Origin of the sequence: Vibrio coralliilyticus (assembly GCF_024449095.1) — a bacterium.
GTDB classification, from domain to species: Bacteria; Pseudomonadota; Gammaproteobacteria; order Enterobacterales; family Vibrionaceae; genus Vibrio; species Vibrio coralliilyticus_A.
The window spans coordinates 1384115-1441785 of record NZ_CP024628.1 but is presented as its reverse complement, the minus strand read 5'-3'; the positions used below and the strand labels follow the sequence as shown (position 1 = coordinate 1441785).

The window sequence follows — 57671 nt, the reverse complement described above, 5'->3', positions numbered from 1 at the left end:
TGAGACCAGTTAATGCCAATGGATGAAGTGTGACTGGCCGATGCTGCGGTGACTTCGGATTCCATTTTTGGTCTGAGCTTAATCGGTTCTTCACCAGATTCTGGGGGGGCGCTCTCGCATGGCTTTTTTGCAGGGGTCACCTGCTCTTCGGCAGAGTCGGCCTTTTCAGTGCACACGGCTTCCTCTTGAGGGTGAGTGCTAAACACGCTTTTTGGCATACTCGTTAGGCAGCGGGCAAGATCTTGGACATAACTTTGATACGGGTTAAAGTGGGTATCAAATTCGGCGAGCTTAGTGTTGGCATTACTCGTGGCTTTGTCCGCCTCTTGTACGAGTGACTCACTTGTTGAAAGAGCCTCCTGGCTTGTCTGCGAAGTTGATGGAGGGCTTGCCGCTTCTGCGGTAGGAGAAACGGACGCTTCCTGCGGTTGTGCTTCTGCTTGCGAAGCCTGACTTAGTGTGCGATAGCGGGATTTGAGTCGGTAGCCACGAGGAACCCATATGACTCGACGGCGTCGGTATTTGCCCATTCTTCCCCCTTATGAGTAAAGTGGCGAGAGTTCTCCCGCCAGAAACCGTTACACTAGCGTGTTCACCAGTGCGCTAAATGTTTTATTGACGATCTTTTGTACTTCCGACTTGGCACTGATCTGCCAAGTAAGCATTTCAGCCTCGGCAATTTGTTTTTCACGCGTGATTTCTAACTCAAACTCTTCATCGGTTAAGTCGCCATTGTTTCTTGCGGCAATCAGCTCTTCCAGCGTGGACTTCTGTTTATCAAGTGTGACTGTCAGTGCACTGGCCAGCAGGTTTTTAATCGGTGAATCTTCAATTTGGCTGGTGATCTGTTCAATGATGCTGTCTATGTTTTCCGTCATTTTCTGTTCCTTAAAAATTATTGTTTGGCGAGCTCACCACGGATTAACGCATCAATAAGCCGCTGGTATTGGTCCAATCGACGCTTGATGAGAAAGTCTGACAGGGTGTGTTTTTGTTGGTGTGTTTTCATGTCTTGTTGCCAGAACTGAACTAAGGTTTGCGCTTGTTTTAAAGTTTCTTGATTTTGCTCTCGTCTTGCTTGTCGGCGTTCTAGCCCACGAATGTTGACGTCTATCTTGAGGTATTGGTCGGCGAATCTAGAATAGAGGCGCTCATTTTCCGGTAGTGCCTGCAGACTGAGGTAAAGGAATTCAATATCGCGCTCGATACTTTGTGCTTGCTGAACGGTTTGAAGATCGTAGGGGGCGACCAAGCGTAGCGTGCAACCAGTCAGTAATAGTAAACAGGCGGCGAGCCAGCCGAGGTAATGGTTCTTCATTGTCTATCCTTATTTTTCGGGTTTCACGCCATGATGACGTGAAAGGGAGGAGTTCGCTCAGGCTAATTGGCTGAATAATTGGGTTATTTGACCGTGTTTATTGCTTGTTGAGTGATAAGTTAAAAGTAGGGCATGAAAGCGAGGAAGGTTATGTCAGATTTGATTAATGCACTCAAAATTGTCAAGAAAGCGTACAAACCCAAATTGCAAAAGCTGAAGATGACACCCGAGCAAGTAAAGCAAAAGGTCAAGGTCTATCAGAAAGTTATCAGTGTGCTGCAAGGTGTGGATAGGCTGGAATCGTTACAGAAAGAATCTTTGGAGATGGTGGCCAAATTGGTGAAAACCTTTGTTGAACAAGCTCCGGCAATGGCTAATCAGGCGCTCGACCCGCTGAAGAAGATTCAGGAGGCGACTCAGGCTGACGACGAATCCCATCAATCAGGCGATCAAGCAAAGTAAATAGCACTTCGATGCTGTAACCGGCGATAAAGGCCAGCGCCATAGGGGAAAGTGTCATATCACCCATCTCGGGCTTGAGTAACCAGCCAGTGATCATTCCGGCTAGGCAGCCAAGCGTGAGCCTTAGTCGATAGCCTACCTCACGACTCGCGGTATAGGTGAGGGTTCGGACTTGTTGCAGCAAGCTACGTAGAACGAAAATGAATGCCCCAAGTAGGCCATACATCAGTGGTAAAATGTAGTTTTGCAGCATTTGCAATACGGATTGGGCGGCGATCAGATTTGCGGAGTACTCGACTGGTGAATCTTCATTGACGGTTCTCTCGGCATCCAAAGGAATATTGCGTCCACCTAGCCAGATGTGGTTCCAGTTCCTAAGCAGTTGGTAGTTGGCTTCCATATCGGGTGGCATAGGTGAACCGAGTGTGTCTGAAGCACCTACTGAGGTCAGGAGGTTTTGTGTTAGAGCGTAACCAAACAAATAGTACATCTGAACAAGCAACAGGAAAATTAGCGTGAAAACCGTGTAGCGCCGATACCAAGTGATGACTCTCGACGCACCTGGTAATTCCAGCTTGCCATCTTTGGCGTCAGGGACGACAGCTTTAATACTCTCAACCGTCACTGGATAGACCTGCTTGGCTAAACGGTCATAACATTGCAACAGCAAGGTTTCATCCTCAACACTCCAATGCCGAGTATCGATCCTATATTTGGCGCGGTAGATACCTTCAGCAATCCCTGGATCAATGGTGAGATCACCGTGACGAGCAACGTATTGCAGCAGTTGAATACCTTCGCGGATCAACTGCTGTAGATCAGACTCAGGAACCGATTCATGAGTCCGTGATCTTACTGGTGAGTCACTCGTCAACGGCTATCCCCTTTTGATTAATAGTTATAGCTGGACACTTCTCTGTCCTGATAATCGATCAGCGCGCAGCTACCGCCATTGTTGTTCCACAGGGCAGTAGGGCTATTAAAGCTGAACTCGTTACGCTCAAGCGAAGCTTTGTTGGTAAAGATGCGCAGCGATGTTAGTGGCGCAAGCTGAGTGTTTTCAGGAAACACAAAACAACGCTCATTGCGTAGTGCTTCTAAGCGCCAGTTGCTGAGGTCAACGATATGCTCAGAGGTATTGTGAATTTCAACATACTCATCCCCTTCACTGCGAAACTCTTCACCGTCATAGTTAATATGACTGATGATGGTATGGGGGTGGGCCTTATCACCATAAATGAAGCTGGATACCGTTTGTCCATTTTGGTTAACCAGAGTGCCAAGATCGCCTCGGTTATTCCACACTGGTTGATTAGAGCCGAAGCTGTGCTCAGATTTGCCAGAAGTGTCAATTTTGATGCTTTCAGACGGCGATAAGTAGGTATGCTCAGGGAAGATATACTGCTGATCAGGCGACCCGGCCTGAATGTGCCAGCCACTGATGTCAACGGTCAGATTGCCACGATTTCGTATCGTGATCGACTCATCTAATGGGGAGCTGCTTCCTTTAAAATCCAGTGCAGAAATTTCAACTTGATTGAGCACTTGCAGTTGATTGAGCTTTTGCCAGCACTCATCCATATTGTCTTGAGATAGCTTTTCTGGCATCGACAGTTGATCGAGAATTTTAAGTACTTCTTGTTGAATGTATTGGGTATTCACTGACACGAGTCACTCCTTGTTTTTTAGGGCATTGAACGTGTCTAATGTAGCGAAATCCCCGAAAAATACTCGGGGATTTTCAACTAGAATTGCCGTGAATCGATGCTCGGCTACTTTTCGATAAACAATAAAGTAATTATCAATGACAGCATCAGCAGTAATGGCCAATACCATTGTTTGACTCGCAGCCCTTGTTGGTACTCTAGTGCATGAATTTTCATCTCAGTGGTGTACGCCAGAGCGCCAATCGAGGTGAAAATGATTTGCAGATAAGCGAGAAAATAGAAATATTCGATGAAGATAACCCCTTGGGCGTTCAATTCTTCACGTAGGGCAACATGCGCAATGACTAAGATGAAAAACAATGACGCGCAGTATTGGAGAACGGTGGCAGTGTTGAAACCCCATAGTGCTTGCTGTTTTTCATCTTTTGTCCATAGAAGCAACATACAGTAAGTGAGAAAGCTCACGACCAACAGCGGCATGATATGGCTAATCAGTGGACCAGTGATGCTGCGTTGGATCACCATATTGTACTTAAGGTTGATGGTGCGATGGCCGTTGTAAAGCTGGTCAGTCTGGTAACTGAAGTAACTTTGCAGCAGCTTCCAGCTACCAAAATCGTGCTCGGCCATCCTAATTCCGGGTAGGTCTTCGGGTCGCATTGACGGATAGCTGTCGAATTCTGGAACCAACATCAGGTAGCCAGATTCTGGCCTCGGAATCATAGTCAATTCAATGACTTCACGGTCAAACGGAAAAGACTCGTAATCAAAAGGCTGTTTGATGAGGGCGACAAACTGCCAGAGCTGAAACTCTTCACTTTCTCGAATCAAAGACCAAGAGGTATCCAGTGAATTATTGATATGCAGGGGGGGCTCATCGGTGGTTTGCTCTGTGGTGATGATTTTCCCCACAATGCTGACTTGATCGGCTTCAACAAGATCTAAGGACTCTACGGTTAAGTTGATAGGGTGAATGTGCTCTGAGGACGTTTTCCCCCCTAGAGGGTAATGAGCCTGCGAAGCCAGATAGGCGCTTTCTTCGTTGACTAATAATGCTTCTCCTTTACTCAACGGTTTTGGTGCAAGGGCTTGATACCAAAGCAGTAAAAGATAAGAAAGAAGGCACAAGGATAGAACAGTGAATAGGCGTCTTAATCGGTATCTCGAGGCGTTGGGAAAACGCAAAGAAGCGATAAAAATAATCAAGCCTGCGATGAGCAGAAACCAAACCAAATCATGATACCAAGCGTGAGAGGCGGTAGATTTTCGTAGCTCATCAGCATCAATGATGAGCCCAAGTTGAGCATCTAGGCCTGCGATGTTGCTCAGCACCATCCATTCTTCTCGACCCGTCACAGGATGAGAAAAGGTAGACAAGTTGCCTTTAGAAAGTTGCTCTGAGATCGATGCAAGAAGCGGATATTCGTTGCGATCTAAGCGATAAATATCTTTGCCTAGCACAGACTTATTAGGGTAGGCCAATATCTGCCCAGTATGTGAAATCAACATGCCAAAGCCTTGGCTTCCAAGGTCAAGGTTAAGAACTTGTTTCGTCAGGCTGTTGAGGGAAAAATTGAGAAAGACAATGCCATCATAGCCGTTATTGATCTGCCCATCGTAGCTGGACTCAAACGGTACAATATATTCAGCCAGCCAGGTATTGGCGTTAGTACCGAAATACGGCTCCATCCACATACTGCCTTTTTCCATCGGTTGGTGAAACCAGAATGTGCGTGGGCCGTTGTTCATTCGGTCTGGCAAGGTGTAGTCGTAACGCTCTGAAATAAACTGGTTTGGACGATTCTCACCATTTTTTTGAAAGTAGGGTGAATACAAAGGGTTGGTTGACAGCGGATAGCGATCTTTGTGAAAGGCGATCCCTCCACGATGTGCGCCTTTGGTGGTCATCACGGATTGAGTGATCAAATCACGCAGCTCTTGATCATTATGTTGCTTCTGATTGATGGCAGATGCGAGCAGTTCTGTCTTGTGTGATAACTCAGACAAGCGTTTGTTAATGGCCTGAGTAGCGGTTTGGCTCTGCTGCACCAGATGATGACGGATTTCAGTATCGATATCTGCGTGCCACTGGTAAATACTGATGGTGATGAAGGCCGCGGCTGACCAAATGAGCGCGGCAATCCAGCGTAAATGGTAGTACTGCAATTCGGAAGGTTTGATCATGATTGGTCTCCCGATTCAACATGCCGATGTTGACGCTTTTCAGCGAGTGCGATGAAAGTCTTCAAAAAGCTTTGGCACAAGGCGCCACTGACAATAAAGAAACACGCCACCATGGTGTAAATAGGCAGTATCGCGTCGGCTTTTCCTGATGAAGCAATGTAGGAGTTTGATGTAGCCAGAATCTCGTCCACCCCTATAGCCGAGGCAGTTGTGGAGGCCATCAAGATGACTAGGAAAAATTGATTGACGGCCGATAACGAGAAGGACCTACCGCTGGTACGCTTTTGTGTGGCTAGGTCACAGCTGTAGCCCATGACAGGGATAGCCAAAGCGATGATAGCTTTACCTAAAGCTGGGACATACATCTCGAACCCCATCATTTCCCAGCGTGAGGGGACGATTAACGCCAAGTAGAACAGCATGACAAAACTGGGCACGTTGCAGAGCAAAGATTGAACGCCTTTTGCCAACCATTTTACGGGCGCTTGGCTGTGATTCGCTCCACGGCTTAAGAGAGCCCCTAGTGGGAAGCCGATGGTCATTGCTGATATGGCAATTAGGATATTGAGACTAAACGCGTAAGTGAGCGACAGCCATAAAGCCATGTCTGATAGAATCATTGCAACGCTCCTTTGTTGTTGATATCGGCCGAAGTTTGTCGTTTCAGATAATCGGAATAGCGTGTGAATAGCTTGCCGACAAGGTAAGCAAACAGCAGGACTTCGAGATAATAAAACAGAGCCAGAAGAGTCATGAGTAGGACGGGGTAGCCAGAACTCGAGACTAAGGTGTTAACGACAAGCACGGCATTGGGGGAAGCAATAACACTGGCCATGCCGGCTGCTTTGGCGAGATTGACTAAATTGGCTTTGACTCCTGCACTATGATGAAGGTATCGCTGAGTTAAGGAAAGTGGCGATGCCACTTCTGCCGTGACTAGGTTGTTGATTCCTGATGCTGTGTACAGTGCCAGTACCAACCACGCGACACTGGCTCCACTTAATAACCAATGCTGGCCGTGCTCATTCCAGAAAGATAAAGCGCCAAAATAGATCAGGTAAAGCATCAAAATCGGAGGGATTGAGCTTTGTAGGTGAGTCAGAAAGGCGATGGGTTTGGATACCCAGATTTTTGAACTCAGGGTCATTTGGGTAAAGCATAATGCCAGTGCTACTGCTGTAAAGATCGACACCAAAGTGAAGAGAGCGGTATGGAGCATTGACTGGATAAGCCGTTCGGTATCGAATCGGTCAAAAGGCCACAGTTTTTTATCACCCTGCTGACCAAGCGATATGACAGTATCAAAGCAGAGTTTCTGCCGGCTTATTTCCTGGCTATTGGCTTGACACAAGGCATCACCATTTTCATCTACTGAGCTCCAGTTTTTGTGTTGCTGAGCGAGATAGTCCTGTTCAGGCAACTGCCATTGTTGAGCGAGGCTCTTTAGTCGACCATCTCTGATGCGGCTGGCAATAAAGCGAGACAACCAGTCTGCGAAAGACTGTGATGCGGTATCCTTGCGAGTGACCATTGACCAGTGAATGGGCATGATGGTTTCTACATCAACACTATAGTCACTCCACTCTTTTTGATTCGACAAGTGGAATAGGATGCCGCTGTCATAAGCCCATGCCTGACATTTATTCGTCAGCAGAGCCAGCTTGGCATCTCGGTTGCTCATTAAAATGATTGGTTTGATCCGATAATTTTGTACCAAAGACTTATTAAAGTATGCCCCAGCCGTCAGGCAGACGGGCTTTCCGATTAAGTCTGTCCACTGTGCAACAAGGTTGGATTTGTGGGCCAGTGCAGTGACACCACTGCGGAAATAGTGAGGTGTGATCATACGGACACGCTGTCGACGTTGCATCGAATCGCCAACGGTAGCAATCAGCATATCGACTTGCCCTTCATTAAGTTTTTGGAATCGGTTAGCACTAGTGACTGTTTTGAATTCGACCTTGGCGTTGAGCGCTTGGCCAATCATTTTTGCCAAGTCGGGTTCAAAGCCTGCCGGTTGACTATTACTGTCCAGCATTCCCCAAGGTGGGTAATCGGCTTTGACACCAATAACAATCCGACCAGATTGTTTAATTTTGCTCAGTAAGTCTTGCGCTTGAACATGTCCAGGGAGCAGCATGTAGCAGCACAAGAAGAGGGTAAACAAACGAATCATGCGCGCCTCCTTGCCACTACTAATAAGCCATAACCCAGTGATGCTGGCAGAAGGTTACACAGCAAATTATCTAAAAAGGCCATTACAGAACTCTGAATCACAAAACGCTCTGGAAAAATACTTTCTGCGGTGATTGTCTCGATTTCAAACCCGGCTTCAAGGAGCTCTGATTTAATCTCGTTTACAGTGTAAAGATGATAAAAAAGAGGGATTTTTCGGCCCGATTGGTAACGCTCGTATTGAATATCTCCCGGCAGTTGTTGCTGATTTCTTTGTTGCCATTGCCGTTTGAAAAAACGCCGTCGTCGATTAGGTACGGATAAGATCAGTGAGCCATCGGGTTGCATGTTTGTATAAAACCACTTTAAGAGTTTGATGCGTTCCGCTTGCTCTCGAATATGGCTCATGACACCAAAAAGAAGCAAACCTAACTGGAAGTTTACCTTGTGACTATCGATGTGTTGGATCAGTTGTGTTTGGTCGTTAAACCACTCCACGCGCTCGGAGTAGTGCTGCGTTGCTTGCTTGGCTTGTTGAACCGCTATCTCACTGATATCAAAGCCATACAGATGTAAGTTTGTTTGTTTGAGCAGTGGGTAGCTATATCGCCCGTTACCACATCCATAGTCCAGTGCTATTGCATCTTGGTCGAGAAACTGAGCGTGATGAAAAAGGGTATTCAAGACTCGGATGTTGGCTTTTGGATAGCGAGAGGTGTACAAGCCGATGCGATAATAATCATCGTAGGATTGTGCGATGGTTGTTGATTGGGAATTGTTCATGAATAGACTCCTTTCTGCGCCTAAGTGAAATTTGCGCAGGTAACCCTGCGCAAGCTGTTACGCTGAATGAGTCTGGTAAGCGGACTCCAATTTCTCGTCATAGCGGTTCTCTGCATAGCCAGGACCATTGTAGTAACGAGCAAAAGTTGGCCAGTCGAGAGCTTGTATTGCTTCGTGTAGCTTAGAATTTGACTTAATAAAGTTGACGAAGGCCATCAGATGATGACGCTCAGCAACGAACATGTCGTGAACGAACGTTTCGACATCGTCATAACCTGCAGCCTGATGGTTAAAGCCCATGATTTGATAACGGCCGAAAGAGGCTGATTTCAGAGCGGCAGTTCTATCCAAGTCGATGGCTTGCTTCAGGCGGTCATACTCTTTTTCACCACCCACATAGAGTGAACGATCCCACTTTCGAGATGAGAGGTTCGGATGAGATTCATCAAAGCGACGATCACTGTATTTAGAGAACTGATGGGCTTCAAACAAAATGCAAGGTAAGCCAGACTCGAAGAAACCACTACCGGAAGATTCAACCTCTGAGACCGCTTTAATCGCGGCGACTTCACAACCCAGAGATTCGGCTGCATCATGATAGTCTTCGTCAGTCAGCCCTTTGACGGGGTCAATCGCTGGCAAGAATAAGGAACTAAGAGTTCTTTGTCCTGTCCCCAGAACTTTATTGAGTGTGCGGTGGCTTTTGCCATTCGCATCGATTCGGCTATCAGGGTGATGAAAGCCAAGAATGGTTTTTTGCATCGCGGCGATCGCTAGGCACGTTGGTGATTGGTCAGTCTCTGAATGAATAACACCATCTTCTTGCAGTGGGGTTGTTAAGCCAATTTTATCACTCAACTGGTTCAAAGCTTTTTGTACGTTGAGTACGTCATCAGGTGTGTTGTCCGCGCCAATTCCAACCGACGAGGATAGGGTGAGTTCTTTCATGTTTGACTCCATGTATTCTGGTTTGATTGATCCCTACAAACGCTACTGGAATCGAGGTGTGACTAATTGGGCAGAGTCAGGGAATTTTCGGTGCTACCGATGAATGGGGGAAATTGACTAGAGTTGCCGGCATAAGATCGATAAAGATGTCAATTCATATGAAAAATGGTGAACATCTCTATTTTATTAAAATGTAACTAAGTGTAAATTTATCCACCTGAAAGTTAACAACTCTAAAAGATAAAGTACATCAAGCGCTGGGTAAGAGTCGCAACAGTAACAAACTGTTGTGAGGCAAAATTTTACAATCTATATGCTGGGTTGAGGTGGACTGCATCGTCACATAAAGAGTCGATTTTATTGGAGAGCAGCGATTAATATTTTTGATTATTACCAGTCAAACCCGTTAATAGGTTTTGATGAAGGATTCTTATTGGTTAAAGACAAAGAACATCGATTTGTTGCTTGCAATTCTCAGTTTCTAAAAATGTCAGGATTTTCTTCTGTAGAGGATATATTAGGCTTGACTGATTTTGATATGCCTTGGAAGGAATACTCTGAAATCTATCAAGCTCATGAGAGAGATATACTTTCAGGTAGTCAGTACGATTTATTTGAACCTATCATAGATAGTAAGGGTAAAAAGCATAACCTACATATTCGTAAAAAAATAATTGAAGACTCGAAAGGTGAAATTGCAGGAATCATTGCTCATGCAATGATTTTCGAATATCGGTATGAGATGGAAATGATTAAGTTCTCAACAAATTGTTTCACGATTAGTCATGGAAATAATATTGAAGATTTAAGCAAGAAAGAAAAGGAAGTCGCTTTCCTTTTCTTAAATGGATACAAAAGGCAAGAAGCATCTAAATACTTGTCTATATCACCAAGAACATTCGATTCACATATAGTGTCAATAAAAAATAAGCTTAATTGTGACTCAAGCCATGACTTAATTATAAAAGGTTTCCAGCTCGGACTGAAAGATAAGATACCGGAGACTATTTTAAAGGAGGGAGGCTTCCATAAGCCTAATAATGAGTAATGGGTATTTTAAAGAAGAATGAAGAATTAAATATATCTTCACGTGTTATAACGGGATCAAAATATATTCTTGAATCACTCAAGGAAAAAGGAATCCAGCATATTTTCATGCTTCCAGGAAAAATGGTTCAACCTTTTATGGAGGATATGACAAATATGAGGGGAATACACCCGGTCGTCGTTACTCATGAAGCCAGTGCAGGATATATGGCGGATGCTTATGCTCGAGTGACGCAAGGAGTGGGCGTTGCGTTATCCATATCAAGCCCAGGAGCGATGAATTTATTACCTGCAGTGGCATCAGCGTGGGCTGATGGTGTCCCTATCTTAGCCCTGAGCGGAGATGTTGCGACCCATCACGAAGCCAAAGGGGCATTTCAGGATGGGTCAGCATTAGGTACAAACGATGTAGCGGTCTACCAGCCTGTTACGGGATTGGCCTCCAGAGTCAACCATGCTGAGCGAATTCCTGATTATTTAGCAAAAGCATTTGAACGAATGGCCTTACCTAACAAACTCCCTGCTTTTATTCAACTCCCTTTGGATGTACAAAAAGCAAAGTTGGATCCAAAGGCTAGACCTCTTGAAACTTATCAGTATCCCATTTCCGCAAATCCACAACTGGTTAAGATGGTCGCAGATAAACTCGCCCAACCGGATGCTAGGAATTTAATTTTATTGGGACCTGAAGCAAGAAATTCTCGCTGTGCGCAAGTGGTTATTCAGCTTGCTGAGAAATTAGATATTCCAGTGGCGGTAACGCTAGATGCAAAGGGTACATTTCCTGAGGATCATAAAATGTACTTAGGGGTGTTCGGATTTGCGGGTCATCAGCGAGCGATGGAAGCACTGCTGAGCGATGCATTCGATCATGTGGTTACGTTTGGTGTTAATTTTGATCAGCGTTCCTCACTATGCTGGAGTGACCAGTTGGCGAAAAGCGCACAATGGTTTTGTTGCTCAGCGAAACTAGGGCAGTATTACTTGCCGTTAGATAGCCGCAAAATACATGCCTCCCCCGATGAATTTTTGGATCAGCTTTGGGTGAGAGTTCAGTCTGAAAAAGTGTATTCCTCGTGTGCGCACATCTCTTGGCTAAATACGTTGTTTACTGTTCCACTGCATGTTCAGTGTGATGAGTTTCGCTCAGAGTATGGTATCCATCCGAAAGAGGCTATTTGTCAGCTTCGTCTTCATGCGCCTAGAAGTAGTATCGTATCTGTAGACTCTGGCAGCCACAGAGTGTTTTGTGCTCATTACTGGCAAAGCTACGAGCCTAACCAATATTTAACTTCTGCGAGTACAGCGCCAATGGGTTGGGCTATATGTGCAGGGGTTGCCGCCAAGTTAGCTCAACCTGAATACACCAGTATTGTCATTACAGGTGATGGCTGCATGCTTATGCACGGTAATGAGATCCAAACGGCTGCCCGGTACGATATCCCTGTGGTTTTTGTTGTTCTCAACAACAGTGCTCACGGTGGTATCCATGTTGAAACGCAGAAACATCAAAGCTTCATGCCAGAGCTGACAAAACTACCTCAGCATGATTGGAAAAAATACGCAGAATCTTTGGGACTCACCGCATATCGGGTGAGTGATCCTGACTTACTGCCTTCCGTTTATCAGCAAGCACTTGACAGCCATCGCCCTTGTCTCATTGATGTCATCTGCAGAGATGATGTGCGTGTACCTAATACTTATTACGCAAAGAATAATAATAACTTTCTTTAAAATCTATGAAAAAATTAAATAATAAATTCACATTGTTATTAATACTAACAATGATGAGCATGATGGGATTGATCGCATCGGATATTTATATTCCAGGGTTAAATACAATAGCAAAGGACTTAAATGCAAGTGTAAATGATGTCCAACTGACTATTGGTGTTTATTTGTTAGGTTTGTCCCTATTTCAATTAGTCTATGGCCCTCTCTCTGATCGGCTAGGTAGAAAACCTGTTATTTTGTTCGGATTTTTTATATACACAGTAGCTTCTATATTTGCCATTTATGCTAACTCTATTGAACAACTTATTATTGTTAGATTTATTCAAGCATGTGGAGCATGTTCCGGTTTGGTTGTAGGAAGAGCCATTATTTCTGATTTATACAGTAGAGAAGAATCTGCACATGTCTATAACTTCATTTATCCACTTGTCGCGGCTTCGCCTGCTATTGCTCCATTAATTGGTGGGTATATTATAGAATACTTAGGCTGGCGTTATTCTTTTCTTTTTATATTTCTTTTCGGAGGGGTTTTATTGACGATCACTAGCATTAGCTTTAAGGAGTCGAATGTTAATGTTGATTCAAAGGAATATAAGATTAGCGACATTATTGGAGACTATCTATCCATAGTCAGGAATGGACAGTTTTGGAAATACACACTATGTGTTTTGATGTTATATGGTACTTGGTTTACTTTTCTCACTCAGGCCTCATTTATTTATCATGATATGGGGTACACCGAGAAACAAATCGGATATTTCTATATACCATTGGCCTTAATGATTTATGTTGGTTCTCGAATCAGTAAGTTCATGTCTGGCAGGGTAGGAATTGAGAGTACCTTCTTTTTAGGGTTGGTTATTTTTTGCTTCGGGGCTTTAGTGTTGTTTGTAACCTGCCAGTTTACTCACGTCACTGCGGCAGCGCAGCTTATAATACCGATGGCATTGCTTGCGACTTCAAATGGCATCGTTTTAACCCTAGGGATCTCATCGGCTGTTAGCTTGAACGCGGAAAAGTCAGGCAGTGCTTCTGCTGTCGTCGGTTGCTTACAGATCGGTTTTTCTTCTTTGTGCGCATCAATGTGGGGGTACTTTTTTGATATCACTCCTGCAGCAATGGCAGCGGAAATTTTATCTCTTTCATTGGTTGCATTTTTGGGTTACCTAACTATCCACAAATTGACCGCGAAGGTAGCAGAAGTATGAAACAAATACTGACGATATTATTTGCTTATTGTACGGCACTTCCTGCATTTTCTTTCGATCATCATGGGGAAATCTTCCAAGCTGGTGTGACAGGTGCGACCATGACAGGCGCTTACACTGGTTCGACGACTTATCGAGAGATCGTTAAGCACGGTAACCTTGGACTTGGTACGGCTAATGGGATTAGAGGAGAAATGGTATTTCTGGATGGGGAGGTATTTATCACTCGAGATGGGCAGGGCCATACTGAGCAACCTTCTTTAGACACGAAAACACCGTTTTCGATTGTGTCAAACTTTTATCCTCACACCGTTTTTAGCCTTGAGAATGTCGATAGTAAAGCGCACTTTACGCGCTTGTTAAAACCTCGATTAGTTTCAGACAATGTATTTTATGTTATGCGAATAGAAGGGCGTTTTAATCTTGTGCGGGCAAGAAGCATTACTAAACCAGCAGGTCATAATGACCTTGATCTCAAGCAATTTATTGCTGATAACGAACAAGTGAATGAATATCAAAATATTACTGGGACGATGGTTGTATTTAAATCTCCAACATTCGCTTATCCAATGACTGTACCGGGTTACCATATTCACTTTATATCTACTGATCGAAAGTATGCTGGGCATGTGTATGATTTTAGTATCGATCAGGCATCATTATCATTACAGGCCGCTTCAAAGTTCAGTATTGTTTTACCAGACAACGCTGAGTTTTTGGCCCACAAGGTTGAAAAAGTAGACCATAAGGTCATTCACCATGTGGAATCTGGAGGGAAGGGATGAGGTGTGGCTTATGAGTCCGGAACTCTTCGGGTTACTGGTGTTCATTCTGCTAGGATGTGTGAGTAATACTTCGTGGCTATTGGCCTACCGTCAAGCTATCGAGTCATCATTCATTAATCGCATCCTTCCGTTGGCAATGTTGTTTTTAGTTTCCTTGGGAGAGATAAGTTTTAAAGCATTGCTGAGTTACTCAGGAGTTTACTATCTACTTGCTGTTGTATTCATGGTGGGGGTTTATCTGTGTTGCTGTCGTTTTTTGGGAGTCGGTGGGCACAATGAATCGGTGAGTATTGCGCTCAATACAAGTTTTTCAAATTTAGTGTTGGTTGGTGTTCCGCTGTTTTTGTGGTTAGGTAATGAATCGGTCATTTCACTGATCTATATGATTATTCCTTTTCACTCCTTCGTTCTGTTTATGTGTGCATCTTTGCTTGCGGCTGTTCGAGGAGCAAAAAAGGTAAAACGAGCTCTACCCAATGTTCCACTTTTGTCGTGGGCAATATTAGTTGGTTTTGTGTTATCGAAATTACAGGTATGGCAAGGAGTAGAAGTCGCATACCTTAAGTCATCGACGGTATACGTATTACAGTTTGGCACAATTTGGGTATTAAGCGCTCGATTAACAGCTAATCGATTGAATGTACAGGGCATTAAGGCGGCATTTATTATCTCGTTAACAAAGGTCGTATTAATGCCAGCTTTCTTCTTTGTTGTCCTAAGCCCATTTTCGCTAACGATGACCAAACAAATATGTTTGCTGGCAGGCTTACCAATTGGACTCAATACGTTAGGCTTTAGCGGTAAATGTCGCCAAGAGGTAAACTACGCACTATCCCTTGCGCTTGTCATATCATCCCTGTTATCACTGATTACGATCCCCCTTATAGTATATTATTTTGGGGCATTTTGATTTATGCCATTGTGAACAACAGAGAAGAGAGTTAGAGAAAGTTAAGATTTGGTCAAAAATAGAGTCCCGAGTGAAGTTGTCGATTGAGATCGCAACGATGGGTAATTAAGGGTGCTATGTTTGTATAAAAAACAACCTAACCAAATCGACTAAGATAAGCAAAGGAGCCGTTATGCTAGGTGAAGATCACTCTCTACTCAATGAGTTTCCACAGTACAAAGAAACCATTCGAGCATTAGCTAAAATGGATGAAAATTTTCTCGCTGCAATGAAGTCCTACGATTCACTAGATAAGGAAATCCGCAAATTGGAGATGATGGACTCTCCTGTTAGTGATGAAGAAATGCACAAAATGAAGCATGATCAGGCAGTGATGAAAGATCAGCTCCATAAGCGATTGATTAGTGCGCATCGATAATATTAATAATAATGTCAGAAAGCACCGGACTAGTGGAGCGCCCTTCCCCTAGTCTCATCATTCAACATATATAAGGTACTGTTCTAGAATTATCGTAAGACGAGGTAATTCCGAATTAGGCCTTCAGTTATGGGCATATTTACTTGCAATAAGTGCTATAAGTTTGTCGCCCCCAATGCATTAGCCTCTAGAGGCGGAATTTGCCACGCGTGTTTCCAGTTTCTCATGGCATCAAAGATGCCTACAAAGCTTGTAGACCTCGTTTACAAGGAGATAGAAGAAGGAAATCAAATCAAGAATTTCTGTATTATTAAAACCGAATGCGACAGTTGGATCACTGTTGACCTTAAATACCCATTTTCACAGATATACGATTTGAGTGGGGTAACTTATGTCGAAAGCTCAAACAATGCAACATACACAGATGTAGAACATCACTCTTCCCAAGGTGGCACCGAAACGGTCAAAATTCAGTCTGTGTTGAGGCTCATTGATGAGCCTCAAACTGCTGCAGGTGTGCATGACTTGTCTTACTACGCACGTTATGTTGTGCGTCTTATTATTCTTTTTCTATCAATTTTGATTGCGTTGATCTATTTCTTTCCTAAGCCTATCTTATTATTCATTCAAGTTGTCCCACCCGTTGTCTTCTTTAGTTGGGTTGTTAGGCAGTTTTTGAAAGATAGATAAAGGCTAGGTCGATTGGCCTACGTTGGATTAGTACCTTCCATGGTAAAAGCTGAATATCCTGGGCATTAACAGGTTGTACTTTAGGGCTAAATACTTAACTGCTTACTGAGTATTGAGTGCTAGCAACTTTTCAGTAAACTGCGCAAAACCGTAGCCGCCTGGCTCCGTCATTAGGACCGAAGGGTGAAACGCCAAGCGATCCCAATAGTGCTTAATATTCGCGACCCCAACACTGTTTGGCATAATTTCAAACATGTGCTGGTCGTTCATTGAGTCACCGACATAACAGGCACGCGTTGTGATCTCTTGGCTAGACAGGCCTTTCTCGGTAAGGAATGCCGTGGCTGTCGCCTTTTTCGAGTGCTCGCCATACCATGCATTAATGTGAATCGAGCTGGCGGTGGCGTGGGCACCCAAAGCATGAATCTTAGCGACAATTTCTTCGATCACGGCTTCGTCTACACGAGGTCGGTTCTGGCCGATATCAATCGCCACTTCACACAAGCGATAGGATTGATCCAGTGTCAGTGACAAATCTGTGTAGTCACGTAGGATGTCTTCAACCTGCGCTTTTAGCTTTGTTTGGTCGTCGCGGATAGCTTCAAGAGGAACACCAGAGCGTAAGGTAAGATATCCATTTTTCTTTTCCATAATAAACGCGCCGTTTTCACCTAATACGGCATCCACAGGCCAAAGCTGGGCAATATGGTCACACCAACCCGCACACGCCCCCGTTACAGCGACCACTTTCTTGCCTGAGTCTCTTAATTTTTGTAGTGCGATTAAGGTCTCTGGCGGCAAACGGCCTTCCCAAGTCAGGGTGTCATCGACATCCGTCAGTACCCAGTCGACCTGTTTCCAGTTTTGGTTTAAATCATTCGTTACCGAATTCATTTCTACACCTCAAAATTCTTTCAATACATCGTGTTAAAGTAAATTCGGCAAAAACATCACTAAGCTTTCTGAGAAAGTCAGCAGCATCAACACCGTCAGTAGCGCCAACAGTAGTGGTGCCACTTCTCGTACAAAATCAACCATACGTACCTTTAGGATGGAACATACGGTGAACATCATTGAACCAAATGGCGGTGTCACACCCCCAATCATGATATTTACAATGACAATGATGCCGAAGTGAACTGGGTTGACGCCCAAGTTCAGTACGGCTGGCAGTAGCAATGGCGTGAGAATGATCATCGCCGCGCCACCTTCAATAAACATCCCTACGGCCAACAGCAGAGCGTTAATGAGTAGCAGCAACACCAGTTTGTTGTCTGTCAGTTCAATCAGCGCTGAGGCCACATTGTGTGGGATTTGCTCCAGCGTCATGTAGTAACCAAACACCATGGCACCAATGATGATGAACATGACGCTACTGGTGCCTTGAACCGTTTCACGCATGATCATGGGAATATGTTTAAAGCCAAGTTCGCGATACACAAATGCGCCAATGATGATGCAGAGTAGAACCGCAATCGCACCTGCCTCTGTCGGTGTAAACAAACCAAAGCGCATCCCCAAAATGATACCGAAAGGAATCAGCAATGCAGGCACGGCTTTCAGGAAGTAATGGAAACGCTCTTTCGCTGTTGCAGGCTCTGAACGAGACGGTTTGTACTTACGTTTGCGGGCTATAAACGCGATGGTCAGCATCAGGGAAGCCGCCATCAGAAGCGCAGGTACATAACCCGCAATAAACATCTGGTGAACAGAAACATTGGCGAGCAACGCAAAAATGATCAGGTTGATACCCGGCGGAATCACTGGGCTGATGCTTGAAGAAGCTGCGGTTACCGCTGCGGTAAAGGGTAGGTCATAACCGCGTTTGGTCATTTCTGGCGCCAGTATTTTCGACTGCATCGCAGCATCAGCGTTAGCAGAGCCTGAGATGCCGCCCATCAATGTGCTTAATGCTACGTTAACCTGCGCCAGGCCACCTGTTTTGTGGCCAATCATAGAGTCAGCAAAGGCCAGCAAGCTTCGGCTGATCCCAGCGTAATTCATGACCGAGCCGACCATAATGAAAAACGGTATCGCTAATAGCGGAAAAGATTCAGCGGAGCTGATGAAACGCTGCATAACCAAGCTCACGGGAATCGAATCATTGATGAATAAGAAGTAGACCATCGATGATGCGATCAGTGAAAAAGCAATGGGAATATTGAGCAGAAAAAGGACAAATAGAATGATGATTGGCAGATAGCTTTCCATCGACAGAACCTATTTATGTGAACGCTTAAGTAACGCGACGTCATCCACAATGAACTTCACTGTGTGAATAGCCATAAGAACAAAACAAAGTAACAGTACGCCATTAATGGCGAAGTACGACAGGCCCATTACAGGCGTGACTTTGTTAGAAAGCATCAGGTATTGATAGCTCAGAATCGCCATCAAGATATTGAGGGCCAGTAAGAACACGGACACACCGAGCCTAAATGCAGGTTTCGCTTTGCTTGGCAGCATAGCGACTATGACGTCGACGCCCATATGCAGCTTATGCTTGTAACAAGAGCTAATACCTAAGTAGACCGCCCAGATAAAGCAGATCACAGACAGCTCTTCGCTCCAAGGGACGACAAAGCCAAACCCGTAACGTAAAACAACGTTCACAATCACAACCAAGACCGTGATTGAAATAGCAATCGAAGCGAGGATCTCTTCAATATTTCTTAGTAAAAACAAAAAATCTTCTCCGGTAAATTACCTACTAACCATAGATAATTTACGAACAATGCGGCCTGAAAAACATCAAGCCGCATCTAGGTTAGTTAGTGTTTTGTGAGTTATTGAGCTGCACGAATCGTTTCTAGCTCTTGCATGATCTTAGCGTGGATGCCTTCGCTCCATTCAGGGAACTGGTTGTAGACATCAGCCGTTAGCTGGTTGAACTCTTCAGAGTTGACTTCGTTAAACGTTACGCCAAGTTCTTCCAGTTTCTGGGTGTATTCCGTATCTAGCTTGACCAGCTCAGAGGTGTTTGAAATCGCGCCCGCTTCCAGCTCTTCGTTAATGATTTGCTGCTGCTCTGGAGTGAACTTGTCCCACAACTTAGGAGAAATATAGATGCCGACTGTGCCAAGGAAGTGCTTGGTGAGTGACATGTTCTTCGCGACTTCATAGATCTTAGTCGAGTACATCGTCAGAATAGAACCTTCCAGACCGTCAACCACACCTTGCTGAACACCTGCGTAGGTTTCTGGGAATGGCAGAGATGCAGGTGCCGCGCCCATCGCAGATAGCGTGCTAATGAACAGTTGGCTTTGTGGCACGCGAATACGCATGCCTTTCATATCTGCAGAGTTCACGATCTCTTTGTTGGTGATCATGTGGCGGAAGCCGAACATGTAATCTGCATTCAGTACTTTAATACCTTTCTCTTCTGCTTTCGCTTTTAGCCCAGCGACAAACTCTGTGTCCATCATTGCTAGGTATTCATCGTACGTGTTGTAAAGCATTGGTCCAGCAAGCGCCGCGAAGTCTGGTACGTAGTCACCTAGGTAGGTTAAATCTTCGACCGCGATCCAGTTTGCACCGTTCACAACCTGCTCTAGGTTATCTTTGTATACAGGTAGCTGCCCGCCCGGGAATACTTTGATGTTCACTGAACCGTCAGTACGTTCACGGATTTTGTCTGTCGCCTTAATGAGCTCCTTGGTCAGTAACTCATTTTGCGTAAATACCAGGCTCATGTTGATATCTATTGGATCAGCAGTTGCCTCAGCTTCAGGCTTTTTCGATTCACCACAACCTACTAAAAGTAGCGCTGCCGCTGTAATTACCGCACCTAATAGCTTTTTCATTTGTCAGTACCTTATTGATGGCTGTTTTATAAAAATTAGAGAGTGATATGTAATATTTGTAGAGTATGCGAGTGAATTGTTACACTCATATGAACATTTTCATTATTAATATGAACATATTTTGAATGAGATCTCACAATTGTTTAGTAACATAGACCATTGCCGCTGATGTCGTTTTTCAGCTAAATTAAAGGCTAGAACGTTATAGATAATAAAACTGTAATAAAACCAATCTATTGTCGCTTGGTTTTCAAATGAACATTGAGAGTACACTATGATTACAGGCCATCGCGGTGCGGCATCGTTAGCACCAGAGAATACTTTGGTGAGCATTGAACACGCTGCTAAGTCAGGTGCCCTATGGGTAGAAATCGATACCCAACTCAGCGCAGACAACGTTCCAGTTATCATTCACGATAAGACGGTTGATCGTTGTACCAACGGCAAAGGTAAAGTATCAGACCTTGATATTAAGGCGCTTAAAGCACTCGATGCAGGGAGTTGGTTCGGTGCATCGTTCGAAGGAATATCCATTCCCACTCTCGAAGAGGCGTTGGATAAATGTGTCGAACTCGGGCTCACGCTGAATCTTGAGTTGAAAACCTACGATGACAAAACCATCGACACTCTGGTCGAGCAAGTGGTTAAGGTAGTGAAGCAGAAAAACTACCCGCTGGATAAGCTGCTTTTATCAAGTTTTAGTAAAGAGGCACTGGCCATTTGCCAAGCGCAGATACCAGAAGTAAGACGTGGGTTCATCTGCGAAGTATGGAATGATTTTAGCCTAGAGTCGTTGCAAAACTTGGACTTGTTCAGCATCCACATTGATCACAAAATTCTTGATGCTAAGATTGCGAAGTCAATTAAAAATGCGGGTTTGGTGTTAAAGATCTGGACGTTGAATGCGCCAGACAAAGCACAAGCGTTTTACGATTTGGGTGTGGATTACATCATCACGGATAAGCCAGACAAATTTTAGTAGGAACTATGGAACTGAACCAACGCCAAAAACAGATCCTCGCGACCCTTAAAGCAGATCAAGATGTTCAGATTGATCAGTTGGCCGAGTTGTTTTCGGTGACTACGCAAACCATTCGACGCGATGTAAACAACTTGTGCGAACTAGGGCTCGCGCGTCGAGTTCATGGTGGGGTCAGTTTGCCTGCTACCTTAACAAACACCAGTTATCGTTTTCGTTCAGAAGTGGAATCGACCACCAAAGATGGCATCGCAATGGCGGTCGCGGAAGCCATTCCAGACGGTGCGACCGTGATGATGGGTATTGGTACTACGGTTACACGCATTGCTCAGTTTCTATTGGGGAAAACCGCCTTACGTGTTGTCACCAACAACCTACAAGTCGCAAAAATTTTAGAAGCCAATCAGAACATCGAAGTCTACCTTGCAGGCGGCTTGTTTCGTCGCGAGCATCAAGATTTGGTCGGGAGCAGTACGGTCAACTTCTTCGAGGGCTTTGAAGCCGATATCGGCCTATGCGGTTGCGCATCGGTGACCAGCAGTCACTTCGCAATGGAGCACGAGCAGTTAGAATCGGACTTATCTCAATCCATCATGCGCAACAGTCGCCAAACTTGGCTGGTAGCTGATGCCACTAAATGGGAGCGCACTACTGCTATCAAGGTTGCGCCTCTTGCTCACTTTGAGCGTATTTACACCAATAAAGATCATCTACCCAAAGAACTGAATGTCAAAGTAATTCCAAGTGCTCTATCGCCAAGCAAAGAATAAGAACTCTTCCGGTATTTCAAGAACGTACGCCTAAATGCTAGCCCTGTTTATCGACTATTATTAATAGATACGTCTATACATGGAAAGGAAGTGGCTTTAGTTTACTTCTGCGCCCTGACATGTTGCTTCACGCTTATCGAGCAAACCGCTGAATTGGGTGAGAAGTAGGGCAATGATGACAATCAAAGCGCCGACCCAAGGTGTATTCATTAGGCCATGCTTTGCAACGATTAATCCTCCTCCCCATGAGCCTAAAGCGATGCCGACGTTAAACGCCGCTATGTTAAGCCCAGAGGCGACATCAACCGCATCAGGCGTATGTTTTTCTGCCAGATTAACCACGTAAACTTGCAACCCAGGAACGTTACCAAAGGCGAATGCCCCCCAGATTAGAATCGTAATAACAGCACTAACAGGATGGTAAGCAGCAAGGTTGAAGACAAACAGTATCATCGCAAGACCAATAAAAATGGCGGTCAGTGCTTTGACAGGGCCAAGTTTATCGGCCATTTTGCCTCCCCAGATATTGCCAATGGCGACGGAAACACCATACACCAACATGATTAACCCTATGGTCCCAGAGTTAAATCCAGAAACGTTTTCCAGTATAGGGGCGAGATAAGTGAAAGCAGTAAAAGTGCCTCCATATCCAAGTGCCGTAATCGCATAAACCAGTAGCAACCTAGGTTCGGTAAGAACCTTTAGCTGGGCTGAAATTTTGGTTGCTGGTGGCTGTTTGAGATTGGCAGGAATTAACAGGGCACTGCCAAGCAAGGCAATGACGCCAAGAATAGCCACGGTGAGAAATGTCGCCTGCCATCCAAATGCTTGCCCGATATAAGTGCCAAGAGGAACACCGGTGACCAAAGCAACGGTAAGGCCTGTAAACATGATCGCGATAGCGCTGGCGGCTTTTTCTTTGCTGACCAATCCTGTCGCAACAGTAGAACCGATGGAAAAGAACACCCCATGAGCCAGTCCGGTCAGGATGCGAGCGATGATCAGAGTTTCATAACTCGGAGCTTGCCACGCGAGTACATTGCCTAAAACAAACAAGCTCATTACGGACAATAGGACCTTTTTTCTTGGCCAGTTGCCAGTAAGCGCAGTTATGACGGGAGCTCCAATTGCCACGCCAAGCGCATATAAGCTAACCAATAAGCCAGCGGAAGGTAGGGATACTGCAAGGTCGCTTGCCATAGTCGGAATCAATCCGACGATAACAAACTCAGTAGTGCCGATAGCAAAGGCACTGAGGGTTAAAGCAAAAAGTGCAATTGGCATAATAAACTCTAATAATGATGTCGTGACCGCCATTATTGAAAATCTTTTATTTGTTAAAAATGGTGATTTTATCAAATTACTTTTGCTATAAATAAAGGTAATTAAGTTTAATGGACGAAGACATGCGCACACGTTCAGATGAGTTAGAAATGCTACTCGCGGTTGTCGATAGCGGCGGGTTTTCAGCGGCAGCTGAAATGTTAAACATACAAGTTGCCAGAATTTCACGTGCGGTAAGCAAGGTGGAGAAACAGCTGGGTGTTTCAATATTGAACCGAACAACAAGGCGGGTAGAGTTAACCCAAGAAGGTCGGACTTTTGTTGACTCTGTGCGTAAGGGCCTTCACATTATTCATCAGGCTGAAGAAGATCTGATTTCTGGAAGCGAACGTCCTAGAGGTAAGTTACGAGTGGATGCCGCCAGTCCATTTGTTTTCCATCAGCTTGTACCGCTGATACAGTCATTCAAAGATACTTATCCAGAGATTGAGTTGGAAATAACCTCTAACGAAGGTTTTGTTGATTTGCTCGAGCAGCGCACCGATGTCGCTATCCGTATCGGACAACTAAAAGATTCAACATTGCATGCACGTCCACTAGGTAAAAGTGAGCTCTTCATCGTTGCTTCTCCCCAATATCTGGAATCTGCTGGTGCGCCCCGTACAACGTTAGAATTACAGTCGCATCAATTGATAGGTTTTACATCACCTAAAGTGCTTAACCAATGGCCGCTAAAAGGAGTTGATGCCATAGAGCCAGATATCACGTCGAGTAATGGTGAAACGGTTCGGCAGTTGGCATTGGCATCTAATGGTATTGCCTGTTTGTCTGGCTTTATGGTTCGCGAAGATATTAAACAAGGTAGGCTGGTATCTTTACTTGATGATGCCAAGCGTCTTGATACCGGTCGAGAGCAGGTGAGTGCTGTGTACTACAAATCTTCAGCAGTAGCACGGCGAATCTCCTCGTTTATCGACTTTATTCAGCCGAAGTTAACCTTGTAGCAAGATTAGTTTGTGAGCGCAGTGTTTGACTAAACCCACTGCTAATATGGATAACAGTGATTCAAAAGGAGAAAGATTATGATTAAAACAACGACTTCAGTAGTTGAAGGCCGACCTGTACAAGATTATTTGGGCGTTGTGGTCGGTGAAGCTATCTTAGGGGCCAACATTTTTAAAGATATGTTCGGCGCAATTCGAGATGTCGTCGGTGGCCGCTCTGGCGCGTATGAAAGAGAGATGGGCCGAGCTCGTGAGATAGCCTTTGCTGAAATGGAAGAGCGAGCACGTGAGCTGGGTGCCGATGGCATCGTCGGCATCGACATTGATTACGAAGTCATTGGCAGTGGCGGCAGCATGATGATGGTGAGCGTCAGTGGTACCGCGGTGAAATTCAAATAAGGCTATTCAGCAAGGCGCTTTTGCGGTGTAATGGCGCCAATTGCAGATTTAGGAAAGTAATAGATGAAAATTTGGGTTGATGCAGACGCGTGTCCGGTAGTTATCAGAGACATTCTTTTTCGAGCCTCTGAGCGCACTGGCGTGGAAGTCACTCTAGTGGCTAACCAGTTTATCCGTACTCCTGCTTCTCCAAAAGTCACCATGCTACAAGTTCAGGCTGGCTTTGACGTCGCAGATAATGAGATTGTTCAGCGCTGTGAAGCTGGCGATCTGGTGATCACCAGCGATATCCCATTGGCCGATGAGATCATCACCAAAGGCGGCCACGTGTTGAGTTCTCGTGGGGAGCAGTTCACCAAAGAGAACATAAAGTCACGCCTTAATATTCGTGATTTTATGGAAACCATGCGCAGTAGTGGTGTCCAAGCAGGCGGCCCAGCACCGCTAAACCAAGCGGATCGACAGCAATTTGCTAACCATTTAGACAAATGGTTAGTGCAGTGGCAAAGGGCGCAAAAATAGGAGGGGTGGATGTCCTTGGTTAACCAGTTAGCGCTGTTTATTGATGTGGTGCAGCAAGGCTCTTTTACTAAAGCTGCGACCTTGCACAATATGGACAACTCATCGTTGTCAAAACAGATCAAAAAACTGGAAGTAGAACTAGGCGTGCAGCTTCTTAATCGCTCAACGCGCTCCTTTTCCCTAACGCCAGCGGGTGAAGAAATTCTCGAGCAGGCACATAATCTGGTTGGGACTTTAGGGCATGTTCACTCCATCGCAGACTCTTATCAGGCAAGGCCGAAAGGACGCATACGCATTACCGCACCTTTGCATATTGGCCAGCACTACCTTCAGCCCGTGATTACGCAATTTATGCGCAGTTATCCTGAGGTGGAAATTAACCTGCAAATGGATGATAAGCGTTCAGATATTATTTCTGATCACTTTGATGTCGCATTTCGCCTTGGTCGGCTAGAAGATTCGAGTTTAATTGCAAAGAAAATCGCTGACATCAGGCCGGTGATTTTGGCGTCTGAAAGCTTTATCGAGCAGCACGGAGAACCTCAGACGCCGGACGAGCTAATGAGCTTGCCTTCTGTCGTCTATAGTAATGGGCCATTAACCGTAGATACGGCACGTATTAGTGAAGCTCCGGGTGGCAGTACGTTCATAAATCACAAAATGACGGGTAAATACAAGGTCAATGATGTGCTGACTTTGTTAGCGGCCGTCCAAGATGGGCTTGGCTATGCCATGATTTCCTCTTCCAACCTATACCGCCCAGTTGCCGAGATGAATCTAAAGCCGATCTTGACGCATTACACTCTATGTAATCGCGGCCTCGCCCTATATGCTCTGTACCCACATCGTAAGCAAACGGCGTTGGTTAGAGAGTTTATTTCTGCGGTGCAGGCACATATTGGTACACCACCAATCTGGGAAAAGCAGGTGGACAACTTTGCTCACCTCTACCCAACTCGCTAAAGAGTGAACAATAAAAAGCCCGGCGAAGGCCGGGCTAATCAACAAAACTTAGTGATGATGTTTGTGGCTCATTCCACTCATGACTTTCTTGATAGGTGCTGAGACAGTCTGCTCCTCACCGTTTGCGAAGGTCAGTTTCACATCAATGCTCTCACCTTCGACCAGCGGCTTTTTCAAGTCAAATAGCATAATGTGCAGGCTACCTGGTTTTAGCTCAACCATGCCATTTGCCGGCACAGTAATTTGATCGATTTGACGCATTTTCATTACATCGCCCTCTTTAATCACATCATGCAGCTCTACTTTACCTGCAGCTTCAGTGCTGGCAGCAACGATGACTCGATCTTTGGCGCTGTGGTTCATGATTTCAGTGAATACCGCACTGGTGGCTGCACTCGGTGGAGTCGCACGCGCATAGGTATGGGATAGCATGACGTCTGAAGCCGCGTGAGCAAGTGGACTAAGTGCGATAGACGCTAAAATAAGGGCTTTTAACTTCATTACGAGTTTCCTTGTGACGTAATTGTTTTCATCGCTTCAACCAAAGGAGCCGGTGTCAGCGTGTGTGGCACTTTAGTAATTAATGTGCCATCTGGTTTTAGGAAGTAGAAATAGGAGCTGTGGTCGAGTGTATACTTAAGCTCTGAGTTTTCTAATTGGGTCTTGCGGAAAATGACGCCATATTTATGTGCCAAAGGCGTTGTGATATCGAGCGGAGCTGATAGTCCTTCAATCATTGGATGAAAATATTGTGCGTACTTGTAAGAATCTGCTGCCGCGTCACGCTCTGGGTCGAGTGAGACAAACATAGGTCTGAATTTAGACTTAACACTTTTGTCCACCTGATTCAGTGCACCAGCTAGCATGGCTAATGATGTTGGGCAGACATCTGGGCAACGTGTGAAGCCAAAGTAAACGATGCGTACGCGAGAGTCTTGTTGATCGAAGATTTTGACCGGTTTGTCATTTTCACCGAACAGGACGACTTCTTTACTGGTTGCAGCAGGAACCTCGATCGTTGGCTGTGAACCCAGATACGCTTTCACGCCAAAGCCAAGTGCAAACGCGGCAACTAAAATTAAAGACCAGTTCTTACTCATTGTTCCATCCTAATCGAGGTGCTCACACTGTGTTGGCCATCAGTGAGTTTGCCAACCCAAGTCATGGCATCAGTCGTACATACCGGCAGAATAACTTGGCCTGTAAACTGGCCTGTTGAGCTTTTATTGAGTTTAAATACGGCGGTACCCATTTCCATCTCGTAGCCTTCCAAAGTCAGCAACAGGCTTTCTTGTTGAGCTTCGGGCCAGTCGACGACGATTTCGGTAGGTACCAGTGGCTGACTGATGTCGCGATCAACTTTTATACGAACATTATCGCTTTCACAAGCTTGAGTGGTGAGTAAGCAGTATTCTGACAAAGGTTTGACTTGAGAACGGCTTTGAAACCATTGGTATAGGTCACCGGCGAAGAAGCCTGCACCCAGCGTTACAACGACTAAGAGCAGCTTTAGCAATGAAGACACGGTGTTCTCTCTTTGGTTTTAAAGCCGCAATCCTATCACCAAGCGAGACTAAATACCTCAGTCAACCAATAAATCTGTGCTTGGAATCAATCTACTCAATGATGAACATTGTGGCGGTGAATCCCATAAATGGCATGATCCAGAATTCGATCTCCAACTTTTTCCTTATTGGTGATGATACCCTCTAGGGTCATACCTACTCGCTCGGCGACTCGTCGGCTCGGTAGGTTGTCTTTGGCGGCAGATAGCTGGACTTTCTCCATCTGGTACTCATTAAATGCAATATCAATCAGTTTGTTCACAACGCGAGTAATGATGCCTTTGCCTTGCTGGTGTTGCGATAGCCAGTAACCAATTTCGACGGTTTTAGTATCGTGATTTATGGTGTTAAAACTGCAGTTACCCACAATTTCATGATTGTAGAGAATTGCGCACGTCATTGATTTCCCTTCTGCATATTCATGTAATACACGCTGAACGAACATGCGGAAGTCCTGCTCAGACTGGTAGTAGGGAGGCCAAGCTAACCATTGTGATAAGTATTCCGTTTGACCGGATACTAATTCGCTGTACTGAGTGGCAAATGATTCCTGGACAAGAGCGAGTTCGAGTTCAGAGTCGATAGAGATTGTGAACATAAGGAACCTAAACAAGTTGAATATGAAAGGTTAACTTAACAGAGAATGACTGGTATGACCATAAACACTTGTTGCAAAAACATTTTTCATGTAGCACGAAGTTCGCCCAAGACGTTATACAAATCACAATTATATAAATAGTCTTAATGAATTTATGGTTTTTATGAAACGAAATCGTTTAGCCTTATAAATCTAAAATAAGAAAAATTAGTCAGTTAGGTTAATACGAATGGATGAATCGCTTGATAACGTAAGCGTAGATTTACGTCAGGTGCTATTTGAAATCGCTTCAGCTCTCGATGACGTTGGAATTGATGATATCAACCATGGTTACCGAGTTGGGTACATTGCTTATCAATGTGCTAAACGAATGGGGTGGGAGGAAGAGCTATCTCAACTCGCTTTTTCTCTGGGGTTGATTCATGACTGTGGTGTTTCACAGTCTGATGAATTGACCTATCTGTTCGAGTCAATGGCTCCGAAGAACACAAAGAAGCACTGTATTAAAGGACATGGGTTGCTGAGTGTTTGCCCGCCTTTAGCTGTTTTTGCTCTGCCGGTTTTGTATCACCATACTCAGTGGCAACATCTGAGCTGTGAAGACAGACTGTCTGAAACGGATAAACAGCTTGCTGGGCTGCTATTTATTTCCGATCGAGTCGACTATCTCTACTCGCGTTTTTACCCGGATCAATACGGCAATATCACTGAAAATAATAAACGGTCGATTATTGGTGAACTAACCGCAAATGTTGGTACTTTATTTGAGCCGAATATGGTTCAGCATATGTGTGAATTGATCGATAATGACGACTTCTGGTTTTCTATGGAATCTCGTTATATAGAAACCATGGCAAGCCGCTTTCCTTCCATACCTTTCTTTTCATCGTGTTTGGGGTTGGAAGACACGATTGCGGTGGCAGAATTTTTTGCCCAGATTGTCGATGCCAAAAGTACTTTCACATTCCAACATTCTCGACATGTTGCAGAGTTAACCTCATTTCTAGGTAAACAATTGGGGTATTCGACGAAAGCGCAACGTATGTTGTATTTGGCTGGTTTAGTGCATGATATTGGCAAGCTGAAAACTCCAGTGGCTATTTTGCATAAACCTGCAGAGTTGACCGATGAAGAATACGCCTGTATCAAGCGTCATGCGACGGATACCCGCCATGCATTAACGAACATGTTTCGTTCCAGTCAAGTGATTGATTGGGCTTCAAACCATCATGAAAGGCTTGATGGTTCTGGGTATCCTTTAGGGAAGACGGCCAAAGAGTTGGATCAACCCAGCCGTATTGTTGCTATTGCCGATGTATTTCAGGCTTTGACGCAATCTCGCCCCTATCGACAAGGGGTCTTGCTTAATGAAACAATGCAAATTCTTCAGGGGTTGGTGGATGACGGTAAACTTGATGCGGTAGTGTTTGAATGCTTGATGGAGAATGAATTGGAGTGTTATCAGATTTCTACAGGTCACCCTGCCATAGAAAAAGCCAGCGCTTAATGCGCAGGCTTTTGGTTTATTAAGCTTGATTACTTTTCCAGCAAGAACTGTTTGAAGCGTGCTTGTGTTTCTGCATCGGCTTTGTTGTACCAGAAATGCAGCATCTCTTCCGCTGTGGAATCACCTTTGACGCCTTCCTTCGTCACTTGAGCGGGTAGATGAACTGGCTGGACTGTTGCGCCTATTGCGGCGGCTGAAACCGCAGCCACACCACCACGACGGTTGTAATCAGCTAGCTCAATTTGGAAGTTACGCCCTATTTGCATTCCATCTTTTATAAGCTTGTCCTGAGTGACGGCAAGCGGGTTGCCGTTTTCTGTCGTCAGTTGCCAGTCTACATCTTTAATTTTCTTCTCACCTTCGTGGTGATCACGGTATTTCGGCATGTCGAACGTCAGCTCTGTATCACTGGTATTAAAAGTGGCAATGATAGGGTCGCTTTCAAGAATAATTCGGTCATTACCTTGAGTGAAGTACGGTTGATAGCGGAATAAGATTTGGTTCTCACCATTTGGCAGAGTCAGTGTTTTATTCGCCGAAAAGAAACCGCCAGACAATTCTGGTTTGGCATCATTTGCAACCAAGACGTCCACTGTCTCAGGGACGGTAATCGTGACTTCGGCCGCTGCCATCGCACTGAGGCTCAGTGCTGTTGCAGCCAATAATGTTGTAGTGATTTTCATGACTTGATCCATTTGGTTTGGTTACCAATACTTTGCCTAGCAAGTTAATAGGTTTCAATTAGATGAATGTCAAAGTGATAAGATTTCACGGAAACTTAACTTTTAATGATGATAAATGTCTTAGTTATTCGAACTAGAGTGTGAGAGGTGCTCGTGACGAACTTTAAATAAGGCCTTTTAGGTTTATGAATGTTCGGCTTTCATTTCTATAACGGATGGTTTTTGAGCGGCGTTTCACGGTAAATAGATAACAACACGACTATATTGATTGATGTGTCTGTAACCAAAGTAAAGGATAACGCTATGAAATGCATTTGGATGCACGACAGCCGCTTAGTGTTGTCGCCATGGTATAACTTAGACTTCTGCTTGTCCCTGCTGAATAAAGAATCAGCACTCATTTAATTTCCTCAGGCGCATACGCGCCGCTCTTATTTGTCATTTTATTTTTGAATCCAATGCAGTTTTCTGCAGGGATAGATCTATCTATAGGAAATTAAACATGAAACGTATACCAGAGCCTTTTCGTATTAAAATGGTTGAACCGATCAAAATGACCACATACCAAGATCGAGTCATCGCGTTGAATGAAGCTGGTCTCAACCCCTTCTTATTAAAGAGTGATGATGTGTACATCGACCTTCTAACAGATTCAGGGACAGGTGCGATGAGCGACAACCAATGGGCAGGCATAATGATGGGAGATGAGTCTTATGCCGGAAGTCGCAACTACTACAATCTTTGTCAGGCAGTGGAACATTTCTTTGGTTATAAGCTTACAGTGCCTGCTCACCAAGGACGCGGGGCAGAACAAATTCTGTTTCCAGCGCTGATTGAGCGTATGCGTAGCGTTCGCGGTGGGACGGAGCCGGTTTTCATCTCCAACTATCACTTTGATACAACCGCTGGACATATCGAACTGAATGGTGGCAAGGCAATCAATGTGGTGGATAGACATGCCTTTGACACAACGACGCCTTATGACTGGAAAGGTAACTTTGATCTCGATAAGTTGGAAGCCACGATAGAACAGTATGGCGCTCATAATGTCTGTGCGATTATCACCACCGTCACTTGTAACAGTTCAGGAGGTCAGCCCGTTTCGATGGAAAATATGCGTGCTGTCTATGAGTTAGCGAGTAAAAATGATATTCCAGTCGTGATTGATTCTGCCCGTTACTGTGAAAATGCCTACTTTATAAAACAGCGTGAAGAAGGGTATCAGGATAAGTCCATCTTAGAGATCATTCGTGAAATGTATCAATATGGCGATATGCTCACCATGTCGGCCAAAAAAGATCCAATGGTTAACATCGGTGGCTTGTGCTGTATTAGAGATCATGAGGAGCTTTTTCAAGCGGTGCGAACTCGCTGTGTTCCGATGGAAGGGTTTGTGACCTATGGCGGTATGGCGGGTCGAGATATGGAAGCGTTGGCTCGTGGTTTGTATGAGGGAGCAGACGAAGATTTTCTCCACTACCGGATAAGCCAAGTTCAGTACCTAGGTGATCGCTTACGTGAAGGTGGTATTCCTATTCAGTATCCCACTGGTGGTCATGCCGTTTTTGTCGATGCAGCGAAGATACTGCCACACATTCCACCTGAGGAGTTCCCTGCGCATGTTTTATGTAATGCCCTATATCTTGAATCTGGTGTGCGCGCCGTAGAAATAGGTTCACTTCTTTTAGGGCGTGATCCCGAAACAGGTAAACAAAAGCCATCAGAGCTGGAGCTGATGCGTTTGACTATACCCCGTCGTGTGTACACCAACGATCACATGGATTACATCGCTGATGCGATCATTGCGCTCAAAGAGCGTGCTCATGAGCTTAAAGGCTTAACGTTTGAGTACGAACCACCTGTACTGCGTCATTTCACGGCGCGATTTAAGTCCAAATAATCCTTGATTAAAACCTGCCTCCTAACCCCTTTAGGAGGCAGGTTTTCTATACGTTTTTGTCACTATATTTGGTATATCACCCGTTAAATTATTGACAAATAAGTATGTTTTTCCATGTTTGATATTTTATAAAATATGGGCAGGTATCCTCATTTGTGATGTAACAAGTCTAAGATATACAATTATTTTCTGATCTTGCCTCGAAAAGAGTCTTTATTTTTTTCATCAAAAAAAAAGTCTCTCGAATACTGAAAGTGATGTTCTTCGTGATGTAGCAAAGAACAGCGAATACCGATCCTCGATAAGTTTTTCGGCTCACTACTTGGCCAGCTAGGTATTTAAGGCAACTTACGGCGATAGGTATCACTTCCCAACTTTCGGGTAAATGTACAAGGAATGAGAGAAATAGGTATGAATCGTATAACTTTGTGCGCCGCTAGTATCGCTTTGGCGCTATCCGGCACTGCGATGGCTGCACCAACAGCCCCAAGTATTGATGTCTACGGCTCGAACAATCTTCAGTTCTCGAAGATTGAATTAGCAATGGAAACCACCGCTGGTTACAACCAAATGGTGAAATATTTTGATGAAGCTGATATCGCTATTAAGTTTAATCAGTGGAGTGGCACAACAGGGGACACATACAAGGTTTACTTTGATGGTGTTGAGGTAGCTACTGGTCCAATTTCGGGTAGCCAAACAACAGCCAACTTCAAGTATGCGACAGGTGGTCGTTATCAAATGACCATTGAAGCTTGTGATGAAAGTGGCTGTAGCACGAGTGCGCCTGCTGAGATCGTGGTCGCAGATACCGATGGTGCTCATTTAGCACCACTGGCGATGAACGTCGATCCCAATAACAAGAGCTACAACACCGACCCGAGCACAGTCGTTGGTACTTACTTTGTCGAGTGGGGGATTTATGGACGTGAATTTACCGTTGATAATATTCCTGCCGATAACCTGACCCATATTCTATACGGCTTCATTCCTATTTGTGGTCCGAATGAGTCTGTGAAATCTGTTGGTGGTAACAGCTACAATGCGTTGATGACCGCTTGTACTGGTGTTCCTGATTACGAAGTTGTGATTCATGATCCTTGGGCAGCTTATCAGAAAAGTTTCCCTCAAGCTGGCCATGAATACAGCTCTCCAATCAAAGGTAACTACGCGATGCTGATGGCGCTTAAGCAGCGTAATCCAGATCTAAAAATTATCCCTTCTATTGGTGGTTGGACGTTATCAGACCCATTCTTTGACTTTACTACCAAAGCGAACCGAGACACTTTTGTCGCTTCTGTTAAGCGCTTCCTGACGACTTGGAAATTTTATGATGGCGTCGATATTGACTGGGAATTCCCAGGTGGCGGCGGTGCGGCTCCAGATCTTGGCGACCCGGTGAATGACGGCCCGGCTTATGTCGCGTTGATGCAAGAACTACGTGCAATGCTAGATCAGCTGGAAGCCGATACGGGGCGCACCTACGAGCTGACTTCTGCGATCGGGGTTGGCTATGACAAGATAGAAGACGTGAATTATGCCGATGCGGTTCAGTATATGGATTACATCTTTGCGATGACATATGACTTCTACGGTGGTTGGAATAATGTACCGGGCCATCAGACCGCCCTTTATTGCGGAACGTTTATGCGTCCTGGCCAATGTGATGGCTCCGGGATGGATGAAAATGGTGAACCGTACAAAGGGCCTGCTTACACAACAGACAATGGTATTCAGCTCTTGTTAGCGCAGGGCGTCCCTGCGAACAAACTGGTTGTTGGTACTGCAATGTATGGTCGTGGTTGGGAAGGCGTGACACCTGATACGCTTACAGATCCTAATGATCCAATGACAGGGACCGGGACTGGTAAGCTGAAAGGCAGCACAGCACAAGGTGTTTGGGAAGATGGTGTAATTGACTATAAAGGTGTGAAGTCCTTTATGCTTGGCGCGGATAATACTGGCATCAACGGTTTTGAATACGGATACGATGCGCAGGCTGAAGCTCCTTGGGTCTGGAATCGTTCTACAGGTCAGTTGATTACGTTTGATGATGACCGCTCTGTGAAAGCGAAGGGCGCCTATGTACGTAGCTTAGGTCTTGCTGGCTTGTTCTCTTGGGAAATCGATGCCGACAACGGTGATATTCTCAATGCGATGCATGAAGGGCTTGCTGGTGGAACTCCGGCTAATCGAGCTCCTGTTGCTGTAGCTGGCGCTGATATAACTGTGACAGGTCCTGCATCGGTTGTATTGGATGGCAGTAGCTCAAGCGATTCTGATGGCAGTGTTGCAAGCTATGCGTGGGAACAACTGTCAGGTACTAGTGTTTCACTAACGGGTGCAGACACCGCACAAGCAAGTTTTGATGTGGCAGAAGTTGCGCAAACTGAAACGCTTACTTTCAAACTGACAGTGACGGATAATGAAGGAGCTACGGGGACTGACACTGTGGTTGTGACAGTGCAGGCGAAAGACACTGGTCCTGTAAACACTGCGCCAGTTGCTGTAGTGTCAGCTCCTGCTACAGTGAATGCTGGAGACGTAGTGGTGGTTGACGCCTCAGGTTCTAGTGATGCCGATAATGATACATTAACGTACAGCTGGGATGTGCCTGCTGGACTTAATGCGACCATTAATGGTGCAACGGTGACGTTTACCGCAGTGGAATATACGCAAGATACTTCATTACTCTTTACGGTTACAGTGAGTGACGCTCAAGCGACCTCTTCTGCTTTGGCGACTGTCGTTGTTGCGAAGAAAGATACAGGTGGCGGTACTTGTACCAACGCTTGGGATTCTAGCGCAGTATACAATGGCGGTGACCAAGTGACTTGGGATGGGAAAGTCTGGGAAGCCAAGTGGTGGACACAAGGTGATGACCCATCTCAATCGGGCCAGTGGGGGGTATGGAAAGAAGTCGGCCCTGCAGACTGCTAATCTAGACAGCTCTTCTTATCGTAGGTAAAGAGAAGCCGCTCAATATTGAGCGGCTTTATTGTTTTTGTCAGTTTAGTTAGCGGCTCTCACTTTACCTTGCTTGAGATTGTTAAGTACCTCAGTTTTAGGTCCATCAGCAATCACACAACCTTTTTCCATGACGATGACTCGATCAACCACATCGAGCATGGATGTTTTATGCGTAATTAAGATCAGCGTTTCCGATGGCTTTAGTTGCGCTAATTGTTGCTTGATGTGCATCTCAGAGCGGTTATCCATAGCACTGGTTGGTTCATCCATTAACAGCACTGGTGGGCGACCGAGGAAGGCTCGTGCAATAGTCACGGCTTGACGCTGTCCTCCTGAGAGTAACAAGCCGCCTTCGCCAACCTGACGTTCTAAACCAGCGGGGTCTTGCTGTGTAAATACGGTTACGCCAGCACGATTGGCGGCATCCATCACATCACGATCATCGGCTAGTGGGCGGCCAAGGGTAATGTTGTCGCGAATCGAACCATAGAACAGTTGGCTATCTTGAGGTACACAGCCGATGTTACGCCGAATATCAATGTGATGCAGTTGTTCAATATCGGTATCATCGATGCGTACATGGCCTTCGGTTGGCTTAAATAGACCCAGTATCAAACGTTCCAGTGTTGTCTTACCTGAGCCAATTCGACCAATGATTGCCACTTTCTCACCCGGATTAATCGTGATGCTTAGATCGCGAATAGATGCAATGGGCGAATCAGGATAGTGGAAAGTCACTTTATCTAGTTCAATCTTACCTTGAACAATAGGGCGGTGGATGTAGCGCTTCCCTTCTTCCTGTTCATCTGGCATTTCCATGACTTGCTCGATAATGGTCATAGACGATTTAGCTTGATTGTAGCGTGTAGAGAGTAAGGAAAGTTGAACCATAGGGCCAATGGCTCGGCCGCTAAGCATGGTGGCGGCAATCAAGCCACCCATGGTGAGTTCGCCTTCTGCTATCAGATACACACCTAGGATGATCATACCGACGTTAGACGCTTGTTGAACAAAGCCAGCGGTATTTTGGATACCATCTGTGATGCGACGGCTCTTGATATTCCAGTTGGCCATATGAGCAACGGCTTCTTCCCAGCGGAACTGAAATTGGCTCTGTGCACCAAATAATTTTACGGTTTCAAGCCCTGACAAACTCTCAATCAAGTTAGCGTATTTCTGTGAAGCAAGACGTGAGCCTTCTTCAATGGTACGGCGCAATGGGCCCTGAATCAGCGCTGAGTAAACAATCAGAATCACGACGCCAGCAATGGGAACTAAGACTAGATTGCCAGCCATTAACCAAATCAAGACAAGGAAGAGTAAGGAGAACGGCAGGTCAATCAAAGAGCCAATGGTTGCTGAAGTAAAAAACTCCCGAATGGACTCAAATTCTTGTAAGTGGCGGGCAAAAGCCCCAACAGAGGGGGGCCTTGATTCCATGCGAATACCAAGAACTTTGCTGAACAGTTTGGATGAAATTAATATGTCCGACTTCTTGCCCGCCACATCAATGAAGTAGCTGCGCATGATCTTGAGTGTCAGGTCAAACAGGAAGATGACGAAAATACCACTTGCCAGTACCCATAAGGTTTCAAACGCAAGATTGGGCACCACTTTGTCATAAACTAGGCGGGTAAACATCGGTGCAGCAACGGCAAACAAGTTAATCAGAATAGAAGCGATTAAGACATCGCGGTAGATGTTCTTTGACTGCCAGATGGTGCTCCAGAACCAGTGACCTTCACGGGTTTTGAGGACTTCCGGAGAGCGCTCATCGTAACGAAACTGTTTCTTAACCAGAAAATAGCGGCCAATGTAGAGCTCTTCCAGCTCATCCAAAGAGATAGAGATTGGTACTAAACCGGATTCGCCCGTAACGATTTCAGCTTCCTGCTTGTCGCTGTTGATGGCGTTCAGCACACATGCATCGCCGCTTTTGAGTAACAAAACGACAGGTAAGACTAAATCTGAAATATCTTCGAGCTTGGAACGATTTTCTTTTGCAACTAGTCCAGCACGCTCTGCAGAGCGCGGAAATAGGAATGGCGTGAGCTTACCCTCTGTTAAAGGTAAGCCGTTAATCAATGCTTCCGGTGAATTGGCCAGCCCGAAGTAACGGCTGACGTAAATCAGCGAATTGAGTAAAGGATCCTGCATTTAAAACCTTTTTACTTATCGACAATGAAGCCTTGGAAGACATCAATAAAGTGTTCAGACAAAAAGTCCAACTGGGTTTGTGTCTCAACTCGCGACGCAATGGTCTTGATCCCAAGGTTATGTGCGGTACGTGAGATAGAAGTCAGGGTAAATTTCTGTTTCTCATCATCCAGATGGTGTGTGTAGAGATAATCCAGTTTCACGTACGCTGGGCGGAACTCATTTATGTAGTCCAGCGATTGGAAATTACGCCCGTAGTTATCTACACCAAAATCTGAACCCGCATTACGCACAGCATTACAGAATAGAGCAGTATGGTGTGGCATATTCACAAAACAGCTTTCAGGAATTTCGAAGTGTAGTTGATGTGCTACCGATTTGTGTCGGTTTAGCATCTGAGTGACCCAGCGGATGAAGCTCGGTTGAGCAATACTGCTTTGCGAGACGTTAATCGCGATGGGTTCGGAAAATTCGCCATTTTCTAAGCGTTCTACAATTGCCTTGATCACATACTCATCGAACAGGTGACTGGCATTCAACTGCTCAAGAGCGAATAAGTATTGATTAGCGCTAAAGCGCTCACCATTTTTATCTATAGAAGAGAAGACTTCACGGTGATAAGTTTTACCCCAACCGTCATTGGCAGCTTGGAAACGGAACTGGAACCAGTCATTGCTCATCGCTTCTTCGACTAGTGTCTTCCACTGTTGTTTACCCATCAGGTTCTCGGAGCTGTTACCGGTGACGTAGCCGTAGGCTATTTCTGGGTCGGATTTTGCCGTGGCTAAAGCATTATCTAGCATGGTGAGCACTTCAGACGCACTCTTAGTTGCTTCGCTGTAGACGACGCCAAGCGATAAGTTCGATGTGGCCATGCCGGTCGGGTCAGCATTGATGTCTTGAACATAAGTTACGATGCTCTCTGACACTAGTTTAAGATCCGTTTCATCTATGTTTGGTAAGATAAAACCGAACTCGGCAGAGGATATACGAGCAAGCGTCACATCCGGCGAAGTCAAAGACACTTTTAGGTGATCCGCTAACTCGCGTACCATGCCATCGCCTGCTTCGTAACCTTTTTCCTCATACAACTCATGAATAAAGCTGGCTTCAAGAATGGCTACACCACCAAAACCACCTTCACCAAGCCATGAATTCAACTGGCTCATATAGTAAGCGCGGTTGCCAAGCCCAGAAACAGGGTCAATATACGCGCGTTCACGTAGCTGTTGAGCTTCTTTGGCTTGAGCTTGGAAGGATTTCTCTACCTGTGCGGACATACTGTTGATGCCATCAACGACATAGATTAAATCTTTCGTGGTTGGTCTAGGCAGAGGATCTCCAAATTGATTGCGTGCCACCTGTTCCATTTTCTCCACGATGAGTTGAAGAGGACGAAGGGCACGCTTAAGAATAAAGGCGATGGCCAAGAGACCAATAGTAAAAATCAGGCTGAAAGCAACAACCAAACGCTCGAATGCGTTCCACAACTGGGTGTAGGCATCCCCAGTGTGGCTGACGATTTCAACTTCGGCTAATTGCATCCATCCACTGGTCACTACACGCCGATCGTGAATTTTTTCAAACAAGTGTAGGTTGGTGAACCACTCTGGTACATCGAGAGGTTTGACTGGATAAGAGCGCAGAATCTCTTCGCCACTATCTAAGAAGATCAGTCGAACGACGGAATAACTGCTGCCATCAAATAGAGCATTGATAACAGATTCCACTGCGACCTGATCTTTGCTCTCTAGATAGGGAGCCAAAGCCAAGCCGACCGTATTAATGGTGTTATTCACTTCTGAGCGCTGCTGCTGCACTAAGTTATTGCGCGTGGTGTTAAATTCGATGATGAAAACCGAAGCCATCAGCATCAAAAATACAGCAATCATTCCCGCGACAAGCTGTTTATATAAAGTCATATTGCCTACTCATCGTAATTCACTATTGGTTTATTCAGTTTGAGTGATTTTTCACGGGCACGAAGATCATTCCACAGACTGAGTCGGGATGATTTTCCTGCCAGTTGCCCTTGTTTCGATTTCATTAGCCAAAGATTTTTACCGTTGAAACTGTAGATCGGTAATAAGTCTCGGCGCTTGGATGCTTTTTTGATTTGTGGATCGATGTTGTCGAGCAGAATAGGCTCTGCGCTGGGTTTCGAATAGTATGCGAGCACCATATGGAACTGATTTAGCGTGATGGCTTTCACGTATACCAAACGCAGCTTTCTATCTGAGACGCCTAGCTCGAGCAGAGAAAAATATTTGGCAATGGTAAAGTCTTCACAATCCCCAGCATTACTGCCCAAGAACTCGAGTGGGGTAGCCCAGTAGTCTTTCTTGCCCCACAAACGATCATCGTTAACAAAATTCAGTTGGTTGAAGAAATTATTGACCTCGGTAAGCTTCCGCCTTTCTGACAAGCCTTTAAATTGTTCCATCTCACGACGCCAAGTTTCGACCCGCTTCCCTGCTCTGTCCCCATAGGTGTTGCGTACAGCTTCAACCCAGCGCTGCTCTTGAGTATTAAGCGCCTGTGAAGCCGTGGAAGCCAAAATAATAAGCAGAGCTATTAGCCAATATTTCATGTGGGCTAAGCTCTGACCTTATTTGTCGTACTGGTTGTTGGCATTTTTATTCCTTCAATGCGTTGCCTTTGGCACCTAAAATAGGTTTGAGTAAGTACTCCATGACGGTACGTTTGCCTGTGATGATATCGACGGATGCAGTCATGCCAGGAATGATAGGTAAAGAGGTATCGTTATTGAGGCTGGTTTCTTTGGTTCGAACCCTGACAAGATAAAAGCTATTACCTTCTTCATCCGTGGTGGTATCGGCACTGATGTGTTCAAGCGTTCCTTCCAACCCGCCATATTTGGTGAAATCGTAAGCGCTGAATTTGACAATGGCGTGTAAATCAGGGCGGAGGAATGCAATATCTTGTGGAGCAATCTTAGCTTCGACGAGCAACGTATCTTCGCTTGGGACGATCTCCACGATGTCCATACCCGGTTGTATAACTCCACCCACAGTGTTGACATTGAGTGTTTTGACCGTGCCAGTGACAGGGGAAATGACCACCGTACGATTCACTCTGTCCTCTAGACCTACGGTAGACTCAGTAAGAGCAGAAAGTTTATCCTGCGCTTCGTTGAGCTTTTCTTGTTGCTCTGAACGAAATTTCTGTGCGGCATCAATACGACCAAGCATAGACTCTTTAATCGCTGATTTGAGTACGGGAACTTTCAGTTCGCTGGAGGTCATTTCTCGGCGAGTATCGTTTACCTGACGTTGAAGCTTGAGTAGTTCAATCCGTGGTACTACACCTTCATCCGCAAGGGGTTTAGTGATCTCTAGCTCTTTGCGTGCGAAGTTATAACTTTCACGCAGGTTTCTGACTCGGGCTTGAATTTCTACTAAATCCTGCTGTTTTTGTTTGACTTGTTGATCGATTAAAGAAATCTGGTTACGCAGATTGTTTAAATCCTGACGATATTCCGCGCGCTGACGCTCAACCAATTTAGGCTGTCGCTCTTCAAGTTGGGGCGGGAAAGCAAGCTTACTGAAATCGATCTGGACACTTTTCTGCCAAGATTTTTCACTGAAGTCTTCATTAATAGTGACACTCGTGATGGAAGCGGAGAGCTGCAGCACGCTTGCCGTTAGGTTGGCGACTTGTTGTTCTCGTTCGCGAAAATCAGAGCGGAAGCGAGTATCATCGATTAACAGTAGTTGCTGGCCTTTTTGAACCACCTGTCCCTCGCGAACAAGAATTTCTTTCACGAGCCCACCTTCAAGGTTTTGTACTATTTGTACTTGAGAAGAGGGAACAACTTTTCCTTGCCCTACGGTCACCTTATCGATTTGAGCCCATGAAGCCCAGATACCCGCCAGAATGAAAAATAGAACCATCACCCACAGCATAATACGAGCACTACTCGGTGTATTGAGTAGAAGTGCTGCCGTTTTGTCATCCACATACTCAAGCTCATTACTTGAGAGCTTGTTGTAGCTGTCTTGACTCATTGATGTTCCTTGTTGCTTTGGCGTATTCGATTGATTCTATTATTCAAATTGGCAAATGTTAAGTTATAGCTGTTAGAACGATGTGCTATATCAAACACTTACATAATAGAAAACAATCAATCAGTTGTACTAAGTATATACGGGTATTTTTCTTGATAACTTGTTATCTGCCAACGACAGCTCTTTCTAATACATCAAATTCTCAGGCAATGTGGTACATACGCTTGTGTTCATGTATATATGAGCGCACAATCAGCAAAAAAATTTCGCAGGAGAGAAGATGGAACTCGAAGATATCCGCCGTGAATACAGTAAGGGTGGTTTGCGTAGAAAAGATCTTAAAGCTAACCCAGTGGATCAGTTCAACTTATGGCTACAGCAAGCGATTGACGCTAAGCTCACCGATCCAACGGCCATGACCGTAGCGACGGTAGATGAGCAGGGTCAACCTTTCCAGCGAATCGTTTTGTTGAAGCACGTTGATACTCAAGGGTTTGTATTTTATACCAACCTCGGTAGCCGTAAAGCGCAGCAAATAGAAGGTAACTCTCGAGTAAGCCTTCATTTCCCGTGGCATCCATTAGAGCGTCAGGTCCATATTACGGGTGTGGCAGAGAAGCTGAGTATTACGGAGAACATTAAGTATTTCTCCTCACGGCCTAAAGAGAGTCAATTGGCTGCAATTGCCAGTAAACAAAGCAGCCGAATTTCAACACGCGGAGTATTGGAAGGTAAGTTTCTTGAGCTGAAGCAGAAGTTTGCTCAAGGTGAGATTCCTGTACCTACTTTTTGGGGCGGCTTTCGTATTAAGCCGGAAAGCATTGAATTCTGGCAAGGGGGGGATCACCGCCTGCATGACCGATTCCTGTTCTCCAAAGCAAACGGTGAGTGGCACATCGATCGACTGGCTCCATAGCGTTACTTTTACTCACACAATACGCCGCTTTATGCGGCGTATTCATTATTGAGCACGACCGAAAGTTGAGTGCGTAATAGCGTGTGTGGTATGTGTGAGCCAAATCCTGCATCCAACGCCATATCGATTAACTGTGCTTTACTGTGAGCACCGAATTTTTCCCTTAGATGGAGCACGTAGTTTTCTAGCGTCTTGGTTGAGATGTTCATGATGTCTGCGATGTATTTTGGCTTCTTGCCATACAGCAGCAAGAAAAGGACTTCAGATTCACGTGTCGTCAGCTTTATTTGGTGATTTTTGGGCGACAGATGATTTAGTGATATCCGTTCTTCGTCGTGCAATCCAGTCGCTCGACAAATCCAATGCCCAACTTCGAGAATGGCAGTATCTGTCAGTTCCTGCCCATAGAATATGGTTCCCTGTACATTACCTTGTGCATCCAACCATGGGGACTTACTAAAAATATGAGTGTGCCAAGTGCCATCTGGGTAGGGGTGTATGTCGAGTACTTTGATTGGCCGCTTATTTTCAATGACAAAACGATCTTGCTCTTGAAAGTCACTGGCGCATTTAGTGGTGGGACTTGGCATTTGGTGATCTGTGAGACCAATACAGTCTTGTGGTGAATTTAAACCAATCAACTTGGCGTAAGCGCGGTTCGCATAAGCAAAAATCGAGTTGCGGTCTTTGCAGCCCCAATAACCAGGTAGTTGATTAAACAGGGATATTAAGTGTGGTTCCAAGGTCATTCCTGCCGTTCACAGTATTCGACATATGATATCAAATGAGTAATCCGCCAATCCATTCCTGATTGCAGTTGATGGCCTGAATATAAGAAATTTTGGCTATATTTGAATTGTACTTTGAATAAAAAATTGCCAGCAATCGACAGGAGAGCTGGCAAACACAAGAATTGTTCTTGTCGACGTGTAGAAGAGGTTCTATGAACTCAGTACGAGGAACTGAGTATAGACGTACCAATCGATACTAAGCTCAGTGTTGGCTGAACTCAGAACTGATTCTATCTGGATTATGGGTATAAAAAAGGGGGGAAATCCCCCCCCTGCTGGTCTACTTAGTGGATGTCACGTACAACTCGGAAGCCAACATAGTTAGCTGCGGACGAACTGGACAATGACAGCTGCTGATGCGCAGCGGCCATATCCGGAGAGAAGTTCCATGCGCCGCCTTTGAGCAAACCTCGGGTATCGCTAGTCCACTGCCAAACGTTGCCCACTGTGTCGTAAATGCCTAAACGATTGGGTTTGAAGGCATTAACGGGAGAAGTACTCTTGTTTGACCAAGGAGTACCTCCCCAACCTGTATTAGCTTGGTTGGGAATAAACTGATCGCCCCACCAGTAATAAGTTTCAGCCCCTGCTCGAGCGGCAATTTCCCACTCATCTTCACTTGGCAATCGATAGCTGTGATTAGTCTTATTGCTTAACCAGTTAGCATAGGCCTGCGCATCATTTCGGCTCACACAAACAACAGGGGAGTTGGATGCTTGTTTAAAGCCCGGGTTTCGCCAGTAACCTTTTGAAATCGGTGTCACTTCACCTTTGACGATAGCTGTACAGGTGTTTGTTAATTCTGCGTCGGTTTGGTAGTTGGTCGCATCAACAAAAGCTTTAAATTGTCCGACGGTAATCGGTGTAGTTCCAAACCCCAATGGGTGTTTGAGCTTTAGTTGTTTGGAACCGTGTTCACCCACAAGATATTGACCAGAAAGAATGGTAGAGAGTTCTGGCCCTTGAAGCCCTGACCCTAGGGAGTCTGCGAACTTGTCACCTTCACGTAGAGGATTGGCTTTTTCAACCAAGACTGCGCGTAGATTTTGGTCACGTTTTACAGTCAGCTCGCGGTGGAAGGAGCGGTAGCCTTCTTTCTCAACAGTGATCATGTGTGGGCCAACAGGAAGCATGACTTCTACAGGGGTGCTACCGTAGTTAACACCATTGATCGTTACGTTATCGTCAAAAAGATTGGAGCGAATGGTCAAGGTGACCCAAGCGACTTCTTTGTTACTGACAAACGCATCTTTGTCACTCAAAGTTTCTGGCTCAAAACAGTATTGTTTATCGATACCGAGCAATGTACACGCTGCGCTTTGGGTTGGTCGAGCTTGCATTTCCACATCCATCAGGCTTCGGTAGCGAACACCATCATAGAAGCCCGATTCTTTGGATTTTGAGCGCAGTACATGAATATTGAAAGGTACTTTGTTGGCGTTCAGCTTGACGACTTGAGGCTCACTGGTGTTAGCAATAAGCTCGGATTGGAACTGCTTGACGGCTTTTTGCAAGGCAAGGTCACGTGTCTGGCGATCACATTGAGCGATGGTCATATCCGCTTGACAACGGTTAGTAAAGCTGACGGATAAAGTGTGAGCTTGTTGCAGCTCTTCTTGAAGACGTTCAGCGCGAGCACGGAGTTTATTTTGGTCTAAAACTTCAATGCTTTGTTCGATGGCTTCGACTTCACTATTGGCAAGATCCAGTTGGTGCTTGAGCTCTTGCAGCTGTTGTTCTTCAGATAGGCGTTGCTTTTGGTTTTGTTTTACCTTTGACCAAGCGTCTTGGTATTTTTCCTGCGTTGCAGCTAAATCGATGCTTGGGTTGTCAATCATTCGAGAATAGTCGCTTTCGAGGTTCGCTTTGGCTTCGCTGAGTGTTTTATCCAAAGATTTGACGAGTTTGGTTAACTCTGCGACAGACTGTTGTTGCTCTTCATACTTTGCGTTTTGCTCATCTCGAGCTTGTATTGCTGCTTTTAGCTCTTCGTGCTTGTCAAATAACTGCTGGTCGATCACGACAATAGGGTCTCGCGCCTCTTGGGCCAAAGCATTGGCAGTGAGAAAGCAAGGTGACAAAGCAAGAAGAAGGAGCGTTGGTAAACCAGTTCGCATTATCTATTTCTACAATTTTTTCTATCTGATGGGCTTATTCTAAACGAAAACGCCATTTTGTCTTAAGTTATAAAGCAATAACTTACGACAAAGTGGCGTTTTTGGTCAATTTTGTGCAATCCCCCTCTTTCTAAAAAGAGAAGTGGGTTAAATATCTGAATCCGGACGTAGCTTAACCCAAACTGTGTCATTGCCATGGACGGCAATAGTGCGATTGTAAGTTTGGAAACCGTCTTTAGAAACAGTGAACTGATGCTTACCCCTAGGGAGGACAACTTCGACTGGCGTGCTACCATAGTTGACACCGTTAATGGTGACACGATCTTCATACTGATCTGAGCGAACGGTAATGTTTGCCCAGCTTTTCTCTTTGTTGTTGCTTTGGTCTTTTTTCGTCACTTCCGCCCCATTCAGGCAGTAACGGGAAGAGACATTTAGTAGTTTACATGCTGCTGACGCTTCTGGACGAGCTTGAAGCTGTGCCTGCATTTCAGTGTAGTAACTGTTATTGCCTTCGAAGCCTGAGCGGATAATTTGGCTCTCTTGAACAAACACGTTGAGCTGAACACCTTTCAGGTTTTGCTTGGCAAGGTTCGCTTCGGTTAGACCGTCAAGTAGCTTAGCTTTGAATGTATTGACTGCACGTTGCTTGGTGAGGTATTTACCCTGATTAGTACACTCACCCAATGTCATTGTTGCTGAACATGTGGTTTTAAACGCGGTGTTGAGTACGTCACTTTCACGAAGTTCGGCATCGAGTCGTTTAACGCGTGCCTCTACTTTCTGTTCCTTAAGGTAAGACAGCTCGGAGTTAATACGAGAGCGTTTCTGCTTTATCTGAGATAAACGCATTTCCTGCTCGGTAATGGCTTGCTCTTGTTCAAGAATTTGTGTTTGGTTTTCTTTCACAGAGGACCAAGCTTGCTGGTACTCTTGTTGGAAAGACAGCAGATCGACATCTGGATCGTCTAGAAGGCGATTATATTGTTTGTCCAGTGCAGACTTAGCGCGATTACGCTTAGCGTTGAGCTCTTGCTCTTCACGCTGGTATTTGCTCAGTTCAGCCCTAAGTTGTTGTAAACGTTCGGACTCACCTTCGAACTCAGCGCCTAGCGCTTGCAGTTCGCTTTGTTTGTTTTCTAACTTACTATCGATAGCTGCGACAGGATCGGCAGAGTCAGCCGTTTCCGCAAAAACCGAAGTCGATACCCATATAGGGCTTAGCGCAATTAAAAGCGCTGGGATGCGACGTGTTATCATATTTCCCTGCAACAATTAACGTTTTATTACCAACGTAAAAACCCAAAAAAGACAAACTTTTGACAGTCCTTGTTCCCCTGTCTCTCCCAAGTTTTTCTTTTATCCCTGCATCTTTCTTTTAACAGATTAATCAGCGTTTGAGCAGAATAATCTCATGAGTGTATATAAAACTTGGATGCTACCTATCATTTTGAGTTGATTGGGGAAATATGCAAGTGAAGATTGAGCATCTGCAAAAAGAAATGTGGCTAGAAGTGACATATACCGTAATTTATGTGCACTTGATCATTCTTCCGAAGCTTATGTTGAACAGCTTTATCCTGTTTTAGGGACCCAGTTTTAAGCCTAGATCAAGGTTAGTATTTGCTCGATTGCATATGAGGTTGAATAGATTTCGGATTGAGAAGTTTTTGGTATAACATGCGACTCTAGTGTCATTTAAGATCACAAAACTGTGTTATGAGCTCATCTAAGCACCCAGCATTGACTGGTGAACATGCCAAACTTTTGTCACCTAAGCCTGCGGAGCTGGTGACATTGCCTTCTTATATGGATTGCCATGATCACAGCTATACCCAGATAGTCATCGGCCTGAAAGGGCAGGCGGAGTTTGAAGTCAGTGGGTTTGGTAATTTAGTTGGTCCGGGCCAAGGTTGTGTTGTGAGCTCCGGTTCAGGTCATGCGTTTGGTGGTGTGGTCGGCCAGTCAGATATCCTAGTTTTGAACATGCCCCCTCCGTCAGGAGATGATCCCTTGATGCTACAAAAGCTCAATGAAATCAATCAACGTGATACTTATTTTCAGCTCGACGGGCAAATCCAGAAGCTCATACAAATGCTGGTGGCTGAGATGCATTCCAACCCGGAAGACTTGCTTCTTAGTCGTGCCTGCAACGATACGGTTATCGCACTTCTCCAGCGTCATATGTCGACGTTTGCTCCTTCGCGCAAAGAATCGCGTTTCGACCTTGAGGCGATTGATCGATATATCGAGCAGCACCTGAGTCAAAAGATCTCAGTTGCTCAATTAGCTGGTAGTGTCTTTCTGGGTGAAAGTCAATTTCACAACTTATTTAAAGAACAGATGGGAATCACACCTCATCAATATGTGCTCGGTAAGCGTATTGATATGGCTAAATCACTGATTGAAAAAGGGCATCTTTCACTTGGCCAAGTAGCAGAACTGACAGGCTTTTCTGGTCAAAGCGCTTTTACCCATACCTTTTCTCGACTGCAAGGCATGTCTCCATCCCGCTACAAGAAACAATTTGGTTAAATAAGAAAAGATTAACCATATATTATTTTGCTCATTTGCATGTGACTCTGTTTTTGTTTTGTTAATAATCAGAGTTTTTAGCAAAAAACTCGGAGCTTTTGACAAGTAATCCTCTCGCGCTCAAAATACACTGCAAACCATTGTAAGAATCCTGATGAATTTATCAGGTTTGAGATTGAGGAAAACGCATGTTTACAGCAACTGATGTGTTGAATGCCGAGTTTGTTGAGCAGCCGCTTAACAAACTGTGGTCATTGATCTCGCCACTTTATATGGTGGACGAATCCCAATGGCTTGAACAATTGTTGCCTTTGGCAATCCCTACTGATGCTGAAAAAGCACAGATCACCGCGAAAACAACTGAGCTGATCGAAACCATCCGCGCAGACAAAAAATCAATCCAGATGATTGATGCCCTGCTGCTTGAGTACAGTTTAGATACTCAAGAAGGTATCTTGTTGATGTGTCTTGCCGAAGCGCTAATGCGTATTCCGGATTCCGCGACTGCTGATGCTTTAATCCGAGATAAGCTCAGTGTTGCTGACTGGAAATCTCACCTTAAGAATTCAGATTCTGTATTCGTTAACGCGTCCACTTGGGGATTGATGCTGACGGGCAAAGTGGTGGGGCTTCCTGAAGCGGATTCTCAAAGTCCTGTCTCAGCAGTCAATCGCCTAGTCAACAAGATGTCAGAGCCAGTGATTCGTAAAGCGATGCATCAGGCTATGAAGGTGATGGGCCATCAGTTTGTTTTGGGTCGAAGCATTGCGGAAGCTCAGAAAAATGGTCGCAACATGCGTGATAAAGGCTTCACTTATTCCTACGATATGCTAGGTGAAGCTGCGCTGACCACTGCAGATGCTAACAAATACTTCAAAGATTACTTAATGGCAATTGAAGCGGTTGGACGCGATAAATATGGGTTAGAGACCAGCCCTGCGCCTTCCGTTTCTATCAAGCTTTCTGCACTTCATCCACGTTATGAGGTGGCAAACGAAGAACGTGTGATGACTGAGTTAGCTGATACGCTAATGCAGCTACTTCGCCGCGCTGTTGAACTTGATGTGGCGATCACTATTGACGCAGAAGAGGCCGATCGTCTTGAACTGTCACTCAAGTTGTTCGAAAAAGTGTATCGCAGTGACTTAGTCAAAGGTTGGGGCAAGTTTGGTCTGGTAATTCAGGCTTATTCAAAACGTGCATTGCCTGTGTTGGTTTGGATTAATGGCCTGGCAAAAGAGCAGGGCGATTTGATTCCGCTGCGCCTAGTTAAAGGTGCTTACTGGGATAGTGAAATAAAATGGTCTCAACAAGCTGGTTACGATAACTATCCAGTTTATACTCGCAAAGAAGCGACGGATGTTGCTTATCTAGCGTGTGCTCGATTCCTACTTTCTGAAAATGTTCGCGGTAATATTTTCCCTCAATTCGCCAGTCACAACGCCCAAACCGTCACATCAATCGCAGTGATGGCTCAGCATAAAGATTACGAATTCCAACGTTTACATGGCATGGGGGATTCCCTATATAACCATGCGATGGAAGCTTACCAGCAGCCAGTTCGTATTTATGCACCTGTGGGTAGCCACAAGGATCTCTTACCATATTTGGTGCGTCGCTTGTTGGAAAATGGTGCAAATAGCTCATTTGTACACCGCTTAGTCGATGCTCGTTGTCCTGTTGAAACATTGACGCAGCATCCTGTCGATATGTTGAAAGCGTTTGATACGCTGAATAATGTCAATATTCCACTGCCACCACAAATATTCCCTGAGCGTCGTAACTCTTACGGTGTCAACGTTGATGTGGAGTCTGAGGCGAAGCCTTTTGAGCAAGCTGTTGAAGGGTTCTTAAATAAGCAATGGATGGCAGGCCCGATCATCAATGGTCAAGCTTATGCTGAAAGCATGATCAAGGAAAATGTGAATACTGAAGTGGTCACAGCGCCTTATGACCGCCGTATTAAAGTCGGTCAGGTAGCCTTTGCATCTCTTGATCATGTTTCCGCAGCGATCGAAGGTGCACAGCAGGCATTTGCAAATTGGCAGAAGAGTGATAAAGCGCTACGAGCAGAGAAGCTGGATAAGTTAGCTGACCTGCTAGAAGAAAACCTCGCTGAGCTTGTGGCACTGTGCCATCAGGAAGCAGGTAAAACAATTCACGACAGCATTGATGAAGTGCGTGAAGCGGTTGATTTCTGTCGCTACTACGCTAAGCAGGTTGATGCTTTAGGTGAGCTTCAGCTACAAGGCTTTGATGGCCAATCTCGTACAGTGTCTCGTCAAGGACGTGGTGTCTTTGTCTGTATCAGTCCATGGAACTTCCCACTGGCGATTTTCCTCGGCCAAATTACCGCTGCTCTTGTTGCGGGTAATACAGTAGTCGCTAAACCAGCAGAGCAAACTAGTTTGATTGCTGCACGTGCAGTTGAGCTGATGAATGACGCAGGTTTCCCTGCGGGGACTATTCAATTGCTGCCAGGTCGCGGTGCTGAAATCGGTTCGGCATTAACCTCTCACTCTGCCATTGCTGGTGTTGCCTTTACGGGTTCAACGGCAACAGCGCAACGAATCAATCAAACATTGGCGGCTCGTGATGCTGAGCCAGTTCCGTTTATCGCGGAAACAGGCGGTCAAAACGCAATGATTGTCGATAGTACAGCGCTACCTGAACAGGTTGTACGTGATGTTATTCGTTCTGCGTTTGCCTCAGCAGGCCAGCGTTGTAGTGCTTTGCGCGTACTGTATGTTCAGGAAGACATCGCTGATCGCATCGTTGCACTGATTCAGGGGGCGATGCAGGAACTGAGTGTCGGCCTTCCTTATCTTCATTCCACCGATGTGGGGCCGGTTATCGATACGACAGCCAAAACCAAACTGGTTAAGCATATTGAGCGTATGACCGCGACGGAAAAGAAAGTGGCTGAACTTACTTTGGGTGAAGAACATCAACACGGTGATTTCGTTGCACCAAGTGCCTTTGAAATTCGTGATATTTCGTGCTTAGAAGAAGAGCAATTTGGCCCGATTCTGCATATTGTGCGCTTCAAGGCCAATGAACTGCATCAGATTGTAGATCGCATTAACAGCACAGGTTTTGGTTTGACTATGGGGATTCATAGCCGCAACGAAACCACTTACCGCTGGATTGAAAAACACGCACGTGTGGGTAACTGCTACATCAACCGTGATCAGGTGGGTGCGGTTGTTGGCGTGCAACCGTTTGGTGGTCAGGGCCTTTCTGGTACGGGGCCAAAAGCTGGCGGCCCGCACTACCTATTCCGTTTTACACAAACTTCGTTTTCTTAATCTGTTGGTAAGGAGAAAGATTATGGTTCATCAAGTAACTCGTTTTTCTGATGCTTACTCAGCTTGGGAAAACTGGAATCTGACTAGCTTTGATTCTAAAAGTGAGTGTTTGCTTTCTTTTAAACAGGCTTTGCAGTTAGAGCAAAAAAACTTAGCGTCCGTGATGGCTTATCATATTGAGCATGCTTCAGCCCTGCTGGCTGAAACACACCAATTGATTGGTCCGACAGGCGAAACTAACGAGTTGTATACCGCTGGCCGTGGGGTGGCGCTCATAATTCAAGAGGAGGCATCAGCGTCTTCTCAGCAGGCGACCGTAGCTCAGCTGACAGCGGCCTTAATTGCTGGTAATAGCATCATCTTGTGCAGTGATGATGCGCAACTTAGCCAAGATTTGGAAGCTGCCTACAAGCAGTCTTCCCTACCTATGAATCTATTACAATTTGCCTCTCTTGATGCATATCATCAGTTGCTGGAGTCGGATGTACGTAGTGTTGGATACATAGGTAATCAGGAGGTTGAACGTACAATCAACCGCCAATTAGCGAAACGTTCAGGCGCGATTGTTGGCCTAGTTTCGGAAACGGACGTGACTGCGATTCCGGTTGCACACGATCCACACTTATCGCTTCGCTTTATCACAGAGCGAACGAGAACAATAAATATAACAGCAGTGGGTGGAAACGCGACCTTGCTAGAGCTTGGGAGTGAAGCCCACTAATCCTTTCTCAGAGAGCCCTCACTCTGTGTAAGTGGGGGCGTTCATGGAAGGCGATCTTTTATAAGAGGACAAACACATGGAAAATAGCTTTGCTATTACGACCACGTTTATTGCGTATCTCATTCTGATGCTGGCAATAGGCGTTATTGCATACCAACGAACGAAAAACTCAGCGGATTACTTCTTGGGTGGCCGTTCATTAGGCCCTTGGCCAGCAGCCCTTTCCGCAGGTGCGTCAGATATGAGTGGCTGGTTACTACTAGGGCTTCCTGGTTATGCATACGCTGCCGGTATTGAAGCATTTTGGCTAGCAGGTGGTCTGTTAGTGGGTACTTGGCTGAACTGGTTGATCAGTGCTAAGCGTCTTCGTACTTACAGTATTACGACGGATGCTCTGACGTTGCCTGAATTCCTGTCACGTCGCTTTAACGATAATTCGAAACTGATTCAGGTTATCTCTGCTTTCTTTATCCTTTTATTCTTCCTTTTCTATACCAGCTCTGGTCTGGTAGCGGGCGGAAAACTGTTTGAAACGGTATTCGGATTGGATTACACCACAGCAGTTATTATTGGTACGGTTTGTGTGGTTTCTTACACATTGTTTGGTGGCTTCTTAGCGGTATCATGGACTGACCTTGTACAAGGCCTTCTGATGGCGGCGGCGCTAATGATTGTACCTATTGCAGCGATGGAAGGTGGTTTTGGTCAACTAAGCTCTGATCTCACCAACATCAACCCTCAGTTGCTGACTTTCTGGAATGACACAAAAGGTGAACCGCTGTCAGCGATTGCGATCATCTCTTTGGTTGCGTGGGGCTTAGGTTACTTTGGTCAGCCACACATTCTGGCTCGTTTTAAAGCAGCGCGTAGCAACAAAGATTTGACCACGGCTCGCCGTATCGCTGTGATTTGGACTGCACTGTCTATGGTTGGCGCAATGCTGGTTGGTCTGGTTGGTCTGATTTACGTTACCAACTCTGGCGTATCCATTGATGACGGCGAGAAGATCTTCATGCTACTGGTGAACTCTATCTTCCACCCAGTGGTTGCAGGTGTTCTTCTTGCGGCGATCTTGGCTGCAATCATGAGTACTGCGGACTCACAGCTTTTGGTTTCTTCTTCAGCATTGGCAGAAGATTTCTACAAGCAGCTTGTGAAGAAAGACGCTACGTCTGAAGAGATTGTGATGGTTGGCCGTATTGCGGTAGTGGCTATCTCTATCGTGGCGCTAATCCTAGCGATGACGCCAGACAGTTCAGTTCTTGGCCTAGTGTCTTACGCTTGGGCAGGCTTTGGTGCTGCATTTGGTCCAGCATTGGTGCTTAGCTTGTACTGGTCTCGTATGAACCGCAACGGTGCGCTTGCAGGTATCGTGATTGGTGGTGTGACTATCGTGGTATGGAAGCAACTAACAGGTGGTTGGTTCGATGTTTACGAAATTGTTCCGGGAATCATCTTCTCTACTATCGCAATTGTGGTTGTAAGCATGACGACAGGTGAACCAGAAGAATCGGTAAAAGTGCAGCATGCGAAGTTTGAAAAACAGCTTACTGAGCTTGAGTAAGCGGTAAACCGACGAAACATAAAGCCCCGATATTCGGCAATGTAGATCAGATAAGGATCGGTTGACCGATCCTTCTGATGAGAGACAATCGGAAATCTGTTTATAGGTTTCCGATTTTTTATGTCTATTCAACACTTCTTTGCCGACTTCCTTGAAGAAAACCCTGTTGATGTTGCCCAACTCACCACCTTTTCTGAACACATTCCCGATGCGTGGGTAGCTAAAGCAGCCTCACTGTCCGATAAAGCGACTATCCGTCGACGCCGATTACCGAGCGATATGGTGTTGTGGCTGATTGTGGGTATGGCTTTTTTCCGCAATGAACCCATTGCCGAAGTCGCTCGAAGAATGAATGTCTGTGCTGACGGTTTGGCTGATGAAGAGCTATTGGCAAAGAGCGCCTTAACCCAAGCAAGACAACGCTTAGGCAAAGCAGCACCCGAATGGCTGTTTAAGCAATGTGGGAAAACGTGGGGACTTGAGCGATACCCTGATGATACATGGCAAGGCTTACAAGTTTTTGCTGTCGATGGCGCTCTTTTTAGAACGGCTGACACACCAGAATTGAGGGAACATTTTGGCTCTGGAAATACGTCTAGCAACAGACAAACACCTCATCCAGTATTGAGAGTTGTGACTATGATGAATGTTCGCTCTCATGTCATCGTTGATGCGGCGATAAGCCCGTATCGCCGAGGTGAAATTCCTCTAGCGATGCCTTTCATCAACGCTCTACCAGACAACTCAGTGACGTTACTGGATAAAGGTTTTTATGGTGCAGATTTACTCCTTTCTCTGCAAAACAGTGGAATAAATAGACACTGGCTTCTCCCTGCAAGGAAAGGAGTCAAATATACTCTACTGGATGATAAAGAAAGCAGTGACATGCTTGTGGAGATGAAGGTCTCACCGCAAGCTCGTAAAAAGAATCCTCGTCTTCCAGAAAAATGGACAGTCAGAGCCGTCAGTTATGAGGTTCAAGGTAAATCCAAAACGGTGTTTACCTCGCTTCCTAGAGAGCAGTATGACGCTCAATCTGTGGCAGAGCTTTATCATGAAAGATGGGAAATCGAATTAGGTTACCGTGACATCAAGAGCTCAATGCAACACAACGCTTTAGTGTTGAGAAGCAAAACAGTCGAACTCGTCTATCAAGAGCTGTGGGGGTTATTACTTGGTTATAACTTGGTGAGACGAGAGGCTAGTCAAGCTGCCGTTGAACACGGACGCTTACCTAATGAAATCAGCTTTAAGTACGCTTGCCAGTTTATAGCCAGCCAGCTCAAAATGATGAGTAAAGCGGTGTCTTTAGGTAACACGCCGAAACGCTTAAAGAGCCTTCGAGGAGATTTATCTATCCTCTTTATAGACAAACGCCCTAAGCCAAATCGGCCTAGGGCGGTAAAAATATCAAAGACCCGATACCCTGTTAATCGCTACGCAGCTCCTCTTAAGTGAACTACGTTGCCGATATTCGGGGCTTTTTTAATAAAGCTGGTTGATAATTGAACTTGGTTCACAAATTGAAAATGAAAATTTGAGCAATTGGAACTAAGGCCTTACTAATATGTCCACTATCAATAACGCTATCGCTCACGGAGAGAGAAAATGCCTCAGGTATATTGCCATTGCTGCCAAAAAGTGACTGCCCACAAAGTTGTTATGAAGCGATGCCAAGAAGAGCATGACTCGGTGAAAAAGAGTTTGGCGTGTTTCTTTGCAACCCTCTTCCAGGGTGCCCATTATGTAAAAATGGAAAAGCAGGCGTTTTGTCGTGTGTGCAACACTCAGGCAGACTTAGTCCAAGAGCGTGAGCTCTCGAACGTTGAAGCCGCATAAATTTCTATTCTTGCTAATAAAATTTCTTCTAAAGCTGTTCCTTTATTAGGTTTCATTGACTTGTTTCGATTATGATAAGCATAAAGAAAGACATCTAATCAGAGCGTTAAATGGACTTAGATAGAATTGATCGTGAAATCCTCCGTACCTTAAACCTAAAAGGTCGCCTACCTGTTGTAGAGCTTGCTAAGCAAGTAAACTTGACCACCTCACCTTGCTCTGAAAGGGTTAAACGCCTTGAAAAAGAAGGCTATATCAAGGGCTATCACGCTGAGCTCAGCCCAGAGAAATTGGGTTTAGATGTGCAGGTTTTTATTCACATCCGTCTCGACCAAACCAGCTTCTCAATCTTTGAGAAGTTCGCTAAAGCGGTGGAAGATATGCCAGAGATAGAAGAGTGTTATTCATTATCTGGTGATTTTGACACCATGATTAAGGTTCGAGTTAAAGATATGAAAGCGTATCAGAATTTTATGTCGACTAAGCTGGGTACCTTACCCGGTGTGATTCAGACGCGAAGTGAAGTAGTGATTGAAGAGCACAAAACCAGCTTTGGTGTAAACGCGGATTTGATAGCAACACTCTAGAAAAAGAAAAGGGAAGCATTCGCTTCCCTTGTTCGTCAATTGCTGGGTTCTACATCAGGCAATGAATGATGATGCGATACCGATTAGACCGCCAAACACGCCGCCCCAAACTACCAGCCAGCCTAAATGCTCTTTAATCATTTTCTGGACGATTTCTTTGACCAGCTTTGGCGTCAGTTCACTTAGGCGCTGGTCAATAATGTTTTCAATATTGGCCTGAATCTCTTCCATCATGGCTGGCGATTCCAGTTGACCCTTTAGCGCTTCTTTAACCGCATCGCTCTGGCTGATTTCTACCACCGCTTCCTGCATTTTTTCGACAAACGGTTCTTTCAGCGGTTGCAGGGCTTCCGCGCCGCCAAACATAGCCAGCATGCTGCCAAAAGAAGAGTTTGCAATGACATTGACCAGAGAATCAAACGTTGGATTGAAATCGACTTTCTCTAGTACAGGCTCAAGATTGAGTGTCTTGCCCGACATTTCTTTGTTGAGGAATCGATCAATGTTTTCTGCGGTGAAAAACTGTTCCATCATCAAGTTCTTGATGGCGGCCTTAAACTCTTCAAAACGCGCAGGGATCACGCCAGAACCGTATAAGCCGGGTACTTTCTCGAACAGCATGTGAATCGCTAACCAGTTGGTGATTGCGCCAGAAAAAGCAAACAAGCCGGCGTAAAATGCGACTTGGTTGTCTGTTTGGTAACCGCCAGCTAATAGCGCCAGTGCCAGCACATTTGTCAGTAAACTTTTATTCATTGGTCTTGTTGAACTTGGTTGAATGCGAATGGCGCGAGTATATATCAATTTCTGTGGCAGATTGAATATCGAAAACGAAAAAGCAGAGGCGAAACCTCTGCTTTAATGCTTTTAAACGGGTGGATTAAGCCGTTTGTTTTTGCTGATCTTCGTCGCCGATGAAACCGCCCGTCTGGTGTGCCCAGAGCTGAGCATAAATGCCTTCGTTCTGGATCAGCTCCTGATGAGTACCTTGCTCAACAATTTGTCCTTTGTCCAACACAATCAATCGATCCATTGCGGCGATGGTGGATAGACGATGGGCAATGGCGATAACCGTTTTCCCTTCCATAAGCTCATTGAGGCTTTCTTGAATTGCAGCTTCGACTTCTGAGTCAAGGGCCGAAGTGGCTTCATCCAAAATGAGCAAAGGTGCATCTTTAAGCAGCACACGTGAAATGGCGATACGCTGTCGTTGACCTCCAGACAACTTGACGCCTCGCTCACCCACCTGAGCATCGTAGCCTTTGTTACCGAACGGGTCACTCAGTGTCTCAATAAACTCGTGTGCATGGGCTTGTTTGGTTGCGCGTAGCAGATCGTCTTCATTGGCATCAGGGTTTCCATAAAGGATATTGTCACGAATTGAGCGGTGTAGCAGTGAGGTATCTTGGGTTACCATACCTATATTGCTGCGCAGAGAGTCTTGAGTGACATCAGAAATCACCTGACCGTCTATCTTAATGTTACCGCTTTCAACATCATGGAAACGAAGGAGCAGGTTGACCAAAGTTGATTTACCTGCGCCAGAGCGACCAACCAGACCGACCTTTTCTCCTGGCTTGATGTTAAGGTTGAGGTGGCTGATCACACCTTTACTCTCGTCACCATAATGGAAACTGACGTCGTCAAACTGGATACCACCTTGCTTAACCGTTAACGGCTTTGCATTGTCTTTATCTTGAATATCAATCGGCTTAGATAGTGTCTTCATGCCATCGACAACAGTCCCCATATTTTCGAATAGGGCGCCGACTTCCCACATAATCCACATAGACATGCCGTTGATACGCAAAGCCAGAGCGATTGCAATAGCG

At 45.3% G+C, this 57671-nt stretch carries 54 protein-coding genes (2 of these 54 running past the window's edge); 25 read left to right on the top strand and 29 right to left on the bottom strand.

Going from position 1 to position 57671, the window contains the following annotated elements:
- The 3 genes in view from CTT30_RS21905 to CTT30_RS21895 are tightly spaced (at most 48 nt apart) and all read right to left on the bottom strand, a layout consistent with a single transcriptional unit that may run on beyond the window.
- On the bottom strand, nt 1–530 hold the 5' portion of the coding sequence (locus CTT30_RS21905; protein WP_252037000.1) for a prolipoprotein diacylglyceryl transferase. 247 nt of this gene lie to the left of the window's left edge; only the first 530 of its 777 coding nucleotides appear in the window; the start codon lies at nt 528–530; its stop codon lies beyond the left edge, outside the window.
- 48 nt (nt 531–578) lie between these two features.
- Nucleotides 579–878 (bottom strand): hypothetical protein, encoded by a 300-nt coding sequence (locus CTT30_RS21900; protein ID WP_239835633.1) that lies wholly within the window; start codon nt 876–878, stop codon nt 579–581.
- A 17-nt stretch (nt 879–895) separates the two neighbouring features.
- Nucleotides 896–1318 (bottom strand): hypothetical protein, encoded by a 423-nt coding sequence (locus CTT30_RS21895; protein ID WP_252036999.1) that lies wholly within the window; start codon nt 1316–1318, stop codon nt 896–898.
- Between the two features lie 150 nt (nt 1319–1468).
- Here CTT30_RS21895 and CTT30_RS21890 point away from each other — a divergent pair, with 150 nt between their 5' ends.
- Nucleotides 1469–1780 (top strand): hypothetical protein, encoded by a 312-nt coding sequence (locus tag CTT30_RS21890; RefSeq protein WP_239835631.1) that lies wholly within the window; start codon nt 1469–1471, stop codon nt 1778–1780.
- Here CTT30_RS21890 and CTT30_RS21885 read toward each other — a convergent pair.
- From CTT30_RS21885 to CTT30_RS21855, 7 genes are all read right to left on the bottom strand, one after another.
- The gene (locus CTT30_RS21885; RefSeq protein WP_239835630.1) at nt 1692–2654 is read right to left on the bottom strand and encodes a hypothetical protein; all 963 of its coding nucleotides are present in this window, start codon (nt 2652–2654) and stop codon (nt 1692–1694) included. The genes CTT30_RS21890 and CTT30_RS21885 overlap by 89 nt on opposite strands.
- 17 nt (nt 2655–2671) lie before the next feature.
- Complete coding sequence (locus tag CTT30_RS21880) at nt 2672–3448, bottom strand: lamin tail domain-containing protein (protein WP_239864748.1); 777 nt, start codon at nt 3446–3448, stop codon at nt 2672–2674.
- A 104-nt stretch (nt 3449–3552) separates the two neighbouring features.
- Nucleotides 3553–5631: a PDC sensor domain-containing protein gene (locus CTT30_RS21875; protein ID WP_252036998.1), complete on the bottom strand. Its 2079-nt coding sequence runs from the start codon at nt 5629–5631 to the stop codon at nt 3553–3555.
- Nucleotides 5628–6251 carry an ABC transporter permease family protein gene (locus CTT30_RS21870; RefSeq protein WP_239864746.1) on the bottom strand — a complete coding sequence of 208 codons (624 nt, stop codon included), beginning with the start codon at nt 6249–6251 and terminating at the stop codon, nt 5628–5630. The genes CTT30_RS21875 and CTT30_RS21870 overlap by 4 nt, the downstream gene beginning before the upstream one ends.
- On the bottom strand, nt 6248–7807 hold the full coding sequence (locus CTT30_RS21865) for a transporter substrate-binding domain-containing protein (RefSeq protein ID WP_252036997.1): 1560 nt from the start codon (nt 7805–7807) through the stop codon (nt 6248–6250). Before CTT30_RS21865 ends, CTT30_RS21870 begins: the two co-directional genes overlap by 4 nt.
- Nucleotides 7804–8589, bottom strand: coding sequence for a class I SAM-dependent methyltransferase (locus tag CTT30_RS21860; RefSeq protein ID WP_252036996.1), 786 nt, complete (start codon nt 8587–8589; stop codon nt 7804–7806). Before CTT30_RS21860 ends, CTT30_RS21865 begins: the two co-directional genes overlap by 4 nt.
- Nucleotides 8590–8646: 57 nt before the next feature.
- Entirely contained in the window at nt 8647–9537 is an 891-nt protein-coding gene (locus CTT30_RS21855) for an N-acetylmuramidase family protein (protein ID WP_252036995.1), read from the bottom strand.
- Nucleotides 9538–9970: 433 nt separating this feature from the next.
- Between CTT30_RS21855 and CTT30_RS21850 the strand changes: the two genes are divergently transcribed.
- The 7 genes from CTT30_RS21850 (at nt 9971) to CTT30_RS21820 (ending at nt 16329) form a co-directional block, all read left to right on the top strand.
- Nucleotides 9971–10585: a LuxR C-terminal-related transcriptional regulator gene (locus CTT30_RS21850; protein WP_239835623.1), complete on the top strand. Its 615-nt coding sequence runs from the start codon at nt 9971–9973 to the stop codon at nt 10583–10585.
- Nucleotides 10585–12318 (top strand): thiamine pyrophosphate-binding protein, encoded by a 1734-nt coding sequence (locus CTT30_RS21845; protein ID WP_255906689.1) that lies wholly within the window; start codon nt 10585–10587, stop codon nt 12316–12318. Before CTT30_RS21850 ends, CTT30_RS21845 begins: the two co-directional genes overlap by 1 nt.
- 5 nt (nt 12319–12323) lie before the next feature.
- Nucleotides 12324–13526, top strand: a complete 1203-nt coding sequence (locus tag CTT30_RS21840; RefSeq protein ID WP_252036993.1) for a multidrug effflux MFS transporter — start codon at nt 12324–12326, stop codon at nt 13524–13526.
- Entirely contained in the window at nt 13523–14311 is a 789-nt protein-coding gene (locus CTT30_RS21835; protein WP_239835620.1) for an acetolactate decarboxylase, read from the top strand. Before CTT30_RS21840 ends, CTT30_RS21835 begins: the two co-directional genes overlap by 4 nt.
- A 10-nt stretch (nt 14312–14321) precedes the next feature.
- The gene (locus CTT30_RS21830) at nt 14322–15221 is read left to right on the top strand and encodes an AEC family transporter (RefSeq protein ID WP_252036992.1); all 900 of its coding nucleotides are present in this window, start codon (nt 14322–14324) and stop codon (nt 15219–15221) included.
- A gap of 172 nt (nt 15222–15393) precedes the next feature.
- Nucleotides 15394–15639 (top strand): HP1242/YdcH family protein, encoded by a 246-nt coding sequence (locus tag CTT30_RS21825; protein ID WP_252036991.1) that lies wholly within the window; start codon nt 15394–15396, stop codon nt 15637–15639.
- A gap of 237 nt (nt 15640–15876) precedes the next feature.
- The gene (locus CTT30_RS21820) at nt 15877–16329 is read left to right on the top strand and encodes a hypothetical protein (protein WP_252036990.1); all 453 of its coding nucleotides are present in this window, start codon (nt 15877–15879) and stop codon (nt 16327–16329) included.
- Between the two features lie 102 nt (nt 16330–16431).
- On the opposite strand, the gene CTT30_RS21815 is transcribed toward CTT30_RS21820, so the two are convergent.
- The 4 genes from CTT30_RS21815 to CTT30_RS21800 form a co-directional block, all read right to left on the bottom strand.
- Entirely contained in the window at nt 16432–17223 is a 792-nt protein-coding gene (locus CTT30_RS21815) for an HAD-IIB family hydrolase (protein ID WP_252036989.1), read from the bottom strand.
- Between the two features lie 33 nt (nt 17224–17256).
- On the bottom strand, nt 17257–18540 hold the full coding sequence (locus CTT30_RS21810; protein WP_252036988.1) for a TRAP transporter large permease: 1284 nt from the start codon (nt 18538–18540) through the stop codon (nt 17257–17259).
- Between the two features lie 9 nt (nt 18541–18549).
- Nucleotides 18550–19014: a TRAP transporter small permease gene (locus CTT30_RS21805; RefSeq protein ID WP_252036987.1), complete on the bottom strand. Its 465-nt coding sequence runs from the start codon at nt 19012–19014 to the stop codon at nt 18550–18552.
- A 101-nt stretch (nt 19015–19115) separates the two neighbouring features.
- Nucleotides 19116–20132: a C4-dicarboxylate TRAP transporter substrate-binding protein gene (locus CTT30_RS21800; RefSeq protein WP_172851481.1), complete on the bottom strand. Its 1017-nt coding sequence runs from the start codon at nt 20130–20132 to the stop codon at nt 19116–19118.
- A gap of 274 nt (nt 20133–20406) precedes the next feature.
- Here CTT30_RS21800 and CTT30_RS21795 point away from each other — a divergent pair, with 274 nt between their 5' ends.
- Both CTT30_RS21795 and CTT30_RS21790 read left to right on the top strand, forming a co-directional pair.
- On the top strand, nt 20407–21111 hold the full coding sequence (locus CTT30_RS21795) for a glycerophosphodiester phosphodiesterase family protein (protein WP_252036986.1): 705 nt from the start codon (nt 20407–20409) through the stop codon (nt 21109–21111).
- 8 nt (nt 21112–21119) lie between these two features.
- The gene (locus CTT30_RS21790) at nt 21120–21881 is read left to right on the top strand and encodes a DeoR/GlpR family DNA-binding transcription regulator (RefSeq protein ID WP_252036985.1); all 762 of its coding nucleotides are present in this window, start codon (nt 21120–21122) and stop codon (nt 21879–21881) included.
- Between the two features lie 96 nt (nt 21882–21977).
- Here the strand turns inward: CTT30_RS21790 and CTT30_RS21785 are convergent, their stop codons facing one another.
- A complete protein-coding gene (locus CTT30_RS21785) occupies nt 21978–23165 on the bottom strand; it encodes an MFS transporter (protein ID WP_252036984.1) in 1188 nt (395 codons plus the stop codon).
- A gap of 122 nt (nt 23166–23287) precedes the next feature.
- Between CTT30_RS21785 and CTT30_RS21780 the strand changes: the two genes are divergently transcribed.
- The 4 genes from CTT30_RS21780 to CTT30_RS21765 all read left to right on the top strand — a co-directional run bounded on the left by CTT30_RS21780 (nt 23288) and on the right by CTT30_RS21765 (nt 26053).
- Nucleotides 23288–24169 (top strand): LysR family transcriptional regulator, encoded by an 882-nt coding sequence (locus CTT30_RS21780; protein ID WP_252036983.1) that lies wholly within the window; start codon nt 23288–23290, stop codon nt 24167–24169.
- A 78-nt stretch (nt 24170–24247) separates the two neighbouring features.
- Nucleotides 24248–24568, top strand: a complete 321-nt coding sequence (locus tag CTT30_RS21775; protein WP_019276990.1) for a heavy metal-binding domain-containing protein — start codon at nt 24248–24250, stop codon at nt 24566–24568.
- Nucleotides 24569–24631: 63 nt separating this feature from the next.
- Nucleotides 24632–25090, top strand: a complete 459-nt coding sequence (locus CTT30_RS21770) for a YaiI/YqxD family protein (protein WP_252036982.1) — start codon at nt 24632–24634, stop codon at nt 25088–25090.
- Nucleotides 25091–25099: 9 nt separating this feature from the next.
- Nucleotides 25100–26053 (top strand): LysR family transcriptional regulator, encoded by a 954-nt coding sequence (locus CTT30_RS21765; RefSeq protein ID WP_095663252.1) that lies wholly within the window; start codon nt 25100–25102, stop codon nt 26051–26053.
- 48 nt (nt 26054–26101) lie between these two features.
- Here the strand turns inward: CTT30_RS21765 and CTT30_RS21760 are convergent, their stop codons facing one another.
- From CTT30_RS21760 to CTT30_RS21745, 4 genes are all read right to left on the bottom strand, one after another.
- The gene (locus CTT30_RS21760) at nt 26102–26554 is read right to left on the bottom strand and encodes a copper chaperone PCu(A)C (protein WP_252036981.1); all 453 of its coding nucleotides are present in this window, start codon (nt 26552–26554) and stop codon (nt 26102–26104) included.
- Nucleotides 26554–27153, bottom strand: a complete 600-nt coding sequence (locus CTT30_RS21755) for an SCO family protein (protein ID WP_252036980.1) — start codon at nt 27151–27153, stop codon at nt 26554–26556. The genes CTT30_RS21760 and CTT30_RS21755 overlap by 1 nt, the downstream gene beginning before the upstream one ends.
- The gene (locus CTT30_RS21750; protein WP_252036979.1) at nt 27150–27578 is read right to left on the bottom strand and encodes a hypothetical protein; all 429 of its coding nucleotides are present in this window, start codon (nt 27576–27578) and stop codon (nt 27150–27152) included. The genes CTT30_RS21755 and CTT30_RS21750 overlap by 4 nt, the downstream gene beginning before the upstream one ends.
- A 95-nt stretch (nt 27579–27673) precedes the next feature.
- Nucleotides 27674–28216, bottom strand: coding sequence for a GNAT family N-acetyltransferase (locus tag CTT30_RS21745; RefSeq protein ID WP_252036978.1), 543 nt, complete (start codon nt 28214–28216; stop codon nt 27674–27676).
- 229 nt (nt 28217–28445) lie between these two features.
- Here CTT30_RS21745 and CTT30_RS21740 point away from each other — a divergent pair, with 229 nt between their 5' ends.
- The gene (locus CTT30_RS21740; protein ID WP_239835606.1) at nt 28446–29723 is read left to right on the top strand and encodes an HD-GYP domain-containing protein; all 1278 of its coding nucleotides are present in this window, start codon (nt 28446–28448) and stop codon (nt 29721–29723) included.
- 29 nt (nt 29724–29752) lie between these two features.
- On the opposite strand, the gene CTT30_RS21735 is transcribed toward CTT30_RS21740, so the two are convergent.
- On the bottom strand, nt 29753–30406 hold the full coding sequence (locus CTT30_RS21735; protein WP_252036977.1) for a DUF2057 family protein: 654 nt from the start codon (nt 30404–30406) through the stop codon (nt 29753–29755).
- Between the two features lie 502 nt (nt 30407–30908).
- Between CTT30_RS21735 and CTT30_RS21730 the strand changes: the two genes are divergently transcribed.
- The gene (locus tag CTT30_RS21730) at nt 30909–32306 is read left to right on the top strand and encodes a tryptophanase (protein WP_252036976.1); all 1398 of its coding nucleotides are present in this window, start codon (nt 30909–30911) and stop codon (nt 32304–32306) included.
- Between the two features lie 411 nt (nt 32307–32717).
- Entirely contained in the window at nt 32718–35246 is a 2529-nt protein-coding gene (locus tag CTT30_RS21725) for a glycosyl hydrolase family 18 protein (RefSeq protein WP_252036975.1), read from the top strand.
- A 72-nt stretch (nt 35247–35318) separates the two neighbouring features.
- Here CTT30_RS21725 and CTT30_RS21720 read toward each other — a convergent pair whose 3' ends face one another.
- From CTT30_RS21720 to CTT30_RS21705, 4 genes are read right to left on the bottom strand one after another with little or no spacing between them, the layout of a single operon-like run.
- Nucleotides 35319–37433 carry a type I secretion system permease/ATPase gene (locus CTT30_RS21720; protein WP_252036974.1) on the bottom strand — a complete coding sequence of 705 codons (2115 nt, stop codon included), beginning with the start codon at nt 37431–37433 and terminating at the stop codon, nt 35319–35321.
- A gap of 11 nt (nt 37434–37444) precedes the next feature.
- The gene (locus tag CTT30_RS21715; RefSeq protein WP_252036973.1) at nt 37445–39355 is read right to left on the bottom strand and encodes a bifunctional diguanylate cyclase/phosphodiesterase; all 1911 of its coding nucleotides are present in this window, start codon (nt 39353–39355) and stop codon (nt 37445–37447) included.
- 5 nt (nt 39356–39360) lie between these two features.
- A complete protein-coding gene (locus tag CTT30_RS21710; RefSeq protein ID WP_252036972.1) occupies nt 39361–40023 on the bottom strand; it encodes a transglutaminase-like cysteine peptidase in 663 nt (220 codons plus the stop codon).
- A gap of 46 nt (nt 40024–40069) precedes the next feature.
- Complete coding sequence (locus CTT30_RS21705) at nt 40070–41461, bottom strand: HlyD family type I secretion periplasmic adaptor subunit (protein ID WP_239835599.1); 1392 nt, start codon at nt 41459–41461, stop codon at nt 40070–40072.
- A 280-nt stretch (nt 41462–41741) separates the two neighbouring features.
- Here CTT30_RS21705 and pdxH point away from each other — a divergent pair, with 280 nt between their 5' ends.
- On the top strand, nt 41742–42377 hold the full coding sequence (gene pdxH / locus CTT30_RS21700; RefSeq protein WP_239835598.1) for a pyridoxamine 5'-phosphate oxidase: 636 nt from the start codon (nt 41742–41744) through the stop codon (nt 42375–42377).
- Nucleotides 42378–42406: 29 nt separating this feature from the next.
- Here the strand turns inward: pdxH and CTT30_RS21695 are convergent, their stop codons facing one another.
- From CTT30_RS21695 to CTT30_RS21685, 3 genes are all read right to left on the bottom strand, one after another.
- Nucleotides 42407–43126 (bottom strand): helix-turn-helix transcriptional regulator, encoded by a 720-nt coding sequence (locus CTT30_RS21695; protein ID WP_252036971.1) that lies wholly within the window; start codon nt 43124–43126, stop codon nt 42407–42409.
- A 326-nt stretch (nt 43127–43452) separates the two neighbouring features.
- The gene (locus CTT30_RS21690) at nt 43453–45285 is read right to left on the bottom strand and encodes an SUMF1/EgtB/PvdO family nonheme iron enzyme (protein ID WP_252036970.1); all 1833 of its coding nucleotides are present in this window, start codon (nt 45283–45285) and stop codon (nt 43453–43455) included.
- A gap of 147 nt (nt 45286–45432) precedes the next feature.
- Nucleotides 45433–46545 carry a PEGA domain-containing protein gene (locus CTT30_RS21685; protein ID WP_239835595.1) on the bottom strand — a complete coding sequence of 371 codons (1113 nt, stop codon included), beginning with the start codon at nt 46543–46545 and terminating at the stop codon, nt 45433–45435.
- Nucleotides 46546–47004: 459 nt separating this feature from the next.
- On the opposite strand from CTT30_RS21685, the gene CTT30_RS21680 reads away from it, so the two are divergent.
- From CTT30_RS21680 to CTT30_RS21650, 7 genes are all read left to right on the top strand, one after another.
- Complete coding sequence (locus CTT30_RS21680) at nt 47005–47820, top strand: AraC family transcriptional regulator (RefSeq protein WP_252036969.1); 816 nt, start codon at nt 47005–47007, stop codon at nt 47818–47820.
- A gap of 188 nt (nt 47821–48008) precedes the next feature.
- Nucleotides 48009–51128, top strand: coding sequence for a bifunctional proline dehydrogenase/L-glutamate gamma-semialdehyde dehydrogenase PutA (gene putA, locus CTT30_RS21675; protein ID WP_239864701.1), 3120 nt, complete (start codon nt 48009–48011; stop codon nt 51126–51128).
- A gap of 22 nt (nt 51129–51150) precedes the next feature.
- Nucleotides 51151–51849, top strand: a complete 699-nt coding sequence (locus tag CTT30_RS21670) for a 1-pyrroline-5-carboxylate dehydrogenase (protein ID WP_239835592.1) — start codon at nt 51151–51153, stop codon at nt 51847–51849.
- Between the two features lie 76 nt (nt 51850–51925).
- Entirely contained in the window at nt 51926–53413 is a 1488-nt protein-coding gene (putP, locus tag CTT30_RS21665; protein WP_252036968.1) for a sodium/proline symporter PutP, read from the top strand.
- A 120-nt stretch (nt 53414–53533) separates the two neighbouring features.
- Nucleotides 53534–54871, top strand: a complete 1338-nt coding sequence (locus CTT30_RS21660) for an IS4 family transposase (RefSeq protein ID WP_252036004.1) — start codon at nt 53534–53536, stop codon at nt 54869–54871.
- A gap of 150 nt (nt 54872–55021) precedes the next feature.
- Entirely contained in the window at nt 55022–55252 is a 231-nt protein-coding gene (locus tag CTT30_RS21655; RefSeq protein ID WP_239864697.1) for a hypothetical protein, read from the top strand.
- A gap of 110 nt (nt 55253–55362) precedes the next feature.
- Nucleotides 55363–55839 carry an Lrp/AsnC family transcriptional regulator gene (locus CTT30_RS21650; RefSeq protein WP_239864695.1) on the top strand — a complete coding sequence of 159 codons (477 nt, stop codon included), beginning with the start codon at nt 55363–55365 and terminating at the stop codon, nt 55837–55839.
- Between the two features lie 54 nt (nt 55840–55893).
- On the opposite strand, the gene CTT30_RS21645 is transcribed toward CTT30_RS21650, so the two are convergent.
- Nucleotides 55894–56595, bottom strand: a complete 702-nt coding sequence (locus tag CTT30_RS21645) for a DUF445 domain-containing protein (RefSeq protein ID WP_252036967.1) — start codon at nt 56593–56595, stop codon at nt 55894–55896.
- 124 nt (nt 56596–56719) lie between these two features.
- A protein-coding gene (locus CTT30_RS21640) for an ABC transporter ATP-binding protein (protein ID WP_252036966.1) crosses the window boundary here: on the bottom strand, nt 56720–57671 show its 3' portion. 902 nt of this gene lie beyond the right edge of the window; only the last 952 of its 1854 coding nucleotides appear in the window; its start codon lies off the right edge, out of view — the gene reads right to left on this strand; the stop codon is at nt 56720–56722.

Excerpts from the sequence above, each read along its gene's own strand:
- CTT30_RS21900 (WP_239835633.1), bottom strand. The coding sequence starts at position 878 with ATGACGGAAAACATAGACAGCATCATTGAACAGATCACCAGCCAAATT.
- CTT30_RS21895 (WP_252036999.1), bottom strand. The coding sequence starts at position 1,318 with ATGAAGAACCATTACCTCGGCTGGCTCGCCGCCTGTTTACTATTACTG.
- CTT30_RS21890 (WP_239835631.1), top strand. The coding sequence starts at position 1,469 with ATGTCAGATTTGATTAATGCACTCAAAATTGTCAAGAAAGCGTACAAA.
- CTT30_RS21875 (WP_252036998.1), bottom strand. The coding sequence starts at position 5,631 with ATGATCAAACCTTCCGAATTGCAGTACTACCATTTACGCTGGATTGCC.
- CTT30_RS21870 (WP_239864746.1), bottom strand. The coding sequence starts at position 6,251 with ATGATTCTATCAGACATGGCTTTATGGCTGTCGCTCACTTACGCGTTT.
- CTT30_RS21865 (WP_252036997.1), bottom strand. The coding sequence starts at position 7,807 with ATGATTCGTTTGTTTACCCTCTTCTTGTGCTGCTACATGCTGCTCCCT.
- CTT30_RS21860 (WP_252036996.1), bottom strand. The coding sequence starts at position 8,589 with ATGAACAATTCCCAATCAACAACCATCGCACAATCCTACGATGATTAT.
- CTT30_RS21855 (WP_252036995.1), bottom strand. The coding sequence starts at position 9,537 with ATGAAAGAACTCACCCTATCCTCGTCGGTTGGAATTGGCGCGGACAAC.
- CTT30_RS21845 (WP_255906689.1), top strand. The coding sequence starts at position 10,585 with ATGGGTATTTTAAAGAAGAATGAAGAATTAAATATATCTTCACGTGTT.
- CTT30_RS21840 (WP_252036993.1), top strand. The coding sequence starts at position 12,324 with ATGAAAAAATTAAATAATAAATTCACATTGTTATTAATACTAACAATG.
- CTT30_RS21835 (WP_239835620.1), top strand. The coding sequence starts at position 13,523 with ATGAAACAAATACTGACGATATTATTTGCTTATTGTACGGCACTTCCT.
- CTT30_RS21830 (WP_252036992.1), top strand. The coding sequence starts at position 14,322 with ATGAGTCCGGAACTCTTCGGGTTACTGGTGTTCATTCTGCTAGGATGT.
- CTT30_RS21825 (WP_252036991.1), top strand. The coding sequence starts at position 15,394 with ATGCTAGGTGAAGATCACTCTCTACTCAATGAGTTTCCACAGTACAAA.
- CTT30_RS21820 (WP_252036990.1), top strand. The coding sequence starts at position 15,877 with ATGCCTACAAAGCTTGTAGACCTCGTTTACAAGGAGATAGAAGAAGGA.
- CTT30_RS21815 (WP_252036989.1), bottom strand. The coding sequence starts at position 17,223 with ATGAATTCGGTAACGAATGATTTAAACCAAAACTGGAAACAGGTCGAC.
- CTT30_RS21810 (WP_252036988.1), bottom strand. The coding sequence starts at position 18,540 with ATGGAAAGCTATCTGCCAATCATCATTCTATTTGTCCTTTTTCTGCTC.
- CTT30_RS21800 (WP_172851481.1), bottom strand. The coding sequence starts at position 20,132 with ATGAAAAAGCTATTAGGTGCGGTAATTACAGCGGCAGCGCTACTTTTA.
- CTT30_RS21795 (WP_252036986.1), top strand. The coding sequence starts at position 20,407 with ATGATTACAGGCCATCGCGGTGCGGCATCGTTAGCACCAGAGAATACT.
- CTT30_RS21790 (WP_252036985.1), top strand. The coding sequence starts at position 21,120 with ATGGAACTGAACCAACGCCAAAAACAGATCCTCGCGACCCTTAAAGCA.
- CTT30_RS21785 (WP_252036984.1), bottom strand. The coding sequence starts at position 23,165 with ATGCCAATTGCACTTTTTGCTTTAACCCTCAGTGCCTTTGCTATCGGC.
- CTT30_RS21780 (WP_252036983.1), top strand. The coding sequence starts at position 23,288 with ATGCGCACACGTTCAGATGAGTTAGAAATGCTACTCGCGGTTGTCGAT.
- CTT30_RS21775 (WP_019276990.1), top strand. The coding sequence starts at position 24,248 with ATGATTAAAACAACGACTTCAGTAGTTGAAGGCCGACCTGTACAAGAT.
- CTT30_RS21770 (WP_252036982.1), top strand. The coding sequence starts at position 24,632 with ATGAAAATTTGGGTTGATGCAGACGCGTGTCCGGTAGTTATCAGAGAC.
- CTT30_RS21765 (WP_095663252.1), top strand. The coding sequence starts at position 25,100 with ATGTCCTTGGTTAACCAGTTAGCGCTGTTTATTGATGTGGTGCAGCAA.
- CTT30_RS21760 (WP_252036981.1), bottom strand. The coding sequence starts at position 26,554 with ATGAAGTTAAAAGCCCTTATTTTAGCGTCTATCGCACTTAGTCCACTT.
- CTT30_RS21755 (WP_252036980.1), bottom strand. The coding sequence starts at position 27,153 with ATGAGTAAGAACTGGTCTTTAATTTTAGTTGCCGCGTTTGCACTTGGC.
- CTT30_RS21745 (WP_252036978.1), bottom strand. The coding sequence starts at position 28,216 with ATGTTCACAATCTCTATCGACTCTGAACTCGAACTCGCTCTTGTCCAG.
- CTT30_RS21740 (WP_239835606.1), top strand. The coding sequence starts at position 28,446 with ATGGATGAATCGCTTGATAACGTAAGCGTAGATTTACGTCAGGTGCTA.
- CTT30_RS21735 (WP_252036977.1), bottom strand. The coding sequence starts at position 30,406 with ATGAAAATCACTACAACATTATTGGCTGCAACAGCACTGAGCCTCAGT.
- CTT30_RS21730 (WP_252036976.1), top strand. The coding sequence starts at position 30,909 with ATGAAACGTATACCAGAGCCTTTTCGTATTAAAATGGTTGAACCGATC.
- CTT30_RS21725 (WP_252036975.1), top strand. The coding sequence starts at position 32,718 with ATGAATCGTATAACTTTGTGCGCCGCTAGTATCGCTTTGGCGCTATCC.
- CTT30_RS21720 (WP_252036974.1), bottom strand. The coding sequence starts at position 37,433 with ATGCAGGATCCTTTACTCAATTCGCTGATTTACGTCAGCCGTTACTTC.
- CTT30_RS21715 (WP_252036973.1), bottom strand. The coding sequence starts at position 39,355 with ATGACTTTATATAAACAGCTTGTCGCGGGAATGATTGCTGTATTTTTG.
- CTT30_RS21710 (WP_252036972.1), bottom strand. The coding sequence starts at position 40,023 with ATGAAATATTGGCTAATAGCTCTGCTTATTATTTTGGCTTCCACGGCT.
- CTT30_RS21705 (WP_239835599.1), bottom strand. The coding sequence starts at position 41,461 with ATGAGTCAAGACAGCTACAACAAGCTCTCAAGTAATGAGCTTGAGTAT.
- pdxH (WP_239835598.1), top strand. The coding sequence starts at position 41,742 with ATGGAACTCGAAGATATCCGCCGTGAATACAGTAAGGGTGGTTTGCGT.
- CTT30_RS21695 (WP_252036971.1), bottom strand. The coding sequence starts at position 43,126 with ATGACCTTGGAACCACACTTAATATCCCTGTTTAATCAACTACCTGGT.
- CTT30_RS21690 (WP_252036970.1), bottom strand. The coding sequence starts at position 45,285 with ATGCGAACTGGTTTACCAACGCTCCTTCTTCTTGCTTTGTCACCTTGC.
- CTT30_RS21685 (WP_239835595.1), bottom strand. The coding sequence starts at position 46,545 with ATGATAACACGTCGCATCCCAGCGCTTTTAATTGCGCTAAGCCCTATA.
- CTT30_RS21680 (WP_252036969.1), top strand. The coding sequence starts at position 47,005 with ATGAGCTCATCTAAGCACCCAGCATTGACTGGTGAACATGCCAAACTT.
- putA (WP_239864701.1), top strand. The coding sequence starts at position 48,009 with ATGTTTACAGCAACTGATGTGTTGAATGCCGAGTTTGTTGAGCAGCCG.
- CTT30_RS21670 (WP_239835592.1), top strand. The coding sequence starts at position 51,151 with ATGGTTCATCAAGTAACTCGTTTTTCTGATGCTTACTCAGCTTGGGAA.
- putP (WP_252036968.1), top strand. The coding sequence starts at position 51,926 with ATGGAAAATAGCTTTGCTATTACGACCACGTTTATTGCGTATCTCATT.
- CTT30_RS21660 (WP_252036004.1), top strand. The coding sequence starts at position 53,534 with ATGTCTATTCAACACTTCTTTGCCGACTTCCTTGAAGAAAACCCTGTT.
- CTT30_RS21655 (WP_239864697.1), top strand. The coding sequence starts at position 55,022 with ATGCCTCAGGTATATTGCCATTGCTGCCAAAAAGTGACTGCCCACAAA.
- CTT30_RS21650 (WP_239864695.1), top strand. The coding sequence starts at position 55,363 with ATGGACTTAGATAGAATTGATCGTGAAATCCTCCGTACCTTAAACCTA.
- CTT30_RS21645 (WP_252036967.1), bottom strand. The coding sequence starts at position 56,595 with ATGAATAAAAGTTTACTGACAAATGTGCTGGCACTGGCGCTATTAGCT.